General features: G+C 63.6%; 50 protein-coding genes and 1 pseudogene (2 of these 51 only partly in view). 33 read left to right on the top strand and 18 right to left on the bottom strand.

Translation table 11 applies throughout. The features are described from left to right. From U4Y88_RS06100 to U4Y88_RS06055, 10 genes and pseudogenes are all read left to right on the top strand, one after another. On the top strand, nucleotides 1-1221 hold the 3' portion of the coding sequence (locus U4Y88_RS06100) for an NADH:flavin oxidoreductase (RefSeq protein ID WP_224011650.1). It extends 843 nt beyond the left edge of the window; the window shows 1221 of its 2064 coding nt (coding positions 844-2064); the start codon falls outside the window, past its left edge; the stop codon is at nucleotides 1219-1221. Nucleotides 1222-1224: 3 nt separating this feature from the next. Beyond that, the gene (locus U4Y88_RS06095; RefSeq protein ID WP_321782915.1) at nucleotides 1225-3153 is read left to right on the top strand and encodes a (Fe-S)-binding protein; all 1929 of its coding nucleotides are present in this window, start codon (nucleotides 1225-1227) and stop codon (nucleotides 3151-3153) included. Between the two features lie 13 nt (nucleotides 3154-3166). After that, nucleotides 3167-4351: an electron transfer flavoprotein subunit alpha/FixB family protein gene (locus U4Y88_RS06090; protein WP_321782984.1), complete on the top strand. Its 1185-nt coding sequence runs from the start codon at nucleotides 3167-3169 to the stop codon at nucleotides 4349-4351. Next, a complete protein-coding gene (locus U4Y88_RS06085; protein WP_321782913.1) occupies nucleotides 4348-5139 on the top strand; it encodes an electron transfer flavoprotein subunit beta/FixA family protein in 792 nt (263 codons plus the stop codon). Before U4Y88_RS06090 ends, U4Y88_RS06085 begins: the two co-directional genes overlap by 4 nt. Before the next feature lie 49 nt (nucleotides 5140-5188). Continuing rightward, nucleotides 5189-6430, top strand: a complete 1242-nt coding sequence (locus U4Y88_RS06080) for an aromatic ring-hydroxylating oxygenase subunit alpha (protein WP_224011647.1) — start codon at nucleotides 5189-5191, stop codon at nucleotides 6428-6430. A gap of 31 nt (nucleotides 6431-6461) precedes the next feature. Continuing rightward, a complete protein-coding gene (locus U4Y88_RS06075) occupies nucleotides 6462-7610 on the top strand; it encodes a hybrid-cluster NAD(P)-dependent oxidoreductase (protein ID WP_321782911.1) in 1149 nt (382 codons plus the stop codon). 125 nt (nucleotides 7611-7735) lie between these two features. After that, nucleotides 7736-8596, top strand: coding sequence for a glycine betaine ABC transporter substrate-binding protein (locus U4Y88_RS06070; protein ID WP_224011645.1), 861 nt, complete (start codon nucleotides 7736-7738; stop codon nucleotides 8594-8596). A 171-nt stretch (nucleotides 8597-8767) separates the two neighbouring features. Further along, nucleotides 8768-10030 (top strand): annotated as a pseudogene (locus U4Y88_RS06065) (quaternary amine ABC transporter ATP-binding protein); the annotation flags it as partial. Further along, the gene (gene choW, locus U4Y88_RS06060; protein WP_224011644.1) at nucleotides 10023-10919 is read left to right on the top strand and encodes a choline ABC transporter permease subunit; all 897 of its coding nucleotides are present in this window, start codon (nucleotides 10023-10025) and stop codon (nucleotides 10917-10919) included. The pseudogene U4Y88_RS06065 and the gene choW, both read left to right, overlap by 8 nt. 137 nt (nucleotides 10920-11056) lie before the next feature. Then, nucleotides 11057-12055, top strand: a complete 999-nt coding sequence (locus tag U4Y88_RS06055) for a GlxA family transcriptional regulator (protein ID WP_321782909.1) — start codon at nucleotides 11057-11059, stop codon at nucleotides 12053-12055. Nucleotides 12056-12093: 38 nt separating this feature from the next. On the opposite strand, the gene U4Y88_RS06050 is transcribed toward U4Y88_RS06055, so the two are convergent. From U4Y88_RS06050 to purU, 3 genes are all read right to left on the bottom strand, one after another. Continuing rightward, a complete protein-coding gene (locus U4Y88_RS06050; RefSeq protein WP_321782907.1) occupies nucleotides 12094-13200 on the bottom strand; it encodes a GlxA family transcriptional regulator in 1107 nt (368 codons plus the stop codon). A 152-nt stretch (nucleotides 13201-13352) separates the two neighbouring features. Next, entirely contained in the window at nucleotides 13353-13676 is a 324-nt protein-coding gene (locus U4Y88_RS06045; RefSeq protein ID WP_321782905.1) for a hypothetical protein, read from the bottom strand. Between the two features lie 24 nt (nucleotides 13677-13700). Then, entirely contained in the window at nucleotides 13701-14579 is an 879-nt protein-coding gene (gene purU, locus U4Y88_RS06040) for a formyltetrahydrofolate deformylase (protein WP_321782903.1), read from the bottom strand. A 246-nt stretch (nucleotides 14580-14825) separates the two neighbouring features. Here purU and U4Y88_RS06035 point away from each other — a divergent pair, with 246 nt between their 5' ends. Beyond that, entirely contained in the window at nucleotides 14826-14951 is a 126-nt protein-coding gene (locus U4Y88_RS06035; protein WP_321782901.1) for a hypothetical protein, read from the top strand. A gap of 27 nt (nucleotides 14952-14978) precedes the next feature. On the opposite strand, the gene U4Y88_RS06030 is transcribed toward U4Y88_RS06035, so the two are convergent. After that, the gene (locus U4Y88_RS06030; protein WP_321782899.1) at nucleotides 14979-16241 is read right to left on the bottom strand and encodes a multidrug effflux MFS transporter; all 1263 of its coding nucleotides are present in this window, start codon (nucleotides 16239-16241) and stop codon (nucleotides 14979-14981) included. A gap of 920 nt (nucleotides 16242-17161) precedes the next feature. Between U4Y88_RS06030 and U4Y88_RS06025 the strand changes: the two genes are divergently transcribed. Continuing rightward, complete coding sequence (locus tag U4Y88_RS06025) at nucleotides 17162-18571, top strand: carbohydrate porin (protein WP_415774397.1); 1410 nt, start codon at nucleotides 17162-17164, stop codon at nucleotides 18569-18571. 145 nt (nucleotides 18572-18716) lie between these two features. Here the strand turns inward: U4Y88_RS06025 and U4Y88_RS06020 are convergent, their stop codons facing one another. Beyond that, the gene (locus tag U4Y88_RS06020; RefSeq protein ID WP_321782895.1) at nucleotides 18717-19652 is read right to left on the bottom strand and encodes a LysR family transcriptional regulator; all 936 of its coding nucleotides are present in this window, start codon (nucleotides 19650-19652) and stop codon (nucleotides 18717-18719) included. A 78-nt stretch (nucleotides 19653-19730) separates the two neighbouring features. Here U4Y88_RS06020 and U4Y88_RS06015 point away from each other — a divergent pair, with 78 nt between their 5' ends. From U4Y88_RS06015 to U4Y88_RS06005, 3 genes are all read left to right on the top strand, one after another. Continuing rightward, nucleotides 19731-20672 (top strand): carbon-nitrogen hydrolase family protein, encoded by a 942-nt coding sequence (locus tag U4Y88_RS06015; protein WP_321782893.1) that lies wholly within the window; start codon nucleotides 19731-19733, stop codon nucleotides 20670-20672. A 192-nt stretch (nucleotides 20673-20864) separates the two neighbouring features. Continuing rightward, nucleotides 20865-22418 (top strand): DHA2 family efflux MFS transporter permease subunit, encoded by a 1554-nt coding sequence (locus U4Y88_RS06010; RefSeq protein ID WP_310634256.1) that lies wholly within the window; start codon nucleotides 20865-20867, stop codon nucleotides 22416-22418. A 539-nt stretch (nucleotides 22419-22957) separates the two neighbouring features. Continuing rightward, a complete protein-coding gene (locus U4Y88_RS06005; RefSeq protein WP_310634257.1) occupies nucleotides 22958-24118 on the top strand; it encodes a porin in 1161 nt (386 codons plus the stop codon). A 159-nt stretch (nucleotides 24119-24277) separates the two neighbouring features. Here the strand turns inward: U4Y88_RS06005 and U4Y88_RS06000 are convergent, their stop codons facing one another. Further along, nucleotides 24278-25489, bottom strand: a complete 1212-nt coding sequence (locus U4Y88_RS06000) for a polysaccharide pyruvyl transferase family protein (protein WP_321782891.1) — start codon at nucleotides 25487-25489, stop codon at nucleotides 24278-24280. A 139-nt stretch (nucleotides 25490-25628) separates the two neighbouring features. Between U4Y88_RS06000 and U4Y88_RS05995 the strand changes: the two genes are divergently transcribed. Further along, nucleotides 25629-26024, top strand: a complete 396-nt coding sequence (locus U4Y88_RS05995; protein ID WP_321782889.1) for a PPC domain-containing DNA-binding protein — start codon at nucleotides 25629-25631, stop codon at nucleotides 26022-26024. A 75-nt stretch (nucleotides 26025-26099) separates the two neighbouring features. Here U4Y88_RS05995 and U4Y88_RS05990 read toward each other — a convergent pair whose 3' ends face one another. From U4Y88_RS05990 to U4Y88_RS05980, 3 genes are all read right to left on the bottom strand, one after another. After that, nucleotides 26100-27275 carry a porin gene (locus U4Y88_RS05990; protein WP_224011632.1) on the bottom strand — a complete coding sequence of 392 codons (1176 nt, stop codon included), beginning with the start codon at nucleotides 27273-27275 and terminating at the stop codon, nucleotides 26100-26102. Nucleotides 27276-27589: 314 nt separating this feature from the next. Then, entirely contained in the window at nucleotides 27590-27766 is a 177-nt protein-coding gene (locus tag U4Y88_RS05985; RefSeq protein WP_224011631.1) for a DUF1328 domain-containing protein, read from the bottom strand. A gap of 116 nt (nucleotides 27767-27882) precedes the next feature. Beyond that, on the bottom strand, nucleotides 27883-28794 hold the full coding sequence (locus tag U4Y88_RS05980) for a LysR family transcriptional regulator (RefSeq protein WP_321782887.1): 912 nt from the start codon (nucleotides 28792-28794) through the stop codon (nucleotides 27883-27885). A 141-nt stretch (nucleotides 28795-28935) separates the two neighbouring features. Between U4Y88_RS05980 and U4Y88_RS05975 the strand changes: the two genes are divergently transcribed. From U4Y88_RS05975 to U4Y88_RS05965, 3 genes are all read left to right on the top strand, one after another. Beyond that, nucleotides 28936-30195, top strand: coding sequence for a CoA transferase (locus U4Y88_RS05975; protein ID WP_321782885.1), 1260 nt, complete (start codon nucleotides 28936-28938; stop codon nucleotides 30193-30195). Beyond that, nucleotides 30188-31327 (top strand): acyl-CoA dehydrogenase family protein, encoded by a 1140-nt coding sequence (locus U4Y88_RS05970; RefSeq protein ID WP_310631220.1) that lies wholly within the window; start codon nucleotides 30188-30190, stop codon nucleotides 31325-31327. The genes U4Y88_RS05975 and U4Y88_RS05970 overlap by 8 nt, the downstream gene beginning before the upstream one ends. Before the next feature lie 147 nt (nucleotides 31328-31474). Next, nucleotides 31475-32923 (top strand): cytosine permease, encoded by a 1449-nt coding sequence (locus tag U4Y88_RS05965; RefSeq protein WP_321782883.1) that lies wholly within the window; start codon nucleotides 31475-31477, stop codon nucleotides 32921-32923. A gap of 100 nt (nucleotides 32924-33023) precedes the next feature. Here U4Y88_RS05965 and U4Y88_RS05960 read toward each other — a convergent pair whose 3' ends face one another. The 7 genes from U4Y88_RS05960 to U4Y88_RS05930 all read right to left on the bottom strand — a co-directional run bounded on the left by U4Y88_RS05960 (nucleotide 33024) and on the right by U4Y88_RS05930 (nucleotide 38704). Beyond that, complete coding sequence (locus U4Y88_RS05960; protein WP_310631218.1) at nucleotides 33024-33320, bottom strand: YciI family protein; 297 nt, start codon at nucleotides 33318-33320, stop codon at nucleotides 33024-33026. Between the two features lie 16 nt (nucleotides 33321-33336). Beyond that, nucleotides 33337-33621 (bottom strand): muconolactone Delta-isomerase, encoded by a 285-nt coding sequence (gene catC / locus U4Y88_RS05955; RefSeq protein ID WP_065057970.1) that lies wholly within the window; start codon nucleotides 33619-33621, stop codon nucleotides 33337-33339. A gap of 43 nt (nucleotides 33622-33664) precedes the next feature. After that, the gene (locus tag U4Y88_RS05950; protein WP_224011625.1) at nucleotides 33665-34993 is read right to left on the bottom strand and encodes a short-chain fatty acid transporter; all 1329 of its coding nucleotides are present in this window, start codon (nucleotides 34991-34993) and stop codon (nucleotides 33665-33667) included. 67 nt (nucleotides 34994-35060) lie between these two features. Beyond that, nucleotides 35061-36071 (bottom strand): 3-hydroxyacyl-CoA dehydrogenase, encoded by a 1011-nt coding sequence (locus U4Y88_RS05945; RefSeq protein WP_321782882.1) that lies wholly within the window; start codon nucleotides 36069-36071, stop codon nucleotides 35061-35063. A gap of 2 nt (nucleotides 36072-36073) precedes the next feature. Beyond that, nucleotides 36074-36775: an SDR family oxidoreductase gene (locus tag U4Y88_RS05940; protein WP_310633937.1), complete on the bottom strand. Its 702-nt coding sequence runs from the start codon at nucleotides 36773-36775 to the stop codon at nucleotides 36074-36076. A gap of 68 nt (nucleotides 36776-36843) precedes the next feature. Continuing rightward, nucleotides 36844-37896, bottom strand: coding sequence for a cyclase family protein (locus U4Y88_RS05935; protein WP_321782880.1), 1053 nt, complete (start codon nucleotides 37894-37896; stop codon nucleotides 36844-36846). A gap of 64 nt (nucleotides 37897-37960) precedes the next feature. Then, the gene (locus tag U4Y88_RS05930; RefSeq protein WP_321782878.1) at nucleotides 37961-38704 is read right to left on the bottom strand and encodes an IclR family transcriptional regulator; all 744 of its coding nucleotides are present in this window, start codon (nucleotides 38702-38704) and stop codon (nucleotides 37961-37963) included. Nucleotides 38705-39030: 326 nt separating this feature from the next. On the opposite strand from U4Y88_RS05930, the gene U4Y88_RS05925 reads away from it, so the two are divergent. Then, on the top strand, nucleotides 39031-40353 hold the full coding sequence (locus tag U4Y88_RS05925; protein WP_321782876.1) for an MFS transporter: 1323 nt from the start codon (nucleotides 39031-39033) through the stop codon (nucleotides 40351-40353). A gap of 97 nt (nucleotides 40354-40450) precedes the next feature. Here the strand turns inward: U4Y88_RS05925 and U4Y88_RS05920 are convergent, their stop codons facing one another. Continuing rightward, a complete protein-coding gene (locus tag U4Y88_RS05920) occupies nucleotides 40451-41416 on the bottom strand; it encodes a LysR family transcriptional regulator (RefSeq protein ID WP_310633941.1) in 966 nt (321 codons plus the stop codon). 170 nt (nucleotides 41417-41586) lie between these two features. On the opposite strand from U4Y88_RS05920, the gene U4Y88_RS05915 reads away from it, so the two are divergent. From U4Y88_RS05915 to U4Y88_RS05890, 6 genes are all read left to right on the top strand, one after another. After that, the gene (locus U4Y88_RS05915; protein WP_224011618.1) at nucleotides 41587-43872 is read left to right on the top strand and encodes an NADP-dependent malic enzyme; all 2286 of its coding nucleotides are present in this window, start codon (nucleotides 41587-41589) and stop codon (nucleotides 43870-43872) included. Nucleotides 43873-44123: 251 nt separating this feature from the next. Then, the gene (locus tag U4Y88_RS05910) at nucleotides 44124-44996 is read left to right on the top strand and encodes a fumarylacetoacetate hydrolase family protein (protein WP_321782874.1); all 873 of its coding nucleotides are present in this window, start codon (nucleotides 44124-44126) and stop codon (nucleotides 44994-44996) included. Between the two features lie 11 nt (nucleotides 44997-45007). Further along, nucleotides 45008-45760: an SDR family NAD(P)-dependent oxidoreductase gene (locus U4Y88_RS05905; RefSeq protein ID WP_224011616.1), complete on the top strand. Its 753-nt coding sequence runs from the start codon at nucleotides 45008-45010 to the stop codon at nucleotides 45758-45760. A gap of 95 nt (nucleotides 45761-45855) precedes the next feature. Next, entirely contained in the window at nucleotides 45856-47211 is a 1356-nt protein-coding gene (locus tag U4Y88_RS05900; protein ID WP_321782872.1) for an MFS transporter, read from the top strand. Between the two features lie 34 nt (nucleotides 47212-47245). Beyond that, nucleotides 47246-48424: an L-rhamnonate dehydratase gene (gene rhmD, locus U4Y88_RS05895; protein WP_065065452.1), complete on the top strand. Its 1179-nt coding sequence runs from the start codon at nucleotides 47246-47248 to the stop codon at nucleotides 48422-48424. Between the two features lie 60 nt (nucleotides 48425-48484). Continuing rightward, entirely contained in the window at nucleotides 48485-49267 is a 783-nt protein-coding gene (locus tag U4Y88_RS05890) for an SDR family NAD(P)-dependent oxidoreductase (RefSeq protein WP_224011614.1), read from the top strand. A gap of 19 nt (nucleotides 49268-49286) precedes the next feature. Here the strand turns inward: U4Y88_RS05890 and U4Y88_RS05885 are convergent, their stop codons facing one another. Then, on the bottom strand, nucleotides 49287-50324 hold the full coding sequence (locus U4Y88_RS05885) for a LysR family transcriptional regulator (protein ID WP_321782870.1): 1038 nt from the start codon (nucleotides 50322-50324) through the stop codon (nucleotides 49287-49289). A 223-nt stretch (nucleotides 50325-50547) separates the two neighbouring features. Here U4Y88_RS05885 and rhaM point away from each other — a divergent pair, with 223 nt between their 5' ends. The 7 genes from rhaM to U4Y88_RS05850 all read left to right on the top strand — a co-directional run. Beyond that, a complete protein-coding gene (gene rhaM, locus U4Y88_RS05880) occupies nucleotides 50548-50862 on the top strand; it encodes an L-rhamnose mutarotase (RefSeq protein ID WP_321782982.1) in 315 nt (104 codons plus the stop codon). Between the two features lie 90 nt (nucleotides 50863-50952). Beyond that, nucleotides 50953-51852 carry an amidohydrolase family protein gene (locus U4Y88_RS05875; protein ID WP_321782869.1) on the top strand — a complete coding sequence of 300 codons (900 nt, stop codon included), beginning with the start codon at nucleotides 50953-50955 and terminating at the stop codon, nucleotides 51850-51852. 54 nt (nucleotides 51853-51906) lie between these two features. Beyond that, a complete protein-coding gene (locus tag U4Y88_RS05870) occupies nucleotides 51907-53442 on the top strand; it encodes a sugar ABC transporter ATP-binding protein (protein ID WP_310631962.1) in 1536 nt (511 codons plus the stop codon). Further along, nucleotides 53439-54494 (top strand): ABC transporter permease, encoded by a 1056-nt coding sequence (locus U4Y88_RS05865; RefSeq protein WP_310631961.1) that lies wholly within the window; start codon nucleotides 53439-53441, stop codon nucleotides 54492-54494. Before U4Y88_RS05870 ends, U4Y88_RS05865 begins: the two co-directional genes overlap by 4 nt. Further along, complete coding sequence (locus U4Y88_RS05860; RefSeq protein ID WP_224011609.1) at nucleotides 54487-55509, top strand: ABC transporter permease; 1023 nt, start codon at nucleotides 54487-54489, stop codon at nucleotides 55507-55509. Before U4Y88_RS05865 ends, U4Y88_RS05860 begins: the two co-directional genes overlap by 8 nt. A 137-nt stretch (nucleotides 55510-55646) precedes the next feature. Continuing rightward, nucleotides 55647-56654 carry a rhamnose ABC transporter substrate-binding protein gene (gene rhaS / locus U4Y88_RS05855; protein ID WP_310631959.1) on the top strand — a complete coding sequence of 336 codons (1008 nt, stop codon included), beginning with the start codon at nucleotides 55647-55649 and terminating at the stop codon, nucleotides 56652-56654. Between the two features lie 321 nt (nucleotides 56655-56975). Continuing rightward, nucleotides 56976-57671: the 5' end (the start) of a methyl-accepting chemotaxis protein gene (locus tag U4Y88_RS05850; RefSeq protein WP_224011607.1), read on the top strand. 831 nt of this gene lie beyond the right edge of the window; 696 of the gene's 1527 nt are visible here — the first part of the coding sequence; it begins with the start codon at nucleotides 56976-56978; the stop codon falls past the right edge of the window.

Raw genomic sequence — 57671 nt, 5'->3', positions numbered from 1 at the left:
TTCGTGCATCTCGCGGCGGGCATCAAGTCGGTAGTGAATCTGCCGGTCATGCACGCGCAGAGCATTCGCGATGCGGGTCAGGCCGAGCGTTTGCTTGCGAACGGCATGGTCGATCTCGTGGGCATGACGCGCGCGCAGATTGCCGACCCGCATATGGTCATCAAGATTCGCGATGGCCGCGAAGATGAAATCAAGCAGTGCGTGGGCGCGAATTATTGTATCGACCGCCAGTACAACGGCCTCGACGTGCTGTGTGTGCAGAACGCCGCGACGTCGCGCGAAGCAACCATGCCGCACGTGATCGAAAAATCGCGCGGACCGAAGCGCAAGGTGGTCGTGGTGGGCGCCGGTCCGGCGGGTCTTGAAGCGGCGCGCGTGGCGCGTCTGCGCGGTCACGATGTCGTGCTGTTCGAAAAGAGCGACGCGGTGGGCGGGCAGATTCTGCTTGCGGCCAAGGCGCCGCAGCGCGAGCAGATGGCGGGCATCGTGCGCTGGTTCGATATGGAAACGAAGCGTATCGGCGTCGATCGCCGTCTCGGTGTGGCCGCCGACGAGAAGACCATTCTCGCCGAGAAGCCCGACATCATCGTGCTGGCGACCGGCGGTTCGGCGTTCACGCAGCAGGTGCCCGCGTGGGGCGTGGAAGAGGGGCTTGCCGTGAGTTCGTGGGACATTCTCTCGGGCCGCGTGGAGCCGAAACAGAATGTGCTGGTCTACGACGGCGTGAGCACGCATGCGGGCGCGGGCGTGGCCGATTTCATTTCGAGCCGCGGCTCGAAGGTGGAAATCGTGACGCCCGATGTGAAAGTGGCCGACGACGTGGGCGGCACGACGTTCCCGATTTTCTATCGGCGCCTCTACGCGCAGGGCGTGATTCATACGCCGAATTACTGGCTCGACCGTGTGTACGAAGAGGACGGCAAGAAGATCGCCGTGCTGCGCAATGAATATACGGAGGAGCAGGAGGAGCGTGCCGTCGATCAGGTCGTGATCGAAAACGGCAGCACGCCGAACGACGCGCTCTACTGGACGCTCAAGACGGAGTCGCTCAATCGTGGCCAGGTGGACGTGCACAAGCTGTTCGCCGCCGAGCCGCAGCCCTCGCTTGCCGAAGAACTGGGCAATGGCCGCTTTCTGCTGTTTCGCGTAGGCGACTGCATATCGATGCACAACATCCACGGCGCGATTTACGACGCGCTGCGGCTCGCGAAGGACTTCTGATCCATGAATCCGACCTGGCTGATTACCGCGCTGCTGTGGCTGTCGATGGCGGGGCTGGCGTTCGCGGTCGCCAAGCGCGCCGCATACTGGCGGGTGGGACGCGCAGCGGCGTCTTCGTCCACTGGCATCGACAAGCTGTTCAGCATTCCGAAGCGATATTTCGTCGACTTGCATCACGTGGTTGCGCGCGATCCGTATATCGCCAAAACGCACGTCGCGACGGCGGGCGGCGCGATTGCGGCACTCGCGCTCGTGTTCATCAACTATGGGCTGGCCATCTACTCGCCGTGGCTCGACAAGCTGATCTTTCTTGCGGCGTTGGCGATGCTGATCGGCGTGGTGTTCGTGTGGCGTCGCCGTCATGCGAAGCAGGTGCCCGCGCGGCTCTCGCGCGGTCCGTGGAATGCGCTGCCGTGGCTGCTCGGTTCGTTCGCGCTGGGCGTGGCGTTGTTCACACTGATCCCTGCCAGCGCGATGTCGGGCGGCTTCGCGGTGTTGTGCGCCGCGCTGATCGCCGTGGGTGCCTTCGCGATGACGTTCGGCGCGGCGAAAGGCGGCCCGATGAAGCACGCGGTGGCGGGCTTGCTGCATCTCGCGTTTCATCCGCGTCAGGAGCGCTTTGCCGCGACGCGTGAAAGCTGGACGGGCAATGGCACCGCCACGCCGCCCACTGCTTTGAAACTCGCCGATGTCGAGCAGCAGCAGGAATATGGCGTTGCGAAAGCGGTGGAGTTTCGCTGGAATCAATTGCTGAGTTTCGACGCCTGCGTGCAATGCGGTAAATGCGAGGCCGCGTGTCCCGCGTTCGCAGCCGGTCAGCCGCTTAATCCGAAGAAGCTGATTCAGGATCTCGTGGTCGGCATGGCGGGCGGAACGGATGCCGCGTATGCGGGCAGCCCGACGCCTGGCATTCCTGTGGGACAACATCGCGGCACGCCGGAGGGGCCGATTGTTTCCGGCTTGATCGAGGCGCAGACGCTGTGGTCGTGCACCACGTGCCGCGCCTGCGTGCAGGAGTGCCCGATGCTGATCGAGCACGTCGATGCGATCGTCGATATGCGCCGCAATCAGACGCTCGTGCATGGCACGGTGCCTGGCAAAGGCCCTGAAGTGCTCGCGAACCTGCGCGAAACGGGGACGGCGGGCGGCTACGACAAGGCGGCGCGTTATGACTGGTCGGTGGATCTGACTGCACCGATTGCGCAGCCGGGCAAGCGTGTCGACGTGCTGCTCGTTGCGGGCGAAGGCGCGTTCGATATGCGCTATCAACGCACGCTGCGCGCGCTCGTCAAAGTGCTGAACAAGGCGGGAGTGAATTACGCCGTGCTCGGCGCGCAGGAAGCGGATACCGGCGATGTCGCGCGCCGTCTCGGTGACGAAGCCACGTTCCAGCACATGGCGCAGCAGATGATGCGCACGCTCGCGACGTTGAGTTTCGCGCGCATCGTCACTGCCGATCCGCATGTGATGCATAGCCTGCGCAATGAGTATCGCGCATTGGGCGCGCGTTACGAGGTGCTGCATCACACGACCTTGCTCGCGGAACTGGCGGCGAGCGGACGCATCGCGCCGAAGGCCGCCGAAGCGCTGCGCGACAAGCGCACCACCTATCACGATCCCTGCTACCTGGGCCGCTACAACGGCGAGATCGACGCGCCGCGCAAGCTGCTCAAGACCATCGGCATTCAGGTCGTGGAAATGGAGCGCAACGGCATGCGTGGACGGTGTTGCGGCGGTGGCGGCGGCGCGCCGCTGACCGATATTCCGGGCAAGCAGCGCATTCCCGATATCCGCATGGCCGACGCGCGCGCCGTGGGCGCGGAAGTGGTCGCCGTGGCGTGCCCGAACTGCACAGCGATGCTCGAAGGCGTCGTGGGGCCGCGCGCCGAAGTGCTCGACGTGGCCGAGCTTGTGGCTGCTTCGCTGGAGTGAATCGATGAATGCAATGACGAATGCAATCAAGCGGATCGATCCGCGCCGGCCTTTCATCGTGACGGCAGCGGGGCTGCGTCGAATCACGCTCGGCGAGACCGGCGGCGCGAATACGGATGAGGTGCAATGGAGCGCGCATGGCGCTCACGGCAGCGCAACGAAACCGCGCAGGACGATCAGTGATCCGAAGCAAATGATGCTGGTTGCGGCGCATACGGATCGCGGCGCGCTCGACGATCACGCGTGCCAGGCCATCGCCGCCGCAGCGCTCCTCGCAGACGCGCAGACCGAAGTCGCGTTGCTCGTGTTCGGCGAACTCAAGGACGACACGGCCGCGCTGGGCGTGGACAAGCTGATCGAATTGCCCGATTACGATCGCCGAACCTTTGCGCCGGAAAGCGAGTTGCGCGCGTTGCAGGCGTGCGCGGCGGCGCTCGCGCCGCGCCACGTGCTGCTGCCCGACAACGCAAGCGGCGACGGCGATCTCGGCCGCCGTTATGCCGCCTCGACCGGTGCGAGCGTCGCCACGCACGTGGTGGAGATCGACGCAAAACAGGTGGGCGTTTACGAGCAGGCGAGGCGCGCATTTGCCACGCGCGCTTTGCCCGACGTGATCCTGCTAGCGCCCAACGCGGTGGAGGCGAAGCTGCCTTTCATCGGCGCGGGCGAGCGCCTGGCCGGTGATTTCATTCGCCCGGCGAGCGAACTCGCGCAACCGTATCGCGACCTCGGCGTCGAGGAGATCAACGCGGCGCAGGTCGCGCTGGAGGAGGCCGACTTCATCGTCTCGGCGGGCAATGGCGTGAGCGACGTCGCGTCGTTCGAGCAGCTCGCGAGCGTGTTCGGCGCGGCGATCGGTGCGAGCCGCGTGGCGGTCGACAACGGCCATTTCACGCGCGACAAACAGGTGGGAGCGACCGGCAAGACGGTGGAAGCGAGCGTGTATATCGCGTTCGGCATTTCGGGCGCGGTGCAGCATTTGCAGGGCATCAAGGATTGCCGCCATGTGATCGCCGTGAATCTCGACGGCAGCGCGCCCATCGCCAAACGCGCGAATCTCACCGTGGTCGGCGACGCGCAAGCCACGATCGCCGCTCTGATCGAACAGGTGCAAACGGCGCGCGGCGCATCACGCGCGACGTCGAACGAAACACGCGCCGACGCGCGCGAACGTCATCCCGCAGGAGTGGCCGCATGAATGCACAACGACGAATCGAACGCATCGCGGTGCTCGTTTCGACGGGACGCCATCCCGTGAGCGGCACGCCGCGCTACAGCCGCAACGATGCGCTCGCGCTGGAACTCGGCCGCAAGCTCGCGGAACAACATCGCGCGAAGCTCGACGTAATCCATGCGGGCGATCCGCATGATCCCGCCTTGAACGACTATCTCGCGCTCGGTGCGCGCGAGGTGGAAGTGCTCGCGTGCGGCGAGCACGACGACGCGGCGCGCGCACTGGCCGAACGCGTGCGCGGCTACGACCTCGTGCTGACCGGCACGCGCGCGGAAGGCGCGCACGACTCCGGCATGTTGCCGTATGGCGTGGCGGCGGCACTCGCGTTGCCGATCGTCGGCGGCGCGGTCGATATCGACATCGATGCCGCGAGCGGCAGCGCGATCGTGCGCCAGTTCTTGCCGAAGGGCCTGCGCCGCCGCGTGCAAACGACGCTGCCCGCGGTGATCGCCGTACATCCGCTCGCCAACGCGCAGCCGCGCTATGCGTATGCACGTCTGCGCGCGGGCGCGATCCGGCCTGCGGTCTTCGGGCGCTTCAAGTCTGACGAATCCGGCGCGTGGCGCGTGGGACCGGTAGAGCGCAAACCGGTGAAATTCGCCGCCGCTGAAAAGCGCTCGGGACACGCGCGCATGCTCTCCGCCACCACGACCGAAAGCCGCGGCGGCAACGTCGTAATTGAAGGGAGTTCGGTCGAAAAAGCACAAGTGATACTCGCGTATTTGCGCGAGCATCAACTCATCGATTATTGAATTTGCCGGTCTGTCGGCAAGAACCCGGATGCAAAATACGGAGCACACGATGAACGTATCGGCAGACATTCGCGCACTGCTGGCGCGCCGCGAAGAAGGTTACAGCCTCGAAGCGCCGTTTTACCGTAACGAAGAAATTTTCGCCCTCGACATGGAGGCGATTTTCCGTCAACACTGGATTCAGGTGGCCGTGGAGCCGGAAGTGCCGGAGCCCGGCGACTATGTGACCGTGGAACTGGGCGGCGACTCGATCCTGATCGTGCGCGACGACGACATGCAGGTACGCGCGTTCCATAACGTCTGCCGCCATCGCGGCGCGCGCCTGTGCAACGAGCAGAAGGGCACGGTGGGCAATATCGTCTGCCCGTATCACAGCTGGACCTATAACCTCACGGGCGAGCTGATGTTCGCCGAGCACATGGGCGAGCAGTTCGACCGCTGCAAGCACAGCCTGAAGCCGGTCCACGTGCAAAACCTGGCAGGCCTGATCTTCGTGTGTCTCGCCGACGAACCGCCTGCCGATTTCGCCATGATGCGCGCGGCGATGGAGCCGTATCTGCTGCCCCACGATCTGCCGTCGTGCAAGGTGGCCGCGCAGATTGACATCATCGAAAAGGGCAATTGGAAGCTCGTGATGGAAAACAATCGCGAGTGCTATCACTGCGTCGCGAACCATCCCGAGCTCACCATTTCGCTTTACGAATATGGTTTCGGCTATCAGCGTACGGAGGCGAATGCCGACGGCATGGATGCGTTCGAACGCACCTGCACCGAACGCGCGCAGCAGTGGGAAAAGATGAATCTGCCTTCGGTGGAAATCGAAAAACTGCTCGACGTCACGGGCTTTCGCACGCAGCGTCTGCCGCTCGACCGCAGCGGCGAATCGCAGACGCTCGACGCAAAAGTGGCGTCGAAAAAACTGCTCGGCGAATTCCGCAATGCCGATCTGGGTGGCCTGTCGTTCTGGACGCAGCCGAATTCCTGGCATCACTTCATGAGCGATCACATCGTGTCGTTCTCGGTGATTCCGTTGTCGGCCGGCGAGACGCTCGTGCGCACGCGCTGGCTCGTGCATCAGGACGCGCGCGAAGGCGTCGACTACGACGTGGCGAATCTCACGGCGGTCTGGAACGCGACCAACGACCAGGACCGCACGCTCGTCGAGTATTCGCAGCGCGGCGTGGCGAGCAGCGCGTATGAACCGGGCCCGTATTCGCCGTACACCGAAGGACTGGTGGAGAAGTTCACGGCCTGGTATCTGAGCCGTCTTGCCGAGAATATCGGCGCATAACGTAGAACGCGTGTGACGCGGAGAGTCTGACATGATGCGAGATGCGGCCCAATTCGATCCCACCGACAGCCGGGTGACGCGCCCGGCGTTCTGGGGCGCGCTGCCCGAACGCTGGACGAGCGACGTCGAGGAAACCCTCGTGTGCTGCCATGTGCGCCAGGAAACGCACGACGTGAAGAGTTTTTTTCTGCGCTCGCCGCAAGGGCGCACGTTCTCGTTCGAGCCTGGCCAGTTCGTGACGCTCGAACTCGAGATTGACGGCGAGGCTGTGAATCGCTGCTATACGATTTCGTCGTCGCCCGCGCGGCCGCATACGATTTCGATTACCGTGAAGCGCGTGCCGGGCGGCAAGGTGTCGAACTGGCTGCACGACAATCTGCAACCCGGCGCCACGCTGCGCGTGCTCGGGCCCGCAGGCGAATTCACGTGCGCGCGGCATCCCGCGAACAAGTTTCTGTTTCTCTCGGCCGGCTCGGGCGTAACGCCGCTGATGTCGATGAGCCGCGCGCATCACGATCTCGCCGAGGATCGCGATATCGTCTTCGCCCATAGCGCCCGCACGCCCGACGATATTATCTTCGCGCGCGAACTCGAATTGATTGCGTCGAGTCACGCGCATTTCCGCGCGGCATTTATTTGCGAACGCGTGGGCGCACGCACCGATTGGCATGGCGTGACGGGTTTTCTCTCGCTGCCGCTGCTTAAATTGATTGCGCCTGATTTCATGGAGCGCGAGATATTCTGTTGCGGACCGGCGCCGTATATGCAGGCCGTTCGCGATTTGCTGGATGAAGCGGGCTTCTCGCGCGAGCGCTATCACGAAGAGAGTTTCTCGTTCGAGACGCTCACGGCGAGCGAGCCGGAAACCGGCACGCACGAACTCGCGCAAGCGGCCACACAAACCTTTGCCGACGCCACCACGTACACGATCACCTTCGCCAAAAGCCGGCGCGAGATTGCCTGCAACTCGCAGCAAACCGTGCTCGAAGCGGCGCGCCAGGCCGGCGTGCGTCTCGCTTCGTCGTGCGCGCAAGGCATGTGCGGAACCTGCAAGGTCAAGCTCGTTTCCGGGCAGGTGGAAATGAAGCATAGCGGCGGGATTCGTCAGCGTGAAATCGATCAGGGCATGGCGCTGCTGTGCTGTTCGAAGCCGCTTTCGGATCTCGTCGTCGATAAGTAAAAGCAGGGGAAAAAGCCCGCGTCGCTGCACGACAAGATCGCGTCGGAAATCGACGATATCGGCAAATTGTGGCGGGGGAATCTGGAGGTGCACGGGGCGCGTTGCCCGGTTACAGGAGATCGACCTTGAAGCTGCCAGGAAAATATGTGTGGGCCGGCGTGCTGTCGGCGATGGTGGGCCTTAGCGCCCCTGCGTGGGCCGACGGCAAGCCGACGCTGAAAATCGGCTACGTCGAAGGCTGGGACGATAGCGTGGCGACATCGAACGTCGCGGCGCGCATTATCGAAAAGCGCTTCGGTTATCAGGTGCAACTCGTGCCCGTCGCGGCGGGCATTATGTGGCAAGGCGTGGCGCGCGGCGACCTCGACGCGACGCTTTCCGCGTGGCTGCCGGTCACGCAGGGCGCGTATTGGGCGCAGTTCAAGGACAAGGTCGTGGATCTCGGCACGAACTTTCCCGGCGCGAAAATCGGTCTCGTCGTGCCCGATTATGTCGGCGCAAAAAGTATCGACGATCTCAATGCGCAAAAGAGCGCGTTCGGCGGGCGCATCGTGGGTATCGATGCGGGCGCTGGCGTGATGACCAAAACCGATCAGGCGGTCAAGCAATACGATCTGAGCTATACGGTCATGCCGAGTTCGGGCAGCGGGATGACCGCGGAACTCGCGCGTTCGGTGAATGCGAAAAAGCCGGTGATCGTCACGGGCTGGACGCCGCACTGGATGTTTGCGAAATACAAGCTGCGTTTCCTCGACGATCCGAAGAATGTGTACGGCGCGGCGGAGCATGTCGATAACGTCGCGAATCCCGAACTGGAAACCAAGGCGCCGCAAGTCGTTTCGTTCCTGAAGAAGTTTCAGTGGAAGCCGGGCGAAATCGACAGCGTGATGCTCGCGATTCAAGGCGGCGAGAAACCCGACGCCGCCGCCGATACGTGGATCGCCGCGCATGGCGACCGCGTGAATACCTGGGTGGCGGCGCAGTAATGGCCGGCGCGCCGGGCGTCGCACACTACGTGCGCCCGGCGCTACACATTCCATCGTTCGTCTTTCGATTAGCTCAGTTTTTCCGGCGGGTTTTCGCCCACACAGCGCCCCTTTCCGGTGCGCGCGGTGCCGATTGCAGCGTGCGTTGAATGGCGGTGTCGCTTTTGAATAAGCGTCTGTCGCAAATCGCCATCCCGGCAGGGTTTTTTCTGGCAACCATGTAGATACCGTGTGCGGCGCGTGCGGCACGAGGAGACGGAATCGATGAAATCCCCCAAGATCGTAGTCGAAGGACTCAGTAAGGTCTTCGGACCTAATCCGAAGGTCGCGCGCGATTTGCTCATGAGCGGCGCGACCAAGGACGACATGTTCGCCAAAACCGGTTATGTGCTCGGTGTGAACAAGGCGTCGTTCTCGGTGCAGGAAGGCGAGATCTTCGTGCTGATGGGCCTGTCCGGTTCCGGCAAGTCGACGCTGATTCGCCTGATCAACCGCCTGGTGGAACCGACGGCGGGCAAGGTCGTGATCGACGGCCGCGATATTGCCGCGGTGAAGCGCGGCGAGCTGGTTTCGCTGCGCCGCACCGATATGAGCATGGTGTTCCAGTCGTTCGCGCTGATGCCGCAACGCACGGTGTTGTCGAATGCCGCGTTCGGTCTCGAAGTGGCCGGCGTGGGACGCAAGGAGCGCGAGCAACGCGCGCTTGCAGTGCTGGAGCAGGTGGGGCTGGCCGCCTTCGCGCAGAAGCTGCCCGCCGAACTGTCGGGCGGCATGCAGCAGCGCGTGGGCCTCGCGCGCGCGCTGGCCGTGAACCCCTCGCTGATGATCATGGACGAGGCGTTCTCGGCGCTCGATCCGCTCAAACGCAAGGAAATGCAGAACGTGCTGCTGCAATTGCAGAAGGAGCAGCAGCGCACCATCATGTTCGTCTCGCACGATCTGGAGGAGGCGCTGCGCATCGGCACCCGCATCGCAATCATGGAAGGCGGGCGCATCGTGCAGATCGGCACGCCTCAGGAAATCATCAGTAATCCTGCCGATGAATATGTGCGCGCATTTTTCGACGGCGTGGATACGAGCCGCTATCTGACCGCAGGCGATCTCATGCAGCGCGAAGCCGTGCCGCTCATCCGCACGCTCGATCAGCAGAGTGTGGCGGCCTCGTTGAACGGCAGCGCCGACTATGCGTTCGTGCTCGACGCGCAGCGCCGTATCAGCGGCTTCGTCACGCGCGACGCCATCGGCGTGGCCCAGCCGTCGCTGCGCAAGGTCGAATGTATTTCGCGCGCGGCGCCGCTCGAACAGGTCGTCTCGCGCGTGTGCGCGAACACCACCGCGCTGCCCGTGGTCGACGACGACGGCCGCTACTGCGGCTCCATCGATCAGGCCGCCGTCCTGAAGGTCATCACGCGTAACAGGAGTGCCCATGTCTGAGATGATTCCCCTTGGCCGCTGGGTCGATCAGTCGGTTCACTATCTGCTCGATCACGACGCGAACAGTTTCGATGCTGTAGGCAAGGCGATCGAGAGCTTCGCCGCGTTCATCGAGCACGGCTTGCAGGCCATTCCGATGTGGGCGCTGATGGCGTTTTTCATCGCTGTCGGGTTGTGGCGCGTGGGCTGGCGTTTCGCGATCTTCGCCACGGCGTCGCTATTGCTGATCTACGCGACCGGCTTCTGGGATCAGACCGTCGTCACGCTCGGGCTGACCTTGTCGTCCACGCTGATCAGTCTCGTCGTTGGGATTCCGCTCGGTATCTGGACCGCGAAGAACAAGCTCGTGCAAACCATCGTGCGGCCGATTCTCGACCTCATGCAGACGATGCCCGCTTTCGTTTATCTGATTCCCGCCGCGATGCTGTTCGGTCTGGGCCGTGTGCCGGGCATTCTCTCCACGGTGATTTTCGCCATGCCGCCCGCCGTGCGGCTCACGAGTCTCGGCATCAAGCACGTGAACCGCGAGATCGTGGAGGCGGGCCAGGCGTTCGGCTGCACGCCGTGGCAATTGCTTTATAAGGTGCAGTTTCCGAATGCGCTACCGTCGATCATGCAGGGCGTGAACCAGACCATCATGATGGCGCTGTCGATGGTGATCATCGCCTCGATGGTGGGCGCGGGCGGGCTGGGCAATGACGTGCTCGCGAGCATTCAGCGCCTCGATATCGGTCTCGGTTTCGAAAGCGGATTGTCGGTCGTGCTGCTCGCGATCATTCTCGACCGCATTACCGAAAGCTTTGGCCGCGCGCCCGGCGCCGCGAAAGCCCCGCTGTTTTCCGGCATCAAGCAACTGTTTCGCCCTCGGCCGATGATCGTCGAGGCTTGAACGGCAGCCCGCGCCCGGCATGTGCCGCGCGCGGGCCGCTTGCCCGGCTCGCCGGAATGCCGCGCGAAGCCGGCTTTTCTTTTCCCGTCGCGGGCGCGGAGTACCGACGCAAGCGCGCCCTGCAGGAGCGCAATGTCATGTCCGGCCTCGCCGCGACCGCCGTGCCCACCGTGTCACTGGCGGCTGAATCGACGCTAGAGCATTTCGGTTTCCTTACCTTATCGAATTTTTCGATGATCGCGTTTTCGAGCGCGGTCGAAGTCTTGCGCATGGCCAATTACGTTGGCGGCGGCGATCACTATCGATGGTCCGTCTATACGCTCGATGGCGAGCCCGCGCGGGCGAGTAACGGCATCGCAGTGCGGCCCGCGCAGCGTCTCGATCTGGATAATCTGCCGGACGTTCTGATCGTCTGCGGCGGCGTTCGCATTCAGGAAGCCGTGGACGAGCGCGTGCGCGCCGTGCTTGCCGCTGTCGCCGCGCGCGGTATTCCGCTCGGCGGCATTTGCACGGGCGCGTATGCGCTGATCACGAGCGGCTTGCTCGATGGTTATCGCTGCGCCGTGCATTGGGAGAATCTCTCGACGTTTTACGAGTCGTTTCCCGATGTCCAATTCGCCGACGAACTCTTCGTGGTCGATCGCGACCGGCTGACGTGCACCGGCGGCACCGCGCCGCTCGATCTCATGCTCGACCTGGTGGGCGCGCGCCTCGGGCGTCAAACGGCGGCCAAGGTGTCCGAGCAATTCATCCTCGAACGCATTCGCGGTTCGACCGACCTGCAGCCGATTCCCGTTGATGCGCGCGTGGGATTTTCGCGCGCGGAACTCGTGGAAGTGGTGCGGCTCATGGAAGCGAATATCAAGGAGCCGCTATCGCTCGAAGAACTCGCGCGACTCGTGCGGCTATCGCAGCGGCATTTGCAACGCATGTTCAAGGCCTATTTGAACGTGTCGCCGACGCACTATTATCTGAATCTGCGATTGAAGCGCGCGAGAGAATTACTGCGCACGACCGATACGTCGATTGCGCGCGTGACGGCAATTTGCGGTTTCAATTCGCCGTGCCATTTCAGCAAGGCGTATCGCGTGCAATTCGGTCACGCGCCGAGCCACGAACGGCGTGCAGTGGAATGACGATAGGGCCTTCCTGGTAGGGGCCTTGCTAGCGGGCGTTAGTGCAGCGAGGCGCCCGGTTGCGCCTCGTTTGTCAGCGGGGATTCGGTGCGAAAGAACGCATCGAGATCGGGGAATTGCGTCGGTTCCTGGCCGCTGCGCTGCTCGCGGAACATATTCGGCGGCACGCCGAATTGCTTGCGGAATTCGCGTCCGAGATGCGAGGCGTCCGAGAAGCCGCAGCTCGATGCAATATCGGCCACGGTTCGGTCCGAACTCGTGAGCAGCCACGCAGCGGTGCGCAGACGCAGCGCATTCGCGAACGTGCGCGGGCTCTTGCCCGTTTCCGATTTGAAAAGGCGTTCGAGTTGCCGCGCGGAGAGATTGAGCTTGCAGGCCAGTTCTTCGAGCGGCACGTTGCGTCCCACCTGTTGTTCCATCAGCAGGATCGCGCGCTTGACCTTCGGATGCGTGGCGGGTTCGAGTCCGGGCGGATGCGGTTGCGGCGCGTTACCTTTTTGCATTTCGCCGACCAGCAGAATACGCAAGGCTTTTTGCACGGTGGCGTGATCGAAATGGCGCAGCAAAATCGCAGCGGCTACGTCGATTGACGCACGGCCGCCCGAGCAGGTAATGCGCCGACGGTCGATCACGAAAAGCCGGTCGGCAACAATCGCGTCCGCATTGACCGAAGGAAAGCGCTCAATAAAGTCCCAGTAGTGAAACCAGCTCACGCAAATGCGATGTGCGTCGAGCACGCCCGCGCGCATCAGCGTGAATACGCCTGTGCAGATACCCACGACCGTGGTGGTGCCCGACGCCGCGCGGCGAATATGTTGCAGCGTGGCTTCGCTTGCCTGCGGACCCGAATGCAGCAGGCCGCCGACGATCACGAGGTAATCGACGGGCTCCGCATTATCGAAAGTCTCCCACGGTGTAATTTGAATGCCGCAACTCGCGCGCACGGGCGCGAGCGTTTCGCCGAGCACGCGCCACGAGCAGCGCACGGGTTTGCTGAAATCGCCGTCGTCGGCGGAGAGGCGCAGCATATCCACGAAACCGGAAAATGCGGTCAGCGTGAAATTGGGCAGCAGCACGATGCCGAAACGGATGCGCGCCTTGCCGGCGGCATCGGACGAGGGAACGATCGGTAGCGTGTCGGACATGGCGGCGCGTGAAAGTGAGGAGGCGCGAAGCGGCTTTCGCAAGCGTCGCCGATCGAAAGCGCGCGCGCTTGTGTTTTTCCGCCATCGACCTTCGCAAAAGCGCACATCGCGGGCGTCTGGCGGTGGCGTTCCGCAGCACTGGCGTTTTCATTCTATGCGCTCGCGGCACGGTTTGGTGAACTGCGATGACCCGCCGGAGCAGCGTTTATTCGCCTTGAAAGGAGCCATTCGTGCCGCGTGCCCACACCGTCGAGCTCAACGACCGCGCCTGCCGGGGCGACGCCGCTGCGGCGCTCGCGCTGCTCGAACACAGCATGACGCGCGGCCACGGCCGCATCGGGCTGTTGCGCTATTGGCAGGCACGCCAGCTGGGTGCCGCGCTGGAAGGGCGGCATCACGATTATGCGCAGCGTGTTGCCGGAAAAATGAGTGACCGAGCGCTGGCGGGACTCGCGGCGCAGGCGCAGCAGCGCCATCGCGGCGAGTCCGCCAATCGCGAGTTAGAGCACGACCGTGCGGCCGTCGTTGATGAACACGCGCCGCTCGAGAAATGCCTTCACGGCGCGCGCGAGCACCACGCATTCGACATCGCGTCCCACGGCCAGTAGCCGCTCGGGATCGAAACTGTGATCGACGCGCTGCACTTCCTGTTCGATGATTGGACCTTCGTCGAGATCGTCAGTGACGAAATGCGCGGTCGCGCCAATCAGTTTCACGCCGCGCACGTGCGCCTGATGATAAGGCCGCGCGCCCTTGAAGCCGGGCAGAAACGAATGGTGGATATTGATCGCGCGACCCGCGAGTCGGCGGCTCGTTTCGTCGGAAAGAATCTGCATATAGCGCGCGAGCACGAGCAATTCTGAGCCGGTCGAATGAAACAGGTCGAGAATCGCGGCTTCCTGTTCGCGTTTGGTTTCCGGCGTGATCGGCAAATAATGAAACGGCAGATCGTGTTGCTGCGCGAGCGCTTCGAAATCGCGGTGATTCGACGCGATGCCGGCAATTTCCATCGGCAATTCGCCCATGCGCCAGCGGAACAGCAGATCGGCCAGACAATGTTCGAGCCGCGAAACCATGATGAGCACTTTCGGACGCGCCTGCAAATCGTGGATCGCCCACGTCATGGTGTGTTCGTGCGCGGTGGGCGCGAATTCGTCGCGCAGGCTCGCGAGATTGCAGCGCGCGGTCGCGTCGCGCAGGACTTCGTGAAAGACGCAGCGTAGAAAGAAACGCTCGCTGATGTCGTCGTCGAAGACCGTGAGTTCGTCGATATAGCAGCGGTGCCGGTCCAGGAAACTCGCGACGGCAGCCACCTGGCCAGCGGCGCTCGGACAGGACAGCGTGAGGACGTATTGATGCGGGCGAACGTCGTCGGACATGCGGTTTCTCCGGTTATCGTGATGCGCCTTTCACATCGCGCGCGTAGGCGCGAATGGCGTGCGAAGGGCGATGTCGCGAGTAAGCCATTGTTTGGTGCATGACAGATAGAACGCTTGCGCTCTTTAGCACGTATGGAAACGCCAGGGTTTGTGTTTGAGTTGGGCCGCGTCGCTTTTTCTCGCGATGCGGGTTTTTTATCCGGCGACGATAAATGCGAAGCGGGGCGCTTCGGTCTGGAGTGAGGTATGGAAACGTTTGGCGGTTTGCGTGCGGATGCGGCGCGGCTCGCACGCCATGCGGGTAGCGTGGCGCGCGAGTGGTGGCGAGTGGTGGCGAGTGGCGAGTGGCGGGTGGCGGTGCTTATTCCGTGAGCGCTGTGCGCGGCCACCAGAATTCCATCAAGCTGCCTTCCCTTCCCGCTGCAACGCCTGCACGCTCTGCAACTGCGCGAGATGCCGCAACAGCTTCGACACCATCAACACCACCGTGAGTGCGAGCACCACGAAAAACACTGCGAGCGGCGTGAGAATCTGCACGGAGACGAAGCCCGCGAGCCCCATCATCGCCGACGAAACCAGCAGCAGCGCGCAGCCGAGAATCGCGCTCGTGAGCCCGGCGACTTCGGGGAACAGCGAGTTGCCCTTGGCCATCAGCGTCGGATACATCGCACCGGCGCAGAAGCCCATGAACAGCACCGGCGTGGCGAGCGTCCACACGCGCAGGCCCACGGTGAGCGCGAGCACGAGCATGAGAATGGCCGATGCCGCCATCGCGATGGAGCCGGCGCGCAAACGCACTTCGGGCGTCGGCAGACGCGGGCCATGCAGACGGTTCGACAATCCGCCGAGGAAATACATCAGGCCGATGCCGAGCGCGAGGTAACCGAAAAACGTCGGCGGCTTGTGCAGCGTGCTTTGCACCATGAACGGCCCGACGATATTGAAGACGAGCAGGATGCTATAGCAGAGGCCTTGTGCGAGAAAACAGCTCTGAAATACGGGGCTCGCGAGCACCTTGCGCGCGTTGGCGACGAGCGTGCGCGTTTCGAGTTTCACCGGCTGCCGCAGCGTATCGTGATAGCGCCACAGCACGCCCCACATCACCACGGCCCACACGAGCAGAAACACGAGGCACGAGCGCCAGCCGAACCACGTCTGCAAATGCGCGCCGATCACGGGCGCGATGATCGGCGCGAGTCCCCACGCAATCGACATATAGGTGAAGGCGTGCAACAGCGCCGTGCCGGAAAACGAATCGGTGATGATGGCTTTCGCGAGCAGATTGGTGGTTGCGATGCCGAAGCCCTGCAAACAGCGCGCGAGCACGAACGTTTCCAGATTCGGTGCGGCGAGCGACAGCAGACAGCCAATCGTAAAGATCGCGATGCCGAACGCGAGCACACGCTTGCGTCCGTAAGCGTCGGCGATGGGGCCGAAAATCAATTGGCCGAGCGCGTACGCGGCCATATAGCCGGAAACGCTCGACTGAATCGCTTGCGGCGAGGTCGTGAAGAAATGCGCCATCGCGGGCAGCGCGGGCACGTAAATATCGATTGCGAGTTGTCCGGCCGAGGAAAACAGGCAGATCATGAACAGCAAAAAGCCCGGCGTATTCGAGGCGCGCCGGGCGATGGCGGGCGGGTTGGCGTTATCGTGGTTCATCACAGCGTCGAAAAAGCGGAGTGCGGCGGCGCGGCGGGGTGGGGCCGGATGCGAGGGCGCGGCGCGCGCGAGATCCGCGTGCGCCGCGTAGTGTTACCGCGTGAATAACCGATATTGTGCCTGTGCTCGCGACAGTCTGCTCGACTCGCTCTCGCGCGGTGGCGCGCATTGTGCCGCCGCCTTTCAGTGCGAAAGGTGAATGCGCAATCAATTCACTCTTTCGCGCCGTAAAAGTGATGCAAAAAACGTCATCGTGTGCGCTTTGTCGCGATTAGGCCGGCGAGTGAGCATTGCGGACCGCATAGGCTGGTTCGCTGATATTCGCGTATTGAGAATCCGTTCGCGCAATGCGCACGATATACAACAGCGCGGCCGCTTTTACGCTTGCAGTGATACAGGCGAGCCGAATACAATCCGCCGCGTCACATCGAAAGGAGTCCCTCGTGGACACATGCTCTAGCAGTGGAAGTTCGATGCCGGCCCGCGCCGGTGTCACAGCCGCGAGTTAGTCGCCACAGGACACGTCCTTCGCCGCTAACTCGCCTTGTCGGGTTAGCGCGCTTCATTGTCGCGCCGGTCATCGAGCGGGATGCTCAACCGGCGTCGCCATCAGCACGCTCCCAGAATGAAATTGCCGTTGTGCGCACGCGCTTTGCGTGGCGCCGACGCGTCGTCGTTCGTCGACCAGGTTTGCCTGGCCGGACGGAGGTGGGCTTATGGTCGTCAAAACAATTCAGGTATCGCGACGTCGCGTGATCGTGCGCGAGATCGAGCGCGTATTGCAAAGAAATGCGTGGTTTTCCAGGTTTCATTCGCTGCGCTTTCACGCGGCTTTAAAAAAGAAATCGCTTAATGACTTCGCAATCATTCAGACCATTGCGCCGGATAAGCTCGCGCTCGACGCACCCGTTTCGCCGTTGATGAAAAAGCCCTGCAAACGCGCGCTGATGTTGGCCGCAACGCCCGTGCGCCTCGGCGCGCTGATCGCGCTCGGGGTTGCGCACAGCGCATTCGCGCAAAGCGCGCCCGCATCCACGAGTTTGTGGGACCGCGCGACCTTGTTCGGCGATATGGGCGGCGTGCGCCCGTGGCTCGATAACCATGGCGTGACGTTCGGCTTGCAGGAAACCAGCGAATATCTGAACAATCTTTCGGGCGGCGTGCATCGCGGCGGCGCTTACGACGGACTGACGGAAATGAGCGTCGGTGTCGATACGCAAAAGGCGTTCGGTTTGCCTGGCGGTATCTTCAACGTATCGGCGCTGCAAATCCACGGCACCAGCATCACGCAACGCAATCTCCAGGCGTTGCAGGCGGTCTCGGGCGTGGAAGCCGAAGCCGGCACGCGCCTCTGGGAACTCTGGTATCAGCAGTCGTTCGCGAATGGCAAGGCAGACATCAAGATCGGGCAGCAAAGCGTCGATCAGGAATTCATGGTCAGCGAGTATGCGGGCGCGTTCATGAACGCGACGTTCGGCTGGCCTGTGCTGCCGTCGATGGATATGCCTGCGGGTGGTCCCGCGTATCCGCTTTCGTCGCTCGGCGCGCGGCTGCGCTTGTCGCCGACGAATGCGTGGACCGTGCTCGCGGGCGTGTTCGACGGCAGTCCGGCGGGCAGCGGCAGCGGCGATGCGCAGCGGCTCAACGCGCACGGCACGAATTTCAATCTGCACGATGGCGCGCTGTTTATCGGCGAAGTGCAATATGCGCTGAATGCACCCGACAGTAGCGCGCCCGATGCGAAACAATCAGGATTACCAGGCACCTATAAACTGGGGTTCTGGTACAACACGCAGCATTTCGCCGATCAACGCTACGACAGCAACGGCCTGTCGCTTGCCGATCCGGCGAGCACGGGCGTGGCGCAATCGCATCGCGGCGATTATGGCTTCTACGCCGGGGCCGATCAGATGATCTGGCGTCCCTCGGCGGACAGTCCGCAGGCGCTCGGCGTGTTCGCGCGCGTGATGGGCGCGCCCGGCGACCGCAATTTCGTCGATCTGGCCGTGAATGCGGGCGTCACGCTCAAGGCGCCGTTCAAGGGACGCGACAACGACGTGGCCGGTCTCGCGGTGGGTTATGCGAAGATCGGCTCGCACGCGCAAGGTTTCGCGAGCGATACGGCCACGTTCACGCCCGGCTATCCGGCGCGCAGCGCGGAGACCGTGCTGGAAGCGACGTATCAGGTGCAGATCGCGCCCTGGTGGCAGGTGCAGGCTGACTTTCAGTATGTATTCCGTCCGGGCGGCGGTGTGCCCGATCCGCAGAATGGCGCGCGGCGCGTGGGCGATGAGGCGGTGGTCGGCGTGAGAACCGTCGTCGCGTTCTGATCGAATTGCATGAAAAGGGAGCGCGCTAAGTGGCGCTCTTTTTCAGTTGATTGATTTAATTCGTTGTCCGTGATAATCAACGAGCGGTGGGGCTACGTGAGCACAAGCGCCTGCGTTCATCGGCACGCGGGCCAATTCGCGTAGATCAAGGCGCGAGCAGCGCCGGAGCACAAGCGGCGATCGCATCGCGCACGCGCACGATGGCGGCGTCGCGCATCGCGCTGGCGCGCCAGCCGAGTTCGATCGGATAGCCCGGCAGCGCGAGCGGGCACGCGACCATGCGCAGGCCGGTGAGCGCCGCGATCGCGCGCGCGGCATGGCGCGGAATCGTGGCGACGGCCTCGGTGCCCGCGAGCAGATGCGGCAGCGCCGCGAAGTGCGTGGTGGACGCAATCACGTTGCGCTTCAGGCCATGCGCCGCGAGCGCTTCGTCGACGATACCGACCACGCCGCCCGACGACACGAGAATATGGCCGCGCGCGACGAAGGCATCGAGCGTCAAGGCGGCCTCTCCATTACCGACTTCGGGCGGGCAGGTGGCGGCGTCCAGCAGGCACGCGTAATCGCCCTGGCCGAGCGCCTGATGGCTGAGCCCGCGCGCTGAAAAACCACCGGCCGCGATCGCCAGATCGATTTCCTGATTCGCGAGGCTGTCACTCACGATCTGGCTGTAGGTCTGCCGAAAGATCACGCGCAGGCCCGGCGCGTGCCGCGCGAGATGCCGCATGATGGGCTGGCCGAGCGCGAGTTCGAAGTCGTCGGAGAGACCGATCGCGACGGCGCGGCCATGAAAATGCGTGGCGTCGGGCGCGGCGATCGCGAGCGACTGGCGGCATTTGTCGAGCGCCTCGCTGATCAGCGGCTTGAGTTCGCGGGCGCGTGAGGTGGGCGCAAGGCCGCGTCCGGTCGGCGTGAACAGCCGGTCGGCGTAGAGTTCACGCAGACGCTTGAGCGCCGCGCTCACCGCGGGCTGGGTCATGTCGAGGCGAATCGCCGCGCGGCTCGCGCCGCCTTCCTCGAACAGCGCTTCGAAGATCTTCAGCAGATTCAGGTCGACTTCGGAGATATCACTCGCAGGCATAGCTGAAATGGGGAGCGCCGGTGGGCGCGCGGTGGCGTTCCCGCCATGATACGGGCACGCATACAGACGGAGAACATCATGTCGAAATCGAAGGTTGCTGCATTGCAGATCGGCTCGCTGGCGCAGGGCAAGGCCGCGACGCTCGAACATATCCTGTCGTTCGAGGCGGCGATCCGCGACTCGGGCGCACAACTCGTGGTCATGCCCGAGGCGCTGCTCGGCGGCTATCCGAAGGGCGAGATCTTTGGCACGCGCCTCGGCTACCGTCTGCCCGAGGGGCGCGAGGCCTTCGCCGCCTACTACGAGAACGCCATCGACGTGCCGGGCGCCGAAACGGCCGCGCTCGCCGACCTGTCCGCGCGCTGTGGGGCGTCGATCGTGATCGGCGTGATCGAGCGCTCGGGCAGCACGCTCTATTGCACGGCGCTCTTTTTCGATCCGCAGGCGGGGCTCGTCGCGAAGCACCGCAAGCTCATGCCGACCGGCACCGAACGCCTGATCTGGGGGCAGGGCGACGGCTCGACGCTGCCCGTGGTGAACACGGCGGCGGGCGTGGCGGGCACGGCGATCTGCTGGGAAAACCACATGCCGCTGCTGCGCACGGCGATGTACGCGAAGGGCGTGCAGATCTGGTGCGCGCCGACCGTCGACGAACGCGAGATCTGGCAATGCTCGATGCGCCACATCGCGCACGAAGGACGTTGTTTCGTGATCAGCGCGTGCCAGGTGCAGCCATCGCCGCAGGCGCTCGGCGTCGAGGTGCCGGGCTGGGATCCGGCGCGTCCGCTCATCAACGGCGGCAGCGTGATCGTCGGGCCGCTCGGCGAGATTCTCGCGGGCCCGCTGCACGGCGAGACCGGCCTCGTGGTCGCGGAGATCGACACCGACGAATTGATCCGCGCGCGTTACGACTTCGACGTGGTGGGCCATTACTCGCGTCCCGACGTGTTCGCGCTGAGCGTGGACGAGCGCGCGAAGCGCAGCGTGCAGTTCACGGGCGGCGAGTCGTGGGGCGTGTGATGGCCTGCGCAATTGTTTCGTATCGCTAAGTAAATGGACGATGGAGCGTGCGCCGCGCGAAGCGACTCGCGCGGCGCATTGTTGCCGCCCGCGCCATAAATTGATGCGCGCGGTGACATTGATCGACGTGCCGCGGGCCGTTAGGCTCCCGGGTGGCCCGCCCGGCGCCGCCCTTCACTACACGCACGCTCCATGTCTGCACCGCAATCCCCCGCGCCGCTCAGCGGCGGCAAGCTCGCGCTCGGCACCGTTGCCGTATCGCTGGCGATGTTCATGAACGTGCTCGATTCGTCGATCGCGAACGTCGCCATCCCGACCATTTCCGGCGATCTCGGCGTCTCCGTCGACGAAGGCACGTGGGTCATCACGATCTTCGCGGCCGCCAACGCCGTCTCGATTCCGCTCACCGGCTGGCTCACGCAGCGCTTCGGCCAGGTGAAGCTGTTCATCACGTCGATCCTGTTGTTCGTGCTGGCCTCGTGGCTTTGCGGCATCGCGCCGAACCTGCCGACGCTGCTCGCCGCGCGCATCTTGCAGGGCGTGGTGGCCGGGCCGCTCGCGCCGCTTTCGCAGGCGCTGCTGCTCGGTTCGTGGCCGAAGCACAAGTCGTCGACGGCGCTCGCGCTCTGGTCGATGACGGCGCTGATCGGCCCGATCGCGGGGCCGTCGCTCGGCGGCTGGATCACTTACGACTACAACTGGTCGTGGATCTTCTATATCAACGTGCCGGTGGGTTTGTTCGCCGCCGCCATCACGTGGGCGATCTATCGCGACCGCGAGTCGGCCACGCGGCGCATGCCGATCGACGGCGTGGGGCTGATGCTGCTCGTGGTGTGGGTGGCGTCGCTGCAGATCATGCTCGACAAGGGCAAGGATCTCGCGTGGTTCGATTCGCCGCTGATCGTGACGCTCGCCATCGTCGCGCTGGTGGGTTTCGCGTTCTTCGTGGTGTGGGAGCTCACCGAAAAAAATCCCGTGGTCGATATTCGCCTGTTTTCGCAGCGCAATTTCGCGGGCGGCACGATCTCGATCTCGGTGGCCTATGGCATGTTCTTCGGCACGCTCGTGCTGCTGCCGCAATGGATGCAGGGCTATCTCGGCTACCGCGCCGTGGATTCGGGCCTGACGACCGCGCCGCTCGGCATCTTCGCCGTGGTGCTCACGCCGATCATCGGCCGTATTCTGCCGCGTAGCGATCCACGCTACATCGCCACGCTCGCGTTCATCGGCTTCGCCGTGGTGTTCCTGATGCGCACGCAGTTCTATACCGATGTCTCGCACTGGGATCTCGTGCTGCCCACGCTGCTGCAAGGCATTCCGATGGCGATGTTCTTCGTGCCGCTCACCTCGATCATTCTCTCGGGACTGCCGCCCGAGAAGATTCCCGCGGCCGCCGGGCTCTCGAATTTCGCGCGCACGTTCTGTGGCGCGGTGGGCACTTCGCTGATCGGCAACGCCTGGAACGACCGCACGATCCTGCATCACGTGCGGCTCACGGAGCAGGCCAGCGTGAACAACCCGGCCTTCATGCAAAGCGTGGACACGGCGCGCCAGTCGCTGCACGTGGGCACCGACGCGGCCTATGGACTATTCAACTTCTCGGTGGACGCGCAGGCGGCGGTGATGGGACTGAACGACATTTTCTATATCTCGGCGTTCATATTTATTGCCATCATTCCGCTCATCTGGATTACTCGTCCTTCAAAAAGTTCCGCAGATTCTTCAAATACTGCTGGCGCGCATTGATTGCGGGAACTTTTCGCGATTAATTGAATACGGCCCGATATTCGGGCCGTTATTTTTTAATCGGGGATTGAAACGCGAGCGAAAGCCGTGCGTAATTAATCAGGTGTGATCGGGGTGAAATCGCGACCTTGTGTCGCAGAGGCCGCAAATAGAAATGGGGCGGCCCGCAGCAACGGACCACCCCATATGTCCGTTGTAACTGTTCCGGAGTTTCTTCAGACCGGGAAATATTAACATGGCCCCGACCCTTGAATTGACTCACTTTTGACAATAATCAAGTTCACGATCTTGACAGTGGCGTCGCGTGATTGCCACAGCCATGTGACAGTCAGATGACGCTCACAACGTGATTTTTCCCTTTGCGCACAAGGTTTTAAGCGCCGATTTTTGGATATTTCCATATTTCGCAAATATCTGTTCCAGCGCTTGCGTACTGCGATTTCCTCACTTTGGCACTTAAACTTCGCTGCGAGATTGCCGGGATGGCTCCAATACCCGGATCCATTCAGCGCGGTCTGAATGTCAATTTAAGGAAAGTCATGAAGAACACTCTGATTATCGCTGGCGTCCTGAGCGCCTTTGCCGTTTCGGCTCACGCACAAAGCAGCGTCACGCTGTACGGTTCGCTGGATGCGGGTATCGTCTACGCGAACAACGTCGGTGGCCACCAGCAGTGGAACCAGGGCAGCGGCGCGCTGTCGGACACGTACTTCGGCCTGAAGGGTAGCGAAGACCTCGGCGGCGGTCTGCATGCGATCTTCACGTTGGAAAACGGCTTCAACCTGGGCAACGGCAAGAACACGGAAAGCAACACCATGTTCAACCGCCAGGCTTACGTTGGTCTGCAAAGCGACCGCTACGGCACGCTGACGCTGGGCCGCCAGTACGACTCGATGGTTGACTACCTGTCGCCGCTGTCGGAAGCAGGCGCTGGCTACGGCAACAACATGGCCGGCCACCCGTTCGACAACGACAACCTCGACCACTCGTTCTCGATCAAGAACGCAGTCAAGTACACGAGCGCGAACTACGCTGGCTTCAAGTTCGGCGGCCTGTACGGCTTCAGCAACGACGCTGGCCAGTTCTCGAACAGCCGCGCATGGAGCGTCGGTGCTTCGTACAGCAACGGCCCGCTGAACGCAGCAGCTTCGTACCTGCAGATGAACAACTCGCTGACGAGCACCAACTCGAACGGTGCGAACTCGTCGGGTGCAGGCAACAACTTCAACCTGTCGGCTGAAACGCAACGCACGTTCGGTGCAGGCGCGAACTACACGTACGGCCCGGCAACGGTCGGCTTCGTGTGGACGCACACGCAGTACGAAAACCTGATCGCCGGTGCACAAGGCGGCGAGACGACGTTCACGATCCCGACGGGCACGAACCTGCGCCTCGACAACTTCGAACTGAACGGCCGTTACGCGCTGACCCCGGCTCTGAGCCTGGACGCTGCTTACACGTTCACCGATGGCCGCATCAAGAACGCAACGGGTTCGGGCGATCCGAAGTGGCAGACGGTTTCGCTGCAAGCTGACTACTCGCTCTCGAAGCGCACCGACGTGTACGTCGAAGGCGTGTACCAGCACGCTTCGGGCTCGCTGGGCAACGGCGTCTCGAACTTCGCGACGATCAACACGCTGTCGCCGTCGAGCACGTCGAACCAGGTCGCTGCTACGGTTGGTCTGCGTCACCGCTTCTAATCGAAGCCTGATGTAAGCCTTCAATCGCAAGACGAAAGGTGCGGGGACCGGATCGGCCGGTCCGGTCCCGCGCCGCTCGACAAGCGATCGAACTGGCCCGTCATGCGGATCGCGCTCACAAGGCGCGATGCGCTGGCGGGCCAGTTTGTTTTGGTGCCGCTAGATCGTGTGCTCGAATGCACGGCGATAGCGCGCCGCCAATTCCGCCGCCGTGCGCTCCCTGAGCGCGGCATCGCTGCGTAGCGCCTGATCGACGGCTTGCGCGAGACCTTCAACAGTGGTGGTGGCAGGCATGTCGTGGGTTTCCCACGTCGCTGCATACGCCGCTTGTTTAGGCGTCGGTTCGTTTTCATCGGCGTGTACGAGATTGACGCGCGGCCGGGCGAACGCCATCGCCACGATGCGTCCATGCAGGCTGCTGCCGCAATACGCGCGGCACTGCGCGATCAGCGCGCAAATGTCCCAGATATCGAGCGACGAAAAGAGCGCCAGCGGCGCGCGAGGCACACGCGCGGCAAGTCGTCGATAAACGTCGATGTCGTCGTGCCACGGCGCCGCGCCCGCGCGAAACAGCACGATGCCAAATCCGCTTTGCGCCGCGATCTTTTCGATTTCGCGCGCGATGAGATCGAGCGTGGCGTCGTCGCCATAGGTCGCGTCGAATTGCAGCGCGATATAGCCCGCGCTGAACGCGTTGGGCACCGCATTCACGCTGTCTTCGCTGGCGCGTGCGCGAATCTTCTCGCCGAACAATTCGGCCACCATCACAACGGGATCGGGAACGAGTTGCGCATCGATGCCTCGCGCGTGCAATTGCGCCTGCGTTTGCCGGTCGCGCACACTGACAACGTCGGCGTGTTTCAGCGCGTTGAAGACTTCCGCGCGAAACGCTTCGTCGCGCCGATGCAGACCCACGCCGCCCACTGCATGAAACGCGATGCGTCCAAACTCGACATGCGGATAAGCGGCTTTCGACATTACGTAAGGCGCGCGCGACGCCACGCCGAGTTGCGCGCGCGCCCATGCGAGCGGATCGCGATGCCACGCGTTTTCGCACGCAATAACCGCTTGCACGCGCTCGGGCGGCGCGAGCATGACCGCGGCTTCCCACGCATCGCAGGTCAGCAATTCGCCGCCCACGTGAATGACATCGAGCGGCGCGTCGCGCGATAGCGCCGCCGATTCTCCGAACGCGTGCACGGCTTCGCCGCCCCACGGGCGCATATCGCGCGCGGCGAGTCCCGCGTAAAGACAATCGCGCGGCGCGAGCAGGCGCGCGACGATCGGCGCAAATAGCAGATCGCCGACATTGTGCCGGTCGAACGCGCCGAACAACACGGTGCGCGAAGATGGATGCGTGGCGTTGGACATAAACGTGGCGGAGCGCCGAATCAGCGATGACCCGCTTTCATACTAGTGCAATGCGCAGCGCGCCGCGAACGTCGAACAGGCGTTGCGGCGCGCGCGGAACCGCTTTACCCTGTCAATCGACATCCCCTGGAGAGCGCCGATGCAAGCGTTGCCCTTACGTCTGTCCCCCGGAGACGATCTGCGCGAGACCCTCGCCGCCGCGCTCGCCCAGCACGGCGCGCAGGCGGCGTTCGTGGTGCAGGGCATCGGCAGCCTGAGCGCGGTCGAGTTGCGCTATGCGGGCCTCGATACCCCGGCGTCGCTGCGTGGCGATTTCGAAATTCTTACGCTGGCCGGTTCGTTGTCGCTCGACGGCGCGCATCTGCATGCGAGCGTCTCCGACGCACAAGGCCGCGTGCTGGGCGGCCACATCGCGCGCGGCTGCATCGTGCGCACGACCGCCGAAGTGCTGCTCATGCTGCTGCCCGATCATCGCTTTACGCGCGAGCACGACGCGCAAACCGGATTTCCCGAACTCGTGGTGCGCACGATCTAGTTTAAAAACGCAGCAACGAAAAAACGGCGGCCGGTCGATGACCGTGCCGCCGCTTCCTTTACCGCTGTGCGCGACTTAGAACTTCAGACGCATGCCTGCGGCCACCACGGCTTGCGTGTTGCTCGACGAAGCAGCGAGGTTATAGATCGACGCATTGCCCAGCACGGCGATGCCTTCCGCGCCCGAGACGCGCTGATACGTGCCTTCCAGATAGACGTCCGTACGCTTCGACAGCGCGTAGTCGGCCTGCAGCATGAACTGGTTCCAGTGCGGCGATGCGTTGCCTTCCGAGCGGCTCAGCGAACCGTCCGTGTAGGTGTACGAGCCGCCCAGGCTGAGTTGCGGCGTGAGCTGATAGCGGCCGTTGATTTCGTAGTTGTTGAACGTGAGGTAATCGGCGCTGAACGCATTGAGCGAGCCGCCTTGCGCGATTTCCGTCGGCGACGCGATCATCGTGCGCGTGAACACGAGGCCGACCTTCGCCGCGCCGATCGTGTAGCTGCCGCCCGCGCCCAGCGTGCGCGTGCGCTCGCTGACGAACATCGGATCGTTGTCGGTGCTGGTGCCTGCAGAGAGTGCGCCGCCCGTGGTCGAACCGGGGTTGTTGCCCTGGAAGTACGCGACCGCGAGGTTGATCGGGCCGCCGTTCCACGACGCGCCGAAGGTGTACGCGTTGTTCGTCGAGAAGCCGCCGGCCAGGTTGCTGAACGCGTAGGCGCCTTCGACCTGGAAGCCTGCGTAGATTGGGCTGCGGTACTTGACGGCGTTGTTCATGCGCACGTCGTTGTTGAGGTTGTCGTTGTCGAACGGGTGATCGGCGATATTACCGCCGAAGCCCGAACCCGTCGCCGACATCGGCGCGATCATGTCGACGAGCGCGTCGTACTGGCGGCCCAGCGTGATCGAGCCGTACTGGTCGCTCGAGAGGCCCACCCAGGCTTGCCGGCCGAACAGATAGCCGCCGTTCGAGCCCTTGCCGTTGACGACCGAGAAGCCGTTTTCGAGCTGGAAGATCGCCTTGAGGCCGTTGCCCAGATCCTCGGAACCGCGCAGACCCCAGCGGCTCGTGCTCAGGTTGCCCGACTGCACGGCCCACGCCGACGCGCCGTGGCCGGTCGACGTCTTCTGGTTGCTGATGTAGTCGATCCCTGCGTCGACGGTGCCGTACAGCGTGACGCTGCTTTGCGCGTGCGCCATCGACGACGCTGCCACAGTGGCGAGGGCGAGAGTATTCAACAACGCTTTTTTCATGTCGATTCCGTAGAAGAAAGAATATCGCCGCGCGGACGGACGAGCGTGTGATTAGTAGTCCGATTCGGAACTATGAGCCCGTGCGGCGGGAACCGAGAATTTAAGGAAATGCAATTACAGGTCCGTGTCGAAAACGGCCTGCAAAATGAAACTTGGTTTAAGTTTTTGACACCGAAAATTTAGAATCGCGCGCGACGGCGGTTCAAGTCGCGCGGAAATGGGCGCATGGGCGTGCGCCGGAAGGCCATCAAAACGCTAAAAAGCGGCCCGCGCGCGATGCAAACGGGCCGCTTCGATATTGCGGGACGCCGCCGCTAATCGACGATTTTCTTGGCCACGAAAACGCCGAGCACCAGAAAAGCGATGCAGAGCACGAGGAAAATGAAGAACAGGATTTTGGCGATCGCGGCCGCGCCGGCGGCGACACCCGTAAAGCCGAACAAGGCCGCGACGACGGCCACAATAGCAAAAAATAATGCCAGCTTGAGCATGATCGGTTTTCTCCTGACGTGCGTGGGCGAGCCGGCACGCTCGACGCGCCCGGACAAGGCCAATTCGACCCTGGCAGCGTTCAGCAAACGGTGTTCCCGGCGCGGCTTCGCCGCCTTCAGCGCCCCGTACGTTCGCGCATCGCTTGCGCCACGGCTTCGCGCACGCACGTTGAAAGCAATTCGGAAGCGTGCGTGTGCGCCGCGCGCGCGGGGCGTGCGATCACGAGCGGCTGCACGATGGTCGATTCGCGGATCGGGCGTTCGGCGATCAACGGCGTCTGCGCGACGCCGGGGCTTTGCGTGATGAGCAGCGATACGCCCAGCCCGCTCGCCACCATCGAGCGCACGAGTTCGATCGACGTGGCGCGATAGCGCACGTTGGGAGACAGCCCGCATTGCCAGAACGGCGCCATCAGGAAGTCGCGGCTCTGCGGCAGATCGATTTGAATAAACGGTTCTTTCGCGAGGTCGTGCAGCGACACCGCGCGTTTGCGTTTCGCGAGTGCGGAATCGGCGGGCACCAGCGCGTACGGTTTCAGTTCCGCAAGACGTTCGCGTTCGATGTCGTCGGGCAGGCCCACGTCGTACATCAGCGCGAAATCGATCTGACGTTTATGCAGCCAGGCGTCCAGTTGTGCGAGATCGCCTTCCACAAATCGGATCGACAGGCGCGGAAAACGCGCCTGCGCGATCTTGAGCACGCGCGGTAGATACACGGGCGCAATCGTGCGGAACACGCCGATCTGCACATGGCCGCCGTCTTCGTCGCCGGTGTCGTCGGTTTCGAATGCCGAGGCCGAGGCGAGCAGCGCGCGCGCCTCCGCGAGTTTGCGTTCGCCGAACTGCGTGAGCGTCATGCCCGTGCCCGCGCCGCGCGAGAACAGCGGGGCGCTGAAGTGGGCCTCCAGTTCGCGAATGGCCACCGAGATCGACGGCTGCGAAACGTTCAGATGTCTGGCGGCGGCCGTCGTGCTGCCGGTTTCGGCGGCGGTGACGAAGTAGCGCAATAGTCGCAGGGAAAGGCTCATTCGGCTCACTCGGGTCGGCGCGCGCAGGGCTATATAAAAAACGTATAGGCGTTAATTTATTCCAGTATTTTATCTTATGGCCCGCGCGGCGCATGATCGGTTCACCGGTCGAACCGACCGGATGTTCAGGAGACTCCCGCCGTGACTGATTCCGTGCTGCCGCTGCAAGGTATTCGTGTGATCGATTTTTCCCGCGTGCTGGCGGGGCCGCTGTGCTCGGCGCTGCTTGGCGATCTGGGCGCGGAGATCATCAAGATCGAACCGCCGGGCGGCGACGACTATCGCGCGATCGGCCCCTTCGCAGAAGGCGAAAGCGGCCTCTTCAGCGCGATGAACCGCAACAAGCAAAGCGTCGTGATCGACCTGAAAACCGACGCGGGGCGCGCGCTCGCGCAGTCGCTCTGCGCGCAGGCCGACGTGGTGGTGGAAAACTTCCGGCCAGGCGTGGCCGCGCGGCTCGGTATTGGTTATGAGGCGCTGGCGGCGCGCCATCCGGCGCTCGTCTATGCGAGCGTGTCGGGCTTCGGACAGAGCGGGCCCGAGTCGCATCGTCCGGCCTACGACATCATTCTGCAAGCGATGTGCGGCCTCATGGACGCCACCGGCGCGCCCGACGGCGAACCCACGGTCATCGGCGAATCGGTGTCCGATGTGGTGAGCGGCATCTACGCTTCGTGGGGCGTGCTGGCCGCGCTGCTCGCCCGCGAGCGCACGGGAAAAGGCACGCACGTCGATGTCGCGATGTTCGACGCCACGCTGAGCCTGACCGCCACGCTCGTGTCGCGTTACGCAACGACAGGGGCTTCGCAGCGGCGCGTGGGCAATCGGCATCCGTCCTCGGCGCCGTTCGGCGCGTTCCGCGCGCGCGACGGCCACTATGTCGTCGCCGTGCTGAACAATCGTTTGTTCGCGCGTCTGGCTCAGGCGATCGGCGCGCCGGATCTACCCGATGATGCGCGGTTCGCGAGCGACAGCTTGCGTTGCGAACACGAAGCCGCGCTGCGCGAGCGCATCGAATCGTGGTCGCGCGAACTGACCGTGGCGCAGGTGAACGCCGCATTGAGCGAGGCGGGCATTCCCGTGGCGCCGATTCAAAGCGTGCGCGCGGCGCTCGAAAGCGAACAGGCGCGCGAGCGCGGCTTGCTGGCCGAGGCTTCGTCGGGCGACGGCAAGACCGTGCGCCTGCCGCGCCAGCCCGTGAAATTCTCCGCGTATCCGCAGACGCGCTCGACGCGCGCGCCGCGTCTCGGCGAGCATACGCTGGCGGTGCTATCGCAAAAGCTCGGACTCGACGACGAACAGATGGCCGCGCTGTGTGAAGCCGGTGCAATCGGCGCAATGAATCACGGTTCGAAAAAAGATTCGTATAACGAAATGAAAGAGGAGAGCACCCATGCTTAAGCGACTGGGCGTGAGCGAAGCCGATCTGGAGATCGCCGACGCCATCCGCCGTTACGCGCAAACCGAACTCGCGCCGCGCGCGGCGCAGGTCGATCACGAGGAAATCGCCACGACGCGCTACGTGAGCGCGCTCGCGGAACTCGGCGTGATGGGCATGAATTTGCCGGAGCGCTGGGGCGGCATTGGCGCGACGCCCGCTGCAATCATCCTCGCGCTTTCGGAGATCGCGAGCGCGTGCGCGGCCACGTCGTCGATGATCGGCGCGCATTACCTCGCGACCGATTCGCTGCTGATTGGCGCCGACGACGCGTTGCGCGAGCGCTATCTGCCCGACGCGGCGGCCGGCGCGAAGCTCGGTGCGTTCGCGCTGACCGAGCCGCAGGCCGGCTCGAATCCCGCTGGCATGAAAACCGTCGCGGTGCGCGAAGGCGACGGCTATCGGCTGCGCGGCACCAAGCACTTCATTTCGAACGCTGGCGCGGCGCATTTCATCGTCGTCTATGCGAAAACGTCGCCCGATCAGGGCACGCGCGGCATCAGCGCCTTCGTGGTCGATACGGATACGCCGGGCGTGACCGTCTCGGGCGCGGAAAAGCTCATGGGCATTCGCGGCGCGCCCGCGCACGAGATCGCGCTCGATTGCTTCGTGCCCGCGGCGAATCGTTTGGGCGAAGAGGGCACGGGCTTCCGCACGGCGATGAAGGTGCTCGACAACAGCCGCCTCGACGTGGCGGCGACGAGCCTCGGCATTGCGGAAGCCGCGCTTGCCGATGCGGTGGAATGGGCGAAGCAGCGCGAAGTCGGCGGTGAACCGCTCGCGCGCAAGCAAGGTCTGCAATGGGTGTTCGCCGATATGAAAACGCGTCTGGAAGCGGCCTGGCTGCTCACCTTGCAGGCGGCGGCGCGGCGTGGCGCGGGCGAGCCGTTCACCGATGCCGCGTCGATGGCGAAACTCTACGCCTCGGAAATGGTGGGTTTCGTCACCGACGCCGCGTTGCAAATGCACGGCGGATACGGATTCACGCGCGAACTCCGTGTGGAGCGTCTCGTGCGCGATGCGCGAATTCTGCGCATCTACGAAGGCTCGTCGGAGATTCAACGCACGGTGATCGCGCGCTCCGTGCTCGCCTGAGCCTCGCGGCGATCGTGCCTGACGTGCAGCGACGTTCGCGCGTCAGGCACATGCAGTTTTTTGTTCATATAAATTATTCAAGCCTGTCTTTCACGCCGTTTTTTCCGCACCTTATCTTTCAGCAGTTCCGCCAACAAGGAGCGAAGCATGGCTCGCACCGCAACACGTACTGCAAAAGCTTCGTTGGTCGAGCGGCGCTCGATCGACTATATTCCCGACGCCGAACGCCACGGCAGTCTGCGCAGTCAGTTCACGCTGTGGTTCGGCGCGAATCTGCAAATTACCGCGGTCGTGGTCGGCGCGCTCGCGGTGGTGCTGGGCGGCGACGTTTTCTGGTCGGTCGTCGGCTTGCTCATTGGGCAATTGCTGGGCGGCGTAGTGATGGCGCTGCACGGCGCGCAGGGGCCGCAACTCGGTTTGCCGCAGATGATTTCGAGCCGCGTGCAATTCGGCGTTTATGGCGCGATCATTCCACTCGTGCTGGTGTGCGTGATGTATGTGGGTTTCTCGGCGGGCGGCACGGTGCTGGCCGGGCAGGCGATTGCCCAATTGCTCGATGTCGGCAATACATCAGCAATCCTGATCTTCGCGGCCATCGTGATCTTGCTGGCCGGGCTCGGCTACCGCACGATACATGCAATGGGCCGTGTGGCGAGCGTGGTCGGCACCCTGGCGTTCCTGTATCTGTTCGCGAGCCTGCTGCACGGTCCCGCATGGGAAACGCTCGCGGCCAACCGGCATTTCACGCCCGCTTCGTTTCTGCTGGCAGTGTCGTTGTCGGCGTCGTGGCAAATCGCCTATGGTCCTTATGTGGCCGATTATTCGCGCTATCTGCCGAAATCGACTTCGCCGCTGAAGACGTTCTTCGCGGTGTTCTGCGGGACCGTGCTCGGCGCGCAAGTGGCGATGACCTTTGGCGTGTTCGCCGCCGCGCTCGCGGGCGACCGCTTCGCCGGTCACGAGGTGGCCTTCGTCGTGGGGCTCGGCGCAACGGGCGCGATTGCGTGGATTCTTTATCTGACGATCGCACTGGGCAAACTCACGATCACCACGCTCAACGCTTACGGCAGCGTGATGTCGGTGGCGGCGATCCTCACCGGCATTGGTCAGCGCCGCGAGATTTCGGGCCGCACGCGCATCGCGTTCGTGATACTCACGGTGGGCGTGTCGAGCGCCATTGCGCTCGCGGGGCAGCATGCGTTTCTCAAGGCGTTTTCATCGTTCCTGCTGTTTCTGCTGATTTTCTTCACGCCATGGAGCGCGATCAATCTCGTCGATTACTACTGCGTGACGCGCGAACGTTACGATGTGCCCGCGCTGTTCGATGCGAACGGACGTTATGGGCGCTGGAATAGCGTGGGCATCGCGGTCTATGTGGTGGGCGTGCTGGTGCAGCTGCCGTTTGTCGCCACGGGCTTTTATACGGGGCCGTGGGTCGATCGGCTGGGCGGCGTGGATATTTCGTGGATCGTCGGCATCGTGGTGCCGGGCGCGCTGTATTACTTCGCGACGCGTTTCGCGCGTTCGAACGCGCCTGAGCAGATGATTCTGCCGGAAGCGGCGGGCAGTGTCGAAGCGCAGTACAACGTGCAATAAAAAACGGCCCGTGCGTGCTGGAGGGTGCGCGCCGGGCCAAACGCGGCGCCGTACAGGAACGGCGCCGTCCGAGGGTTAATGCTTCAAATTCGTGGCGGGCTCAGAGATAGCAGGTGCCGTCCACGTAGGCCTTACGCCAGCGCACGATGCTCACGCGCTCGAACAACTCCACTTTCCAGAACGGGTCCTGCGCGATGAACTGTTCGGCTTCCTCGCGCGTTTCTACATCGACGATATAAATGCCGCCGCCCGCGCTGCTGCCGTCGTCGTTGAGCTTCGCGCCGCAGGCGAGCAGCAGCGCCTTGTTGTCGTCGAGAAACGCAAGATGCACATCGCGTTCGCTCGCGCGCACGTGCGCGTGGCCGGGCTTGTCGAAGGTTTCGATCAGAAAGGGCATGACAATCGTGCTCCGTTCAATTGGGCGCGATGGCCGAAGGATGCTGCGCGAGCGGCGTGACGCTGATCTTCATGAACGGAAACAGCGGCAGCGCGGACAGCATCGTGTGCAGTTCGTCGTTCGATTCCACGTCGAATACGCTGTAGTTCGCGTACTCGCCCACCACGCGCCACAGATGGCGCCATTTGCCTTCCTGCTGAAGCTTTTGCGAGAACGCTTTTTCCTCGGCCTTCAGCGCGTCGGCGAAAGCCTTGTCGGTGTCGGCCGGAATCTGGACCTGCATGTGAACGAGAAACAGCATCGTGAACTCCTGTTGATTCGAATGGTGCGAGCGAAGAAGCGTCTTAGCCCCAGATGAGAATCGCCGCCGAATAAACGATGCCGATCCAGATCATCATGATGACCGTGTAGCCCATGATGTCCTTGAGCTTGAGTTTCGACAGCGCGAGCGCGGGCAGAATCCAGAACGGCTGTACCAGATCGTTCCAGGCGTTGCCGAGCATCACGGCCGTGGACGTATGGCCGACCGACGCGCCGATGGTCTTCGCCGCCTCGATCATGAACGGGCCTTGAATGACCCAGTGGCCGCCGCCCGAGGGCGCGAAGAAGTTGATGACGAACGAGCTGATCAAACCCCAGAACGGCAGCGTGGCCGGCGTGGCGACTTTCACGAACGCTTCGGAAAGCGTGTTGACGAGCCCCGACGACGCCATGATCGCCATGATGCCCGCGTAAAACGGATATTGCAGAATGATGCCGCTGATCGTGCGGATGCCTTCGTTGAGCTTCTCCACATAGCGGATCGGCGTGCCGAGCAGCAGGATGCCGAGGAACAGAATGAAGAAGTTGATCAGGTTCAGGTCGATGCTGCCGCCCTGCACGAAATGCAGCGCCACATAGCCCATGCCGATCAGGCCGATCACGTAGCTCAGCACGCGGCTGTTGTTCAGGCGATTGGCGAGCGTGTTGCCTTCGTCCACGTCGATGGCGGGTGCTTCCGCTTTCGACTGCGCTTCGAGCGTGCGGTCGATTTCCTTCACGGGCTGGCCCGCCTTCGGGTGCAGCCACGCGTTCAGCAGCGGCAGCGTGATGATGGTCACGAGGCTCGTGATTAGCATCGTCGGCGAGAAAATCGTTTCGGACAACGGAATGACGCCCATCTGCGCTTCGAGCGGATGGCCCTTCGTCGAGATCAGCACGGGAATGCTGGCCGAGAGCCCGAGACCATAGAGCGTGAAGCCGCTATACGCCGAGGCGATGATGAGCGGATAGTGCACGCCGTTCACGCGCATCGCGAGCTTGCGCGCGACGATGCCGCCCACCACGAGACCGAAGCCCCAGTTCAGATAGCTGCCGATGCCGCCCACCAGCGTCGCGACGATGATCGCCATGCGCGGCGAATTCACGTGCGAGACGAGGCGGTTGAGAAAGCGGTCGGTGAGCGGCGCGGTCGCGAGCACGTAGCCCATCGCGAGAATCACGGCCATCTGGGTGGTGAACGCGAGCAGCGCCCAGAAGCCCTTGCCCCAGCTCGTCGTGAGCGCGGTGACGGCCTGGCCCTGGACGATCACGGCAAGCGCCATCGTGAGCAACGTGAGGCCGATCGCGAAGACGAAGGGATCGGGCAGGTACCGGCGCATCAGCTCGGTGAAGAAGGCGGTGACTCTTTGCATGGCTGTGTCTCTGTCAATTCGTAGTAATTCTGGGTCTCTCTCGCGGTGCGTGCCGCGGGCTTGGGATTCAGTCGTCGCGCTGGGTCGGGGTGTCGGCGTCCTTGTTCGAAGCGGTTTTGCGCTGGCGCGCGAGTTGCATCAGCTGGCGATCGCGCCAGGCCACGCGTGCGTCCCATTGATCGAGCGGCAGTGCGGCGCGGCGCGCGGCTTCCACCTGCGCGACGAGTTCGGGCGTCCACGGATCGTGCTGGCCGCGCTCGGCGCCCATGCGTTCGTACGACGGCCCCATCTTCTGCGCGTGCGAAGCAATGCCGCCGCGCGTATTCAGATCGACGGTTTCGAACGGGCCGATCACCGACCAGCGCGGCGCGAGTCCTTCGCGCATCACGGTGTCGATGTCGTCCACCGACGCGACGCCGTCGCGCACGAGGCAATACGCTTCGCGCAGCACCGCGCCTTGCAGGCGGTTGAAGATGAAGCCCGCGACTTCCTGCTTCACGCGCACGGGCATCAGGCCCGCTTCGCCATACAGCGCGATGGCGCGCGTGGTGGCCGCTGCCGAGGTGAAGGGCGCGGGCACGATCTCGACCACGGGCACGAGATAGGGCGGATTGCCCGGATGCGCGACGAGGCAGCGCGCGTGACCCGGCAAACTTTCGTCGACAAATTTCGACGCCGCGAGAAACGACGAGGCGCTCGCGATGATCGCTTGCGCGGGCGCGGCGCGGTCGAGTTGCGCAAACAACTCGCGCTTGAGTTCGGTGCGCTCGGGCGCGCATTCCTGCACGAGATCGGCTTCGGCGGCGGCGGCTTCGAGCGTATCGACGATCTCCACGCGCGCGGCGATCTGCGCGGCGCTTTCGTCGATCAGCGCGAAGCGCGTGAGGTCGTCGAGACGCAGCGCGATTTCGGCGGGCGCGGCGGCGCGGCGCTGCGCGTCGGGATCGAACAGGCGCACGCGCCAGCCCGCGCGTGCGAACACGACGGCGAAGGCCACGCCGATGCTGCCCGCGCCGACGATGCCCGCGCGGCGCGTGGCGTCCGTGGAAGACACGGCGTGGGCCAAGGTCGATGACATCATCAGACTCCCGCGACGCCGACGGTCATGCCGCCGCACACGTAGAGCACCTGGCCGGTCACGAAACCGCTGCGCGCGTCGAGCAGATACGAGACCGCGTGCGCGACGTCGTCGGGCGTGCCGACGCGCTTGACGGGCACCGCGTCGATGATCGCCTGCGTGCGCGGCGCGCCGGGCGGATTCGCGCGGTCGAAGAGTTCGGTGCGGATCGGGCCGGGGCCGATGGCGTTCGCGGTCACGCCGAACGCGCCCAGTTCGAGTGCCCACACGCGCGTCATGCCGATCAGCGCCGCCTTGGTGGCCGAGTACGCAGTGCGCAGTTCCTTGCCGAGCGCCGCACGCGACGACATGTTGACGATGCGCCCGAAGCCCGCCGCCTTCATGCCCGGCAGCAGCGCCTGCATGCATTGCTGCGAGCAGCGCACGTTGAGCGCCCACGCGCGTTCGAGTTCGTCGAGCGTTTGATGTTCGGCGTCGGCGGGCAGCACCACGCCCACGTTGTTGATGAGGCGCGTGATCGGGCCGCCTTCCAGCGCGCGTTCGAGCGCGGCGGCGGTCGCTTGCGTATCGGCGAGGTCGGCGATGATGCCGTCGCCCATGCGGTCGATGACGACCGCTTCGTAGCCGTCGGCTTCGCAGCGCGCGGCGCATGCCGCGCCGATGCCGGCGGCGCCGCCGGTAATCAGAACTCGTTCTTTAGCCATGTCGGTCAATCTCGGTCAATCGAAAATAGCAGGAATGCTAACTAAAAGGGATCGAATCGAAATTCGAATCAAACCGTGGCGACCGGCGTGACGGGCGAACCCATCGCGCCCGGCAGACGCAGCGGCGGCGCGGTGAGCATGAAACGCGTGCGTCCGTGCTCGCGCAGCCACAGCGCGAGATCGCGCAAATACCAGAGCTCGCCGAGCGGCAGGCCCAGCTTGAACAGGCAGTGATGATGCAGCGGCATGAGCGGATGCTCGCCCGGCGTGGCGGGCGTGCGCGCCGGATAGCGTTCGACGGCGTAGTTGTCGGCGGCCAGCGCGGCGATGCCCGAATCGGTGATCCATTGCAGCAGTTTCTCGTCGCGGCCGTCGAGCGCGCTGCAATGGCTCGCGAGCGCGGCTTCGTCGGGCTGGCGATTCATTTCCAGCACCATTTCGGCGAAACCCGTGCGCAGCACCAGCATGTCGCCGCGTTCGACTTCGATCTTGTCTGCTTCGATCACGCGCATCAGATCGTCGTAACCGACGGTGCGGAATTCGCGCCCGAAATGCGCGGCGAAATCGACGAGGACGCCACGGCCCTGCATGCCTTTCACGGCGAGATTTTCGATGCCGAGCACGTCGGCGTGGCTGTGATCGCCGCCGCAGGCGTGCGGCGCGAAGTTGTTTTCCGCGCGATAGTCCACCGGACCGACGATGTGATCGTTCGCGCGATAGCCGTTGTAATAGACGCTTTCGGCCACGCCGTCGCCATTGGCGTCGAAGCGCGCGCCCACGTGCGCGAGCGCGTCCCATTGCGTCGAATATTGCAGCGAGAGCAGCACCTGGTCGTCGCTGACCACGTCGGTCGCGCCCGCTTCGTTGCGCGCAAACGGGAAGTTCACGTAGGGCAGGCCGTCGCGGAACGTGGGGCGCAGCACCGGCGGATGGCGGCGCACGTTCAGCTTGCTGTCGCCCGGAAAATCGAGCGGCAGCGAGAGCGTGAAGCTCAGGCCCGCGCGAATCTCGCGCGCGCCCTTGAGCACCTGTTCCGTGCCGATGAGGTTGGGACGCCCCAACTGATCGTCGGGACCGAAGTCGCCCCAGTTCGAGCCTTCCGGCCGGTTCTTCCAACGCATGCTGTCTTCCTCCATTCCCGCACTTTTCCCGCTTCCGTGCGCGGCGAAGGCCGCGACGGCGCGCTCAGATCGCAAGCAGCGACGGCGGGATTTGTGCGTACACCTCGAGCAGCGCCTGCACAGCGTGCTGCTCGTTTTTCAAGAGCCGCGCCTTGGGCGCGCCGATGACGAGCGCGAACGCTTCGCCATGAATCAGGAAACCGCGCGCGAGGCCGGCCACGTCTTCCACGCTTTCGCCTGTCGAGCGATGCCAGCCGTCGATCACGCCTTGCTCGACTTCGCGCTCGAACACGGCGCGGTCGATTTCGCGTCCGTCCGTCGCGAGCAGCGGCGGCGAGCAAGTATCGAGCAGCTTGCGGCGCGCGGCGGGCGCGAGCGCGCCGAGCAGCGCCTTGCCCGCGGCGCTCGCGATCGACATGAAGCCGCCGGGCTCGTCGCTGTAGCGGATCTTCTGGCGCGACTCCATCACGTCGAGATAGACGACGCGATTGCCCGCGAGCGTGGCGAGCGCGGCGGTTTCGCCGGTTGCGTCGCGCAGCGCCGAGAGCAGCGGCTGGAACATCAGCGTCAACGGGTCCTCGCTGCAAATGTCGCGCGCGACGTGCAGCAGGCGTTGCGTGGGGTAATAGCCCGCCTTCACGCCCGGCGCGTAGAGGTAGCCCTTGGCCACCATCGTCTGCAACAGGGCATGACAGCTTGAAAGCGGGATCTCGGTTCGACGCGCAATTTCGCTGTAGATCATCGGTTGCCGGACTTCGGCGAAGAGGTTGATCACATCGAAGACGCGGACTGCAGTTTTCACATCCATGAGAGCATTATCGACATACCGATAGCGGTCTGACAATACGCTTACGGGTAAACACCTAAAACGCGCGGGACGCCGTCCAGATTGAGCGCGGCGGCGCCTCGGGTTATCCCTTGGTTGACGCTATGAAGCGGCCGCTCCATAGTCCGCAGCTTCCGTTAGCTGTTCGTAAAACGCATAAGACGTTCGATATACGAACATGCGCAGCGACACATCGGCCGATCGCGGATCGACACCACGACGCCCTGTTTCCAATCGGAAAGAAGACGGAAATCCGCGTGTTTCGCATCGGAAACGCGCGGACAGCAATCGAAAAATGGAGACGTACCTTGGCAGCCACCCCTCTCGATACCCAGCATCGCCAGGCCCGCAAGGCCGGCATCGCCTCGTTCGTCGGCACGACGATCGAGTGGTACGACTTTTACGCGTACAGCACGGCGGCGGCGCTCGTGCTCGGCAAGCTGTTTTTCCCTTCGACCTCGCCGATGGTGGGCACGCTCGCCGCGTTCGCTTCGTTCTGGGTGGGCTTTCTCGCGCGCCCGATTGGCGGCATTGTGTTCGGCCATCTCGGCGACCGCGTCGGCCGCAAGAAAACGCTGATCATCACGCTGATGCTGATGGGCGGCTGCACGACCTTGATGGGCGTGCTGCCCACGTATCAACAGGTGGGCGTGCTCGCGCCCGTGCTGCTGATTTTCCTGCGCCTGCTGCAAGGCATCGCGATGGGCGGCGAGTGGGGCGGCGCGGTCGTGCTCTCGTCGGAGCATGCGCCCAAGGGCAAGGAGATTTTCTATTCGGCGTTCGCGCAGCAGGGCTCGCCCGCCGGTAATCTGCTGGCGACGGTCGCGTTTCTCGTGATCTCGACGCTGCCCGACCATCAGTTCATGACCTGGGGCTGGCGCGTGCCGTTCCTGATGTCGGCGGTGCTCGTGGGCGTCGGTTTGTTTATCCGCATGAGCGTGGACGAATCGCCCGCGATGAAGGAATTGCAGGCGAAGAACAAGGTCGCGAAGCTGCCGATCGGCGAAGTGCTGCGCCATCACAAGGCGCTCGTGGCGATGGGCGTGGGCGCTTGCGTGATCGCGCTGTCGGCGACTTACTTCAAGACCACGTTCGCGCTGTCGTGGGCGGTGACCTCGATCGGTTTCGACCGCACGCAGTTCCTGAGCGTGATTACGTTCGCGATCGTCGTGCAATTGATCGTGCAGCCGTTCGGCGCGGTGCTGGCCACGAAGCTCGATCTGAAGAAGGCGATCGTCTATATGCTCGTGCCGGAAATCGTCGCGCTGCCGATCATGTTCTCGCTGATCGCCACCGGCTCGACGAAGCTCGCGATGATCGGCATGGCGCTCGCCTCGATTCCGCACTCGCTCTATTACGCGGCGATGGCCGGCATGCTCGCGAAGGCGTTCCCGGCGCAAGTGCGTTATACGGGCATTTCGCTCGCGTATCAGATCTGCGGGATGCTGTTCGCGGGCACCACGCCGATTCTCGGCCAGTACCTGCTGAGCGCCACGGGCAGCATTCTTTCGGTGGTCGCGCTGGGCATCGTGCACGTGATCATCACGCTGGTGTGCGCGCTGATGCTGGTGACGCGCATGCAGGGCGAGGGCACGCTGAGCACGCAGCGCGTGGTGACGGCGCGAACCTGATTACGTGTGACTGATTAATAGAAGCGGATAGAAGCAAACAGGGCGCGGTGAGAACCGCGCCCTGTTTGTATTTGGCGATTGGAAATCAGCGCGGAATTCAGCGCCGCGCCCGCTCCACTTCCAGATAGCGCTCGTGCAGCGCCTGCCCGAACACCGTGTCGACCTCGCGCGCCACGCCCGCGCGCGTGAACAGCGCGATGGGCGGCAGCGTCCAGTCGAAGGTGTAGGGCACGATCGCCACGCCCGCGATATGCACGAGTTCCTCGGCGATATCGGCGGGCACGATCGAGACGGCGTCGTCGTTGGCGACGATCATTTCGCCGATCAGCCGCGACGTATAACTCTCGACGATCGGCACGGGCGGCGAGACGCCCGCATGCAGGAACAGATCGTCGATCTGCTCGCGGATGGGCGTATTGGGCGCGCCCAGAATCCAGTCGAGTTCGGCGAGCTTCTGCCAGTTCGCCTTGCTGCGCCCGAGCCGCGCCGCGAGACGGCGGCTTGCGATCAGCCGCGGCGTCTGCTGATGCAGCACCTCGAAGCGCAGTTGCGCGACGTCGACGGTCGCCGATGCGCGGCCGATCACGATGTCGAGCGTATGGTCGCGCAGTTGCGGCAGCAGCGCGTCGCTGGTGCCTTCGTGAATCGTCATGGTCACGCGCTGCGGCAGGCGCGACTGCGCGAGCCGGATCGCCGAGGCGAGCGTGCGCCCCGAAATAAACGGGATCACGCCCACGTGCAGGCGCGCGGCGTGGCCCGACTGCACGGCCTCGATGTCGCGTGCGAGGTGGTCGAGATCGTGCAGCATGGCCTGGGCGCGCGCGAGCACCACGTTGCCGAGCGCCGTGGGCGTCATGCCGCGCGGCGAGCGGTCGAACAGCGGCGCGCCGAACATGCTCTCCATTTCGGCCAGCGCATTGGTGACGGCGGGCTGGCTCGTGGCCATGTGCTCGGCCACGCGCGTGAGCGACCCGTGCTGGCGGATCTGCAGCAGCAGCACGAGGTGACGCATTTTCAGGCGCGTATTGAGGCGCCGGGTGACTTCTTCGGTACTGAAAGACACGTTCCGCTTGTCCACGGGCTACCGGGGCGGTATCCGGGGAGGCATCAGGAAAAAATAATGGCCCCATACTAAATCAAAATGGGGAGCTTATGACGGCTCACTAGAATCGCCTCATTCGAACATGACCGCCGCGCCGTCCGCGCGCCCGGCACACTATCAGAGTGAGGAACATGAACAAGACCGATCGTCAGGCCGCCCTCGAATATCACGAGTTCCCCACGCCGGGCAAGATTTCCGTGACGGCCAGCAAGCCGCTCGTCACGCAGCGCGACCTCGCACTGGCCTACACGCCGGGCGTGGCCGTGGCCTGCGAGGAAATCGTCACCGATCCGCAGAACTCGTTCCGCTACACCGCGCGCGGCAATCTGGTGGGCGTGATCACGAACGGCACGGCCGTGCTCGGTCTGGGCAATATCGGCGCGCTGGCGTCGAAGCCGGTCATGGAAGGCAAGGCGGTGCTGTTCAAGAAGTTCGCCGGCATCGACGTGTTCGACATCGAAGTCACCGAAAGCGACCCGGACAAGCTCGTCGACATCATCGCGAGCCTCGAAGCCACGTTCGGCGGCATCAATCTGGAAGACATCAAGGCGCCGGACTGCTTCACGGTCGAGCGCAAGCTGCGCGAACGCATGAAGATTCCGGTCTTCCACGACGATCAGCACGGCACGGCCATTACCGTTTCGGCGGCGTTCCTCAATGGTCTGAAGGTTGTCGGCAAGGATATTTCGAAGGTCAAGGTCGTGACCTCGGGCGCGGGCGCGGCGGCGCTGGCCTGTCTGGACCTGATGGTCGATCTGGGCCTGCCGCTCCAGAACATCTGGGTGACGGACATCGACGGCGTGGTCTATCAAGGCCGCACGACGCTGATGGACCCGGACAAGGAGCGCTTCGCGCAGGACACCTCCGCGCGTTCGCTGAGCGAAGTGATCGACGGCGCGGACGTGTTCCTCGGCCTTTCGGCGGGCGGCGTGCTCAAGGCCGAGATGGTCAAGAAGATGGCCGACAAGCCGCTGATTCTCGCGCTCGCCAACCCGACGCCGGAAATCTTCCCGGAAATCGCGCTCGAAGCGCGCCCCGACGCAGTGCTGGCCACGGGCCGTTCGGACTTCCCGAACCAGGTCAACAACGTGCTGTGCTTCCCGTACATCTTCCGCGGCGCGCTCGACGTGGGCGCGACGACCATCACGCGCAAGATGGAAATCGCGGCCGTGCACGCCATCGCGCAGCTGGCCGAAGAAGAACTGAACGACTCCGTCGCGGCAGCCTATGGCGCGTACGATCTGCGCTTCGGTCCGAAGTACCTGATCCCGAAGCCCTTCGATTCGCGCCTGATCGTGCGTATCGCGCCGGCCGTGGCGAAGGCCGCGATGGAAGACGGCGTGGCCACGCGCCCGATCGACGACTTCGCCGCCTACACGAACGAGCTGCAACAGTTCGTGTACCACTCGGGCGCGTTCATGAAGCCGATCTTCGCGGCCGCCAAGCAGTTCGTCCGTGACGGCGCGAAGTCGCGCATCGTGTTCGCGGAAGGCGAGGAAGAGCGCGTGCTGCGCGCGGTGCAGGTGATCGTCGACGAGAAACTCGCGCGTCCGATCCTGATCGGCCGTCCCGAAGTGCTGCTCGCGCGCATCGAGAAATTCGGTCTGCGCCTGAAGCTCGGCGAGGACGTCGAAGTCACCAACCCGGAATATGACGAGCGCTTCAATCAATACTGGAACACGTATTGGGAACTGCGCTGCCGCGACGGCATTTCGAAGGAAATGGCGCGCGTGGAAATGCGCCGCCGTCTCACGCTGATCGGCGCGATGATGGTGCGCCTCGGCGACGCCGACGGCATGGTGTGCGGCACGGTGGGCGCGTATCACGACCACCTGCGTTTCGTCGACGAAGCGATCGGCATGCATCGCAACGCGAAGACGTATGCGGCGATGAATATCCTGCTGCTCGACAAGCGCACGGTCGCGATCGTCGATACGCACATCAACGACAATCCGAACGCCGAACAGATCGCCGAATTCACGCTGGCCGCCGCGCGCCAGATGGAATGGCTCAATCTGCAACCGAAGGTCGCGCTGCTGTCGCGCTCGAATTTCGGCTCGGGCAGCTCGGCGTCGGGCACGAAGATGCGCGAAGTGCTCAAGCTCGTCACGGCGCAGAATCCCGATCTGGAAATCGACGGCGAAATGCACGGCGATTGCGCGCTCGACGAAGCTCTGCGCCTGCGTATCCTGCCGCATTCGAAGCTCAAGGGCGCGGCGAATCTGCTGGTGTGCCCGAATGTGGATTCGGGGAATATCGCCTATAACCTGCTGAAAACGGGTGCGGGCAGCAATGTGGCGGTCGGCCCGTTCCTGCTCGGCGTGAATGCGCCGGTGAACATTCTCACGTCCAGCTCGACGGTGCGACGCATCATCAATATGGCGGCGTTGACGGTGCTGCAAGCGAACCGCGACTAAGCGTTTCATTCCGCGCATTCACGAATTCACGGATTCACGAGTTCGCGGATTCGAACAACGGCGACCCTGGTGGTTTCACCAGGGTCGCCGTTTTTTATTTGAGCGATCCGCTTTCTGTGCCGGTGATTATTCAACTCGCATCGGGCCGATACGCTTTTGTTATTGCCCCATGCTTCATTCGGATTGTTCCGCTATCGCGGACTGCCTATATTGCTTGAGCAATGCTCAAGTCCAATATCAGGAGACACCGCATGAAGCTGGTCCGATGGGGCAGTAAGGGTATTGAAAAGCCGGGCGCGCTCGACCGCGATGGGCGCATCCGCGATCTCTCCGGCGTGCTGCCCGATCTCGCGGGCGCCGCGCTCTCGTCGGCCTCCCTCGCCCGACTCGACGCGCTCGATCTGTCCAGCTTGCCGCTCGCGCCCGCCGATGCGCGCCTCGGGCCTTGCGTGGGCCGGGTCGGCAAGATCGTCTGCGTGGGCCTCAATTATTCCGATCACGCCGCTGAATCCAATATGCCGGTGCCGAGCGAACCCGTGCTGTTTCTCAAGGCGACGAGTTCGATTTGCGGCCCCAACGACGACGTGGTGATTCCGCCCGGCGCGCAGAAAGTCGATTGGGAAGTCGAATTGGGCGTGGTGATCGGCGAAACGGCGCAATATGTGTCGCGCGAAAATGCGCTCGATTATGTCGCCGGTTATTGCGTCGTGAACGACGTCTCGGAGCGCGCGTGGCAAATCGAACGCGGCGGCCAATGGGACAAGGGCAAGGGCGCGGATACGTTCGCGCCGCTCGGCCCGTGGCTGGTCACGCGCGATGAAATTCCCGATCCGCAAGCGCTCGACATGTGGCTCGACGTCGACGGCAAGCGCTATCAGCAAGGCAATACGCGCACGATGATTTTCGACGTGGCGACTGTCGTGTCCTATATCAGCCATTTCATGAGCCTGCAGCCCGGCGATGTGATTTCGACCGGCACGCCGCCCGGCGTCGGCATGGGCCAGAAGCCCGCGCCGGTTTATCTGCGCGCGGGCCAGACCATGCGTCTGGGCGTGGCGGGACTCGGAGAGCAGCAGCAGCGCACCGTGGCGAGCACGGCGCAGGCTTCGGCATTCACTCGATAAAGGACGGCGCCATGAACCAACTGGATCTGAAGAATCGCGTCATGGTGGTGACGGGCGGCGCGCGCGGCATTGGCTATGCGGTGGCGCAGCGCGCCTTGCGCTCGGGCGCGGCCGTCGCGCTCTGGGATATCGACGCCGAGCGGCTCGAACGTTCGCGCAAGGAGTTGTCGGAACTGGGCAGCGTCTCGGTCGTGAAAGTCGAACTCACGGACGAGCACTCCGTGGAAGCCGCCGCGCAGCAGACCGTGAAAGACCACGGCGGCATTCATGCGCTCGTGAATAGCGCGGGTATTACGGGCGGCAACGGCCTGCTGTGGGAATTGCCGGTCGAGGTCTGGCGCCGCGTGATCGACGTGAATCTGATCGGCAGCTATCTGACCTGCCGCGCCGTGGTGCCGCGCATGCTCGAACAGGGTTATGGGCGCATCGTCAATATCGCTTCGGTGGCGGGCAAGGAAGGCAATCCAAATGCTTCGCACTACAGTGCATCGAAAGCGGGGCTGATCGGTTTGACGAAGTCGCTCGGCAAGGAACTCGCGACGAAGAATATTCTCGTGAATGCGGTCACGCCGGCCGCAGCGAAAACCGAAATCTTCGATTCGATGAAGCAGGAGCATATCGACTATATGCTCGCGAAGATTCCGATGAATCGCTTCCTGATGCCCGATGAAGCGGCCGCGATGATCGTCTGGCTGTGCTCGGAAGATTGCGCGTTCAGCACGGGTTCGGTGTTCGATTTGTCGGGCGGCCGCGCGACGTATTAAAGCGCTTGCTTCGTCAGTCGATGTGCCCGGCCAGCCGGGCGCATCACAACCCACTGCGCACCCCGGCGGTTCCGCCGCCGGATCAGGAGAGTTCGATGTCGAGCGAAGCATCGCAGGCGTCCTTGCACGCGCAGTCCGCGGTCCGCAAGGCCATGCGCAGGCTGTTGCCGTTCCTGCTCTTGATGTATGTGCTCGCCTTTCTCGACCGCGCGAATATCGGCTTCGCGCAGAAGGCCTTGCAGCACGACACCGGTTTGTCGGACGCGGCGTTTGCATTCGGCGCGGGCGTGTTTTTCGCGGGCTATGCGCTGTTCGAGGTGCCGAGCAATCTGCTGCTGCATCGCATGGGCGCGCGCATCTGGATGTGCCGCATCATGGTCACGTGGGGCCTCGTTTCCGCCGCGATGGCGTGGGTGCAATCGCCCACCTCTTTTTATGTGCTGCGTTTTTTGCTGGGCGTGGCCGAAGCGGGATTTTTCCCCGGCATCATTTATTACCTCACGCAATGGTTTCCGCAATCGTCGCGGGCGCGCGCGATCGGCGTGTTTTATTTCGGCGCGCCGCTGGCGTTTATCTTCGGCGGACCTTTGTCGGGATTCCTGATCGATCTGCACGGCGTGGGCGGATTGACGGGGTGGAAGTGGCTGTTTCTCGTCGAAGGCGGGCTCGCGTCGGCCGTGGGCGTCTGGGCGTTCTGGTATCTGACCGACCGCCCCGACGACGCACGCTGGCTCGATATCGACGAACGGCGCGCATTGATGGCAGCGTTGCGCGTCGATGCGAGCGAGGCGATGGCGCACGGCCCGCGCGATGCGCTCGCGGCGCTCGTGGACAAACGCGTGCTCGCCTATGCCGCGATTTACGCGCTGATCCAGATGAGCGTCTACGGCGTGGTGTTTTTTCTGCCGCAACAGGTTGCCTCGCTGGCGGGCGCGAAAGTCGGCTTGAAGGTAGGGCTGCTGGCGGCGGTGCCGTGGCTGTGCGCTGTGGCGCTCACCTGGATCGTGCCGCGCCGTGCCGATCGCTTCGGCAGCCATCGCGCATGGACCGTGCGTCTGCTCGTGCTGTCCGGGCTCGGCATCGCGGTGTCGGGCGCGGCGGGCGGCACGGGGTCCACGGGCAGCGCCATCGTTGCGATGGCGGCGCTCTGTTGCGCGGCGAGCGGCTTTATCGCGGCGCAGCCGCTGTTCTGGACTTTTCCCGCGCGTGAACTCGCGGGCACCGCCTCCGCGAGCGGCATCGCGCTGATCAACTCGCTCGGCGGATTAGGCGGCTTCATCGCGCCGCTGATGCGCGCCGCCGCGGACCAACGGTTCGGCTCGCACGCAGCCGGCCTCGAATTGCTGGGACTCGCGAGCCTCGCCGCGGCGGTGCTCGTACTCATCGTCGTACCACGCGCGGGCGCACGCACCGCGGGCGCTTTCGAGCGGCCCGCCGGGCGCGTGCGCTGAACGCACGGACATCCACTTTCAGGAGCAACGTCACATGGCCATGCCAACCATCAAGCAGGTGCGCGCGTTCACGGTTCGCGGCGGCGGCGCCGACTATCACGATCAGGCCGACGGCCACTGGATCGACGACCATATTTCCACGCCGATGGCGCGCTATCCCGAGTATCGGCAAAGCCGCCGCTCGTTCGGCATCGACGTGCTCGGCACGCTCGTGGTCGAAGTGGAAGCGAGCGACGGCACCGTGGGTTTCGCGGTGACGACGGGTGGCGAGATCGGCGCCTTTATCGTCGAGAAACACCTCGCGCGCTTTCTCGAAGGCCAGCGCGTGACCGACATCGAAAAGATGTGGGATCAGATGTATTACGCGACGCTCTATTACGGCCGCAAGGGCGTCGTGCTCAATACGATTTCGGGCGTCGACCTCGCGCTGTGGGACTTGCTCGGCAAACTGCGCCAGGAACCGGTTTATCAATTGCTCGGCGGCCCGGTGCGCGACGAACTCGTGTTCTATGCGACCGGCGCGCGTCCCGATCTCGCGAAGGAAATGGGCTTTATCGGCGGCAAGCTGCCTTTGCAGCACGGACCGGCCGAAGGTGAGGAAGGCCTCAGAAAGAATATCGAAACGCTGGCGACGATGCGCGAGCGAGTCGGCGACGATTTTTGGCTTATGTACGATTGCTGGATGAGTCTGGACGTGCGTTACGCCACGCGTCTCGCGCAGGCCGCGCAGGAATACAAGCTCAAGTGGCTCGAAGAATGCCTGCCGCCCGACGATTACTGGGGCTACGCCGAACTGCGCAAGAACGTGCCGCGCGGCATGCTCGTGACCACGGGCGAGCACGAAGCCACGCGCTGGGGTTTCCGCATGCTGCTCGAAATGGGCTGTTGCGACATCATTCAGCCCGACGTGAACTGGTGTGGCGGCATGACGGAACTCATCAAGATTTCCGCGCTCGCCGATGCGCATAACGTGATGGTCGTGCCGCATGGTTCGTCCGTCTACAGCTATCACTTCGTGGTGACGCGTCACAACTCGCCGTTCGCCGAATTCCTGATGATGGCGCCGAAGGCCGACGAAGTGGTGCCGATGTTCACGCCGCTGCTGCTCGACGAACCGGTGCCGGAGCGCGGCCGCCTGAAAGTGCCGGAAACGCCGGGTTTCGGCGTGCGTCTGAATCCCGATTGCAAGCTCACGCGGCCGTACTCGCATTAATAAACGCATTCAAGCGTCATTCAAGCGCGCTCGCTCGACACAACGAAAGGAGATTGCATCGTGCTGCTCAAGGACAAGGTGGTGATCGTCACCGGCGGTTCGCGCGGCATCGGACGCGCCATTGCGCTCGCCAGCGCGCGCGAGGGCGCCGACGTCGCGATCAATTACTGGGGCGATAACGACGCCACATATGGACGGCGCTCGGCGATTTCGGAAGTGCTCGACGAGATCGAGCGTCTGGGACGCCGTGCGATTGCCGTGGAAGGCAACGTGGCCGCGCCGCAAACGGGCGTCGATCTCGTGCGTCAGACGGTGGAGCATTTCGGCAAGGTCGACGTGCTCGCGAGCAACGCGGGCGTGTGTCCGTTTCATTCGTTTCTGGACATGCCGCCCGCCGTGCTCGAACGCACCATCGGCGTGAATCTGAATGGCGCGTTCTATGTCACGCAGGCCGTGGCGCGGCAAATGAAGGAGCAGGGCACGGGCGGCGCGATCGTGGCGACGAGTTCGATCAGCGCGCTCGTCGGCGGCGGTATGCAGACGCACTACACGCCCACGAAAGCGGGCGTGCATTCGCTGATGCAGTCGTGCGCGATTGCGCTTGGACCGTACGGCATCCGCTGCAACTCGGTGATGCCGGGCACGATCGCCACCGACCTGAACGCAGAAGATCTCGCCGACGAATCGAAGCGTGCGTACTTCGAAAAACGCATTCCGCTGGGCCGCCTGGGCGCGCCCGACGATGTTGCCGAATGCGTGGTGTTTCTGGCTTCGGATCGCGCGCGCTATGTCACCGGCGCGTCGCTGCTGGTAGACGGCGGCCTGTTCGTGAATCTTCAGTAATCCAGATGAATCACTGGAATCACGATTGGCCTTGGACGATGGCGGACTTCGCGGCTTTCGCGGCTTTCGCGGATCGGGCCGGTTGCTGGGCTTTCGTATCGTGAGCCTGATCGTCGACCTTGAACGGCTGCGAGAAACGGCGCAGCAGCCCGACGAAATGCTCGGCCGGTTCCGCGAGCGCTTCGTTCTTGCGCGTGAGCACGCCGTAGCCGGGCAGGCTCTTGCCGATTTCGAGCGGCAGCACCACGAGCAGCTTGCCGCGCACGTGATCGCGCACGACCGATTCGGGCAGCATGGCCACGGCGTCGAAACTTTCGAGCAGTTGCAGCGTGGCGAAAATCGAGGCCGATTCGGTGAGATTCATCGGCGTGGCGAGCCCGGCGCGCGCGAGTTCGCCTTCGAACAATTCGCGCGCGGGACTCGTGATAGGTTGCGCGACCCACGGCCAGTCCATCAGTTCGGCGAGCGTGATCTGTTCGTGCCGCGCGAGCGGATGACGCGCACGCACGACGAGCACGAGCGTTTCGCGCGCCAGCGGCTCGAAGCTGAAATCGTTGTGCTGCAACGGCGTGGTGAGACGGCCGAGCGCGAGATCGACGTCGCGGCGATGCAGCAGCTGCACGACCTGGTCGCTGGTTTCGCCGAGGATGCGCACGTGCAGCAGCGGCCGCTCGGTCTTGAGCATGGCAACAGCATGTGCGAGCAGATCGGGCGCGGCGCCCATGATGGCGCCCACGGTCAACTGGCCGTGTCCGCCGCGCCGCTTGACGTCGAGATCTTCGGCGAAACGCGTGAGGTCGGACAGCGCGCGGCGCGCATAGGCGAGCGTGACGACGCCGAGCGCCGTGGGCTGCATGCCGCGTGCATTGCGCTCGAAAAGGCGGAAACCAAAGGCCTCTTCGATGTCGCTGAGCATGCGGCTCGCGCTAGGCTGCGCCACGTTGATGACGTCGGCGGCCTGATGCACGTTGCGCGCGTCGTCGAGCGCAACGAGCAAGGCGAGGTGCTTGAACTTGAGACGATTGACGAGCGAGACGACGGCGGTCTGATGGTTCATGGGTCCTGCGATCCGGTTTATGTATCGCCCGATCCCAACATCGGATTGGTTGGCTATCGATGGGCGAATTATAGTCGTTCGACTCGCTGCAAAAGCACGCAATCGATGCGGGCCAGGGCAAACGCCAGGACGCACCAAAAATAAGCAGCGCCGCCGCCAAAACAGTCATTGAATAGCGGCGCAATAGCGGATCAGCGCAATGAAGCTGGACGGAGACACGATCATGGAAACACTGGCGTTTCGCATGCAGCTCGATCCCGGCAAGCGGGACGAATACGAGCGGCGTCACCGCGAAATCTGGCCTGAACTCGCGCAGTCGCTGCGCGACGCGGGTGTAAGCGATTACTGGATTTTTCTCGACGAAAGCACGCATGCGCTGTTTGCCGTGCTCAAACGGCCCGCCGATCACGGCATGGACCGTTTGCCCGAAACCGAAGTGATGCGCAAATGGTGGGATTACATGGCCGACATCATGCAGACGGGCGAGGGCAATGTGCCGGTAACCCATCCGCTCGTGCCGGTGTTTCATCTGCCTTGAAATGGCGCGAAGCGGTGGACTGTCTTACGCCGCCTTACCCGTTGAACCGGTTTTCACGCTGCCGTCATGATTCGCCCTGAGGAGCATGCCATGCAGGTCGTCGATCCGCACGTCCACTTCTGGGACCTCGACACGCATCATTATCCGTGGCTCGCGAAGCCCGCCACGTCGTTCGTCTGCGATGCGCGCGAACTCAAGCATAACTATTTGCCCGCCGATCTCGTGCGCGAGGCCGGCGATATCCATGTGCTCAAGGTGGTGCACGTGGAAGCGAATCACGATCCCGCCGATCCGGTGGAGGAAACGCGCTGGCTCGAATCGCTCGCGGAGGCCGATGGCAATCCCGCGCGCGGTTTGCCGAATGCCATCGTGGCCGCCTGCGATCTGAGCGCGGCCAACGCGCCGGACATTCTCGCGCAGCACGCGGCGTTCAAACGCGTGCGCGGCATTCGCCAGATTCTCAACGTGCACACGAATTCGCTGTATGACTACGTGGGCCGCCACTATATGCGCGAAACGCTGTGGCGCGAGCACTTTGCTTTACTTGAGCAGCACGATTTCTCATTCGATCTGCAACTGTATCCCGCGCAAATGGAAGAGGCCGCCGCGCTCGCGCGCGCGCATCCGGGCATTGCGCTCGTCGTCAATCATTGCGGCATGTTCGTCGATCGCAGCAGCGTGGCGGGCTGGCGCGCGTGGCGCGAAGGGCTGCGGCTGCTCGCGGCCTGCCCGAACGTGTCGGTGAAGATCAGCGGGCTGGCGATGTTCGATCACACGTGGAGCGTGGAAAGTCTGCGGCCGTATGTGCTCGAAGCCATCGACGCATTCGGTGTGGAGCGCGCGATGTTCGCGTCGAATTTCCCGGTCGATCGTCTGTTCGGCAGTTACGCCGACTTGTGGCACGCCTATGCCGCGATCGTGAGCGACGCCAGCGAGCGCGACAGACACGCGCTCTTTTGCGGCAACGCCGAACGCATTTATCGCATCTAGAGAATCCGCGCTCGCGCACGAAAACAAGCACGAGCCGCTAATCAGGAGACATGCGTGGAATCGAAAACCCAGGCCGCAGACGTACCGCGTCTCGAACTGCGCGGCGCGAGCAAGTCGTTTGGGCGCGTGCGCGCGCTCGTGGACGGCTCGCTCGTGCTCAAGGCGGGCGAGGTGCATGCGCTGCTCGGCGAAAACGGCGCGGGCAAGTCGACGCTCGTGAAGATACTCGCGGGCGTGCATCGTCCCGATAGCGGCGAATTGTTCGTCGATGGCGAGGCGCGCGAGTTCACCTCGCCCGCTCAGGCGCGCGACATGGGTATCGCGGTCATTTATCAGGAGCCCACACTGTTTTTCGATCTGTCGATCGCCGAAAACATTTACATGGGCCGTCAGCCCGTGGACAAGGTGGGGCGTATCGACTACGACACCATGCATCGCGAAGTGGCGGCGCTGCTCGCGTCGCTCGGTGTCGACCTCAGGGCCGAGCGCCTCGTGCGCGGCTTGTCGATTGCGGATCAGCAGGTGATCGAGATCGCGAAAGCGCTGTCGCTCAATGCTAACGTGCTGATCATGGACGAGCCCACGGCCGCGCTGTCGCTGCCCGAAGTGGAGCGGCTCTTTACCATCGCGCGCAAGCTGCGCGAACGCGGCGTGGCGATTCTGTTCATTACGCACCGGCTCGAAGAGGTGTTCGTGCTCACGCAGCACGTGACCATCATGCGCGACGGCGCCAAGGTGTTCGACGCGCCCACGGCCACGCTGAATACGCAGGACATCGTCGCGAAGATGGTGGGCCGCGATCTCGCGACCTTCTATCCGAAGGCCGACGTGAAGCCCGGCGAAGTGATGCTGCGCGTGCGCGGCCTCACGCGGCGCGGCGTTTTCAAGGACATCGCGTTCGACGTGCGCGCGGGCGAGATCGTCGCGCTTGCGGGACTCGTGGGCGCGGGCCGCAGCGAAGTGGCGCGCGCGATCTTCGGCATCGATCCGAGCGATGCGGGGCAAGTGCAGATCGCAGGCAAGCCGCTGAAGATGGGCAAGCCGGCGGCGGCCGTGCGGGCCGGGCTCGCGCTCGTGCCCGAGGACCGGCGGCAGCAGGGGCTCGCGCTCGAACTGAGCATCGCGCGCAATGCGTCGCTGACCGTACTCGGGCGTCTGGTGCGATTCGGCCTGATTTCAGCGGGACGCGAAGTGCAGCTCGCGGGGCAATGGGGCACGCGGCTGCGCCTCAAGGCGAGCGATCTGAATGCGCCCGTGGGGACGCTGTCGGGCGGCAACCAGCAGAAAGTGGTGCTCGGCAAGTGGCTCGCCACGGGGCCGAAAGTGCTGATCATCGACGAACCGACGCGCGGCATCGACGTGGGCGCGAAAGCGGAAGTCTATGGCGCGCTCGCCGAACTCGTGCGTGAAGGCATGGCCGTGCTGATGATTTCGAGCGAACTGCCGGAAGTGCTCGGCATGGCCGACCGCGTGCTGGTCATGCACGAAGGCCGCATCACCGCCGATATCGCGCGCGCCGACGCCAACGAGGAACGCATCATGAGCGCGGCGCTCGGTCAGACCAACATTCATCTGGGGCATGCAGCATGATGGGTCATTCCACTTCTCCTCATCCCTTGCACGGCGGCGAACCGCGCGCGCCGCGCAACGGGCCGGCCGCACTGATGCAGGCGCTCGCGAAAAGCCGCGAGACCACGCTGTTCGTCGTGCTGCTGCTGATCATCGGCGGCACGTCGCTCGCGAAGCCGCAGTTCCTCAATCTGCAGAATCTGCGCGACGTGCTGCTCAACGTCGCCATCGTCAGCCTGCTCACGGCGGGCATGACGATCGTGATCCTGATGCGCCATATCGATCTCTCGGTGGGGTCGACGGTGGGCGTGAGCGCGTATGCGGTCGGCAGTCTGTATGTGGCGTTTCCGCATATGCCGGTAATCGTCGCCTTGCTCGCGGGGCTGGCGATCGGCGTGGTGGCGGGCTCGATCAACGCGCTGCTGGTGGCGGTGGGGCGCGTGCCGTCGCTGGTCGCCACGCTGTCGACCCTGTATATATTTCGGGGTGCAGATTATGCGTGGGTGCATGGCGGACAGATCAACGCCACGAGCCTGCCCGATGCGTTCTCGCGTCTCGCTACAGGATCGCTGCTTGGCGTGCCGGTGCTCGCGCTGATCGCGATCGTGCTGCTTATCGCGCTCTCCGTGTATCTGAAGCAGTTCCGGCCCGGCCGCGAATACTATGCGATCGGCTCGAACCCGGAAGCCGCGCGGCTCGCGGGCATCAACGTCGAACGGCGCGTGGCCGTGGGTTTCATGATCAGCGGCGCGATTGCGGGACTCGCGGGCGCGCTGTGGCTCGCGCGTTTCGGCACTGTCGACGCGAGCACCGCGAAAGGCATCGAACTGCAAGTGGTGGCCGCCGCCGTGGTGGGCAGCGTGGCGATCACAGGCGGCGTGGGCACGATACTCGGCGCGACGCTCGGCGCGCTGGTGCTCGGCGTGATCAGTATCGCGCTCGTCGTGCTGCACGTCTCGCCATTCTGGGAGCAGGCCATTCAAGGCGCGCTGATCGTCGCGGCCATCGCCGCCGATACGCTGCTCGCCCGCTCCGTCGCCAAACGCATGATGAGGAAACGCGATCATGGCTAAGCCTGCTTCCAAACCGGATTCCGCATTGCTCACGCGCCGTCCGGGCCTGCCGCTCAGTTGGGAAACGCTGCTCGTGGTGATACTCGTGCTCTCGCTGCTCGCGGGGCGTTTGCTGTCGAACGTGTTTCTCACGGGTGCGAACCTGAGCAACGTGCTCGCGGATCTCACCGAAGTCGCACTCATGGCCTTGCCGATGACGCTCATCATCGTCGCGGCCGAAATCGATCTTTCGGTGGCGTCGGTGCTCGGTGCGTCGAGCGCGCTGCTCGGCGTGCTCTGGCACATGGGCATGCCGATGCCGCTCGCGATGGTGCTCGTGATCGTGGCCGGCGGCCTCGCCGGTCTTTTCAACGGCCTCGTGATCGTGAAGCTGAATCTGCCTTCGCTGGCCGTCACGATCGGCACGCTCGCGCTCTTTCGCGGTCTCGCCTATGTGCTGCTCGGCGATCAGGCGATTGCCGATTTTCCGCCCGCATACACGCTGTTCGGCATGAGCAACCTCGGCAGCACGTTCATTCCGCTGCCGTTCCTGATTGTCGTGGCGTGCGCGGTGATCTTCACGTTGCTGCTGCAAGCCACGGCGTTCGGACGCAGCCTCTACGCAATCGGCGCGAACAGCACGGCGGCTTCGTTTTCGGGCATCGACGTCGCGAAGGTCAAGATCCGCCTTTTCGTGTTGTCGGGCGTGATGAGCGCGCTCGCGGGCATCGTCTACACGCTGCGCTTCACGAGCGCGCGCGGCGACAACGGCGAGGGTTTCGAATTGTCGGTGATCGCGGCGGTGCTGTTCGGCGGCGTGAGTATTTTCGGCGGGCGCGGCTCGATGTATGGCGTGCTGCTTTCGCTGCTGATTGTCGGTGTCCTGAAGAATGCGCTGACGCTCGCCGACGTGTCCAGCGAAACGCTCACGATCGTGACGGGGGCGTTGCTGCTCGCCTCGGTGCTGATTCCGAATCTCGCGGCGCGCTGGCGCACGCTGCGCGACCGGCGCGCGCTCGCGCGGCAGGCTGCATGACGCGCCATTCACCAGGACCTCATTCGTAGTCGAAGTCGCAATCCAGTCATCAACGCAACACGAAGCCGCAATAACGAAGTCACAACGAAGTAGCATGCGCCCGAATCGCTTCGGGCATCCATCGAGGAGACACGTTCATGATGAAGCCAGTACGTCACATGTGCACGGCCCTGCTGTGCGCGACGCTTTTGGGCGCGGGATTGACCGCGCACGCCGCGGGCATCAAGGAAGGCTTGAAGATCGCCTTCGTGCCGAAGCAGATCAACAACCCGTACGAAGTGATCGCCGACAACGGCGGCATGGACGCCATCAAGGAGTTCAAGGGCGAAGGCAAGGTCGTCGGTCCTTCGGATGCGGGCGCGTCCTCGCAGGTCTCGTACATCAACACGCTGACCACGCAGCATCAGGACGCCATCGTGATCGCGGCCAACGACGCCAACGCGCTCGTGCCGTATCTGAAGCGTGCAATGGCGCAGGGCATCAAGGTCGTCACGTTCGATTCCGATACCGCGCCCGACGGCCGGCAGATCTTCGTGAATCAGGCCAACGCGGAAAGCATTGGCCGCGGCCAGATTCAACTCGTCGCCAAGCTGATGAACAACGAAGGCGAATTCGCGATTCTTTCGGCCACGCCGAATGCCACGAATCAGAATACGTGGATCAAGTGGATGCAGGAAGAATTGAAGAAGCCCGAATACGCGAAGATGAAGCTCGTGAAAATCGCTTACGGCAATGACGACGACCAGAAGTCGTTCGTCGAAACGCAAGGCCTGCTGCAAGCGTATCCGAACCTGAAGGCGATCGTCGCGCCGACGTCGGTGGGCATCGCGGCGGCCGCGCGTTATATCTCGTCGTCGTCGAGCAAAGGCAAGGTGGCGGTGACGGGTCTCGGCACGCCGAATCAGATGCGCGCGTTCGTGAAGAACGGCACCGTGAAGGCGTTCCAGCTTTGGGATCCGGGTGCGCTCGGCTATCTCGCGGCCTATGCGGCGGCGAATCTCGCGTCGGGCACGATCACCGGCAAGGAAGGCGACACGTTCGAGGCGGGCAAGCTCGGCAAGCGCACCGTCGGCAAGAGCGGCGAAGTGATTCTCGGGCCGCCGACCACGTTCGACGCGTCGAATATCGACAATTTCAATTTCTGAAATATCGATTGCATCGTGGCATTTCGGCATTGCGCGATTCAATGCGATTCGATGCAAGGCAACACGACCCGGCGATGCCGGGTCTTTTTTTGGCCCCTGAATATAGCCCCTGAATTTACCCCGATTCATGGCCCCGTTTATTGTTGTCATCGAGGCGTGGCATCGCGCTTTTGTCTGATTAAATCAAATCGAGGAAGAGTCTTTTTTCGTGCCTTCCCGTCCCTTCAGTTTGCGAATTCCTTGCCGATAGCATGACGTGGCGCTGGCCGCCGGGCGATTGACGCCCGGCGCGGCGCGCATGGCAACCGCAAGGAATAGACGATGAAGCTGACCCTGAAGATTCCGCTCGCGTTCGCGGCGGCGCTCCTGTTGATGTTCGCGGGGGCGTTCTACGGAATCTACTCGCTGAACCAGTCGCTGACCGTGTACGGCACGACGGTGCAGAGCAGCGTGGCGAACGAGCGCGCCGTGATGAACACGCTGCTCGCGTTCAAGGTGCAGGTTCAGGAATGGAAAGACACGCTGCTGCGCGGTAAGGATCCGGCGATGCTCGACAAGCATTGGTCCGCGTTTCAGGCGCGCGAGCGCGAAGTGGATACGCTCGCCGCGCAACTCAAGGCGAGTTTGCCCGCTGGCGAAAGCCGCGATCTGATCGATCAATTCGCGAGTGCGCACACGAAAATGGGCGAGGGCTATCGCAACGGTCTCGCGGCATTCAAGGCGGCGGGTTTCGATCCGACGGCCGGCGATCACGCGGTGGCCGGCGTGGACCGCGCGCCCGCCGCGCTGCTCGATCAGGCCGCGCGCAAGATCGCGGCGGACAGTGCGCAGATTTCCGCCGATGCAGCGGAAGAAGCGCGCCACGCGACGGCGATCAGCGCGGTGCTGATGGTGGCCGCGCTCATCATCTCGATGACCGGTAGCTGGTTGTTCAGCCGCACCGTGACGAAGCCGCTCTCGCGCGCGCTCGATTGCGCGAGCGCGGTGGCCGAAGGCAATCTCGCGTTCGAAGTGCAG

Source organism: Paraburkholderia sp. J94 (assembly GCF_905220285.1).
Lineage (GTDB): Bacteria > Pseudomonadota > Gammaproteobacteria > Burkholderiales > Burkholderiaceae > Paraburkholderia > Paraburkholderia tropica_A.
Note: the sequence above shows the minus strand (reverse complement) of the source record. Positions and strands in the feature narration are given on the sequence as shown.

Bases quoted from the DNA above. Each gene is read 5' to 3' on its own strand.
- U4Y88_RS06095 (WP_321782915.1), top strand. From the start codon at position 1,225: ATGAATCCGACCTGGCTGATTACCGCGCTGCTGTGGCTGTCGATGGCG.
- U4Y88_RS06090 (WP_321782984.1), top strand. From the start codon at position 3,167: ATGACGAATGCAATCAAGCGGATCGATCCGCGCCGGCCTTTCATCGTG.
- U4Y88_RS06085 (WP_321782913.1), top strand. From the start codon at position 4,348: ATGAATGCACAACGACGAATCGAACGCATCGCGGTGCTCGTTTCGACG.
- U4Y88_RS06080 (WP_224011647.1), top strand. From the start codon at position 5,189: ATGAACGTATCGGCAGACATTCGCGCACTGCTGGCGCGCCGCGAAGAA.
- U4Y88_RS06075 (WP_321782911.1), top strand. From the start codon at position 6,462: ATGATGCGAGATGCGGCCCAATTCGATCCCACCGACAGCCGGGTGACG.
- choW (WP_224011644.1), top strand. From the start codon at position 10,023: ATGTCTGAGATGATTCCCCTTGGCCGCTGGGTCGATCAGTCGGTTCAC.
- U4Y88_RS06055 (WP_321782909.1), top strand. From the start codon at position 11,057: ATGTCCGGCCTCGCCGCGACCGCCGTGCCCACCGTGTCACTGGCGGCT.
- U4Y88_RS06050 (WP_321782907.1), bottom strand. From the start codon at position 13,200: ATGTCCGACACGCTACCGATCGTTCCCTCGTCCGATGCCGCCGGCAAG.
- U4Y88_RS06045 (WP_321782905.1), bottom strand. From the start codon at position 13,676: ATGGCGCTGCTGCGCCTGCGCCGCGAGTCCCGCCAGCGCTCGGTCACT.
- purU (WP_321782903.1), bottom strand. From the start codon at position 14,579: ATGTCCGACGACGTTCGCCCGCATCAATACGTCCTCACGCTGTCCTGT.
- U4Y88_RS06035 (WP_321782901.1), top strand. From the start codon at position 14,826: ATGGAAACGTTTGGCGGTTTGCGTGCGGATGCGGCGCGGCTCGCACGC.
- U4Y88_RS06030 (WP_321782899.1), bottom strand. From the start codon at position 16,241: ATGAACCACGATAACGCCAACCCGCCCGCCATCGCCCGGCGCGCCTCG.
- U4Y88_RS06025 (WP_415774397.1), top strand. From the start codon at position 17,162: ATGAAAAAGCCCTGCAAACGCGCGCTGATGTTGGCCGCAACGCCCGTG.
- U4Y88_RS06020 (WP_321782895.1), bottom strand. From the start codon at position 19,652: ATGCCTGCGAGTGATATCTCCGAAGTCGACCTGAATCTGCTGAAGATC.
- U4Y88_RS06015 (WP_321782893.1), top strand. From the start codon at position 19,731: ATGTCGAAATCGAAGGTTGCTGCATTGCAGATCGGCTCGCTGGCGCAG.
- U4Y88_RS06010 (WP_310634256.1), top strand. From the start codon at position 20,865: ATGTCTGCACCGCAATCCCCCGCGCCGCTCAGCGGCGGCAAGCTCGCG.
- U4Y88_RS06005 (WP_310634257.1), top strand. From the start codon at position 22,958: ATGAAGAACACTCTGATTATCGCTGGCGTCCTGAGCGCCTTTGCCGTT.
- U4Y88_RS06000 (WP_321782891.1), bottom strand. From the start codon at position 25,489: ATGTCCAACGCCACGCATCCATCTTCGCGCACCGTGTTGTTCGGCGCG.
- U4Y88_RS05995 (WP_321782889.1), top strand. From the start codon at position 25,629: ATGCAAGCGTTGCCCTTACGTCTGTCCCCCGGAGACGATCTGCGCGAG.
- U4Y88_RS05990 (WP_224011632.1), bottom strand. From the start codon at position 27,275: ATGAAAAAAGCGTTGTTGAATACTCTCGCCCTCGCCACTGTGGCAGCG.
- U4Y88_RS05985 (WP_224011631.1), bottom strand. From the start codon at position 27,766: ATGCTCAAGCTGGCATTATTTTTTGCTATTGTGGCCGTCGTCGCGGCC.
- U4Y88_RS05980 (WP_321782887.1), bottom strand. From the start codon at position 28,794: ATGAGCCTTTCCCTGCGACTATTGCGCTACTTCGTCACCGCCGCCGAA.
- U4Y88_RS05970 (WP_310631220.1), top strand. From the start codon at position 30,188: ATGCTTAAGCGACTGGGCGTGAGCGAAGCCGATCTGGAGATCGCCGAC.
- U4Y88_RS05965 (WP_321782883.1), top strand. From the start codon at position 31,475: ATGGCTCGCACCGCAACACGTACTGCAAAAGCTTCGTTGGTCGAGCGG.
- U4Y88_RS05960 (WP_310631218.1), bottom strand. From the start codon at position 33,320: ATGCCCTTTCTGATCGAAACCTTCGACAAGCCCGGCCACGCGCACGTG.
- catC (WP_065057970.1), bottom strand. From the start codon at position 33,621: ATGCTGTTTCTCGTTCACATGCAGGTCCAGATTCCGGCCGACACCGAC.
- U4Y88_RS05950 (WP_224011625.1), bottom strand. From the start codon at position 34,993: ATGCAAAGAGTCACCGCCTTCTTCACCGAGCTGATGCGCCGGTACCTG.
- U4Y88_RS05945 (WP_321782882.1), bottom strand. From the start codon at position 36,071: ATGTCATCGACCTTGGCCCACGCCGTGTCTTCCACGGACGCCACGCGC.
- U4Y88_RS05940 (WP_310633937.1), bottom strand. From the start codon at position 36,775: ATGGCTAAAGAACGAGTTCTGATTACCGGCGGCGCCGCCGGCATCGGC.
- U4Y88_RS05935 (WP_321782880.1), bottom strand. From the start codon at position 37,896: ATGCGTTGGAAGAACCGGCCGGAAGGCTCGAACTGGGGCGACTTCGGT.
- U4Y88_RS05930 (WP_321782878.1), bottom strand. From the start codon at position 38,704: ATGGATGTGAAAACTGCAGTCCGCGTCTTCGATGTGATCAACCTCTTC.
- U4Y88_RS05915 (WP_224011618.1), top strand. From the start codon at position 41,587: ATGAACAAGACCGATCGTCAGGCCGCCCTCGAATATCACGAGTTCCCC.
- U4Y88_RS05910 (WP_321782874.1), top strand. From the start codon at position 44,124: ATGAAGCTGGTCCGATGGGGCAGTAAGGGTATTGAAAAGCCGGGCGCG.
- U4Y88_RS05905 (WP_224011616.1), top strand. From the start codon at position 45,008: ATGAACCAACTGGATCTGAAGAATCGCGTCATGGTGGTGACGGGCGGC.
- U4Y88_RS05900 (WP_321782872.1), top strand. From the start codon at position 45,856: ATGTCGAGCGAAGCATCGCAGGCGTCCTTGCACGCGCAGTCCGCGGTC.
- rhmD (WP_065065452.1), top strand. From the start codon at position 47,246: ATGGCCATGCCAACCATCAAGCAGGTGCGCGCGTTCACGGTTCGCGGC.
- U4Y88_RS05885 (WP_321782870.1), bottom strand. From the start codon at position 50,324: ATGAACCATCAGACCGCCGTCGTCTCGCTCGTCAATCGTCTCAAGTTC.
- rhaM (WP_321782982.1), top strand. From the start codon at position 50,548: ATGGAAACACTGGCGTTTCGCATGCAGCTCGATCCCGGCAAGCGGGAC.
- U4Y88_RS05875 (WP_321782869.1), top strand. From the start codon at position 50,953: ATGCAGGTCGTCGATCCGCACGTCCACTTCTGGGACCTCGACACGCAT.
- U4Y88_RS05865 (WP_310631961.1), top strand. From the start codon at position 53,439: ATGATGGGTCATTCCACTTCTCCTCATCCCTTGCACGGCGGCGAACCG.
- U4Y88_RS05860 (WP_224011609.1), top strand. From the start codon at position 54,487: ATGGCTAAGCCTGCTTCCAAACCGGATTCCGCATTGCTCACGCGCCGT.
- rhaS (WP_310631959.1), top strand. From the start codon at position 55,647: ATGATGAAGCCAGTACGTCACATGTGCACGGCCCTGCTGTGCGCGACG.